Genomic DNA, 55058 nt, shown 5'->3' on the forward strand with positions numbered 1-55058 from the left:
GGCCTTGCGCAGGCCGGTCCCGCCCATCATCGCGATGTACATCCAGCTGATCGGCAGGATGCTGGCACTGCCGTGGGTGGCGGCCGAGACCATGCCGACGCCGCCGTCCTTGCTTTCGGAGTCGGATCCGCCGCGATGGACGCCGGCACCGGGATACCCACGCGGCAGGAACGGCGCCAGGTGCGCCTTCACCGCGCACGGGCCGACGCCGGGGCCTCCGCCGCCGTGCGGGATGCAGAAGGTCTTGTGCAGGTTGAGGTGCGAGACGTCCGAACCCCACTTGCCGGGCCGCGCGAGCCCGACCAGCGCATTGAGGTTGGCGCCGTCGGTGTACACCTGGCCGCCGTGCGCGTGGATGATCTCGCAGATCCCGACCACGTCCTCCTCGAACACGCCGTGGGTGGACGGGTAGGTCATCATGATCGCGGCGAGGTCGGCCGAGTGCTTTTCGGCCTGGGCGCGGATGTCGTCGATGTCGACGTTGCCGCTGGCGTCGCAGCGGGTGACGACCACCTTCATGCCCACCAGCTGCGCCGAGGCGGGATTGGTGCCGTGCGCGGACTCGGGGATCAGGCAGACGTCGCGATGGCCTTCGCCGCGCGAGGCGTGGTACGCGCGGATCGCCAGCAGGCCGGCGTACTCGCCCTGGGCGCCGGAATTGGGCTGGAAGCTGACCGCGTCGTAGCCGGTGATCTCCACCAGCATCGCCTCCAGCGAATCGATCAGCTCCTGGTAGCCGCGGGTCTGCGTGGCCGGCGCCAGCGGATGGATGTCCGCGAACGTGGGCCAGGTCACCGGGATCATCTCGGCGGTGGCGTTGAGCTTCATGGTGCACGAGCCCAGCGGGATCATCGTGCGGTCCATCGCCAGGTCCCTGTCGGCCAGGGCGCGCATGTAGCGCAGCAGTTCGTGCTCGCTGTGGTGGGTGTTGAACACGGGGTGGGTGAGGAAGGCGGATGTGCGCGCCAGGGCGGCGGGAATTTCGTCGCCGCTGGCGGCGTCGAGCGCGGCGATCTCGGCCTGGCCCAGGTCGGCGCCGAAGATCTGCGCGAGCGCCGCGAGGTCGGCGCGGGTCACGGTCTCGTCGAGGCTGATGCCGACGCTGCCCGCGTCGATCTTGCGCAGGTTGATGCGCTGGTGGCTGGCGTAGGTGTGGACGGTCGCGGCATCGACCCCCGTGACGTGCAGGGTGTCGAAGAAGTCGCCGGCCACCGCCACCCCGGCCTGGCGCAGCGCGGCGGCGAGGATCGCGGCGTAGCGGTGCACGCGGCGGGCGATGCGGGCCAGGCCCTCGGGGCCGTGGTAGACCGCGTACATCGAGGCCATCACCGCCAGCAGCACCTGCGCGGTGCAGATGTTGGACGTGGCCTTCTCGCGGCGGATGTGCTGCTCGCGCGTCTGCAGGGTCAGGCGGTAGGCGGGCTTGCCCTCGGCATCCACCGACACGCCGATCAGGCGGCCGGGCATCGAGCGCTTGAACGCGTCGCGGCAGGCCATGAACGCGGCGTGCGGGCCGCCGAAGCCGAACGGCACGCCGAAGCGCTGGGTGTTGCCGACCACGATGTCGGCGCCCCATTCGCCCGGCGACTTTAGCAGGGTGAGGGCGAGCAGGTCGGTGGCCACCGCCACCACCGCGCCGCGCGCGTGCACCGCGTCGGCGACGGCGGCGAGGTCGGCGACGTGGCCGAAGGTGTTCGGATACTGCAGCAGCACGCCGAAGCCCTCGACTTCGCCCGCGTCCGCGGCCGGGCCGACGTGCAGCGCGATGCCGAGGCCGTCGGCGCGGGTGCGCACCACTTCCAGCGTCTGCGGATGCACGTCGTCGGCGACGAAGAACACGTTGGACTTCGACTTCGACGAGCGCCTGGCCAGCGTCATCGCCTCCGCGGCCGCGGTGGCCTCGTCCAGCAGCGAGGCGTTGGCGATGTCCATGCCGGTGAGGTCGGCGCACATCTGCTGGAAGTTGACCAGCGCCTCCATCCGGCCCTGCGAGATCTCCGCCTGGTACGGCGTGTACGCCGTGTACCACGCCGGGTTCTCGAGGATGTTGCGCAGGATGACGTTCGGCGTGTGGGTGCCGTAGTAGCCCTGGCCGATGAAGCTGCGGAACACGTCGTTGCGGTCGGCGATCGCGCGGATCCGCGCCAGCGCTTCGACCTCGGTCAACGAGCCGGGCAGCGCCGGCCCCGCACGCGTACCGGACTCCGGTCCGCCGGTCGGCTTGATGCTCTGCGGGACGATCGCGGCGGTCATCGTCTCGAGCGAGTCGTGGCCGATCACGCCCAGCATGTGCGCGACCTCGTCGTCGTTGGGGCCGATGTGGCGTTCGACGAACGCATCGTGGCGCTCGAGTTCGAACAGGGAAAGGTCGCGCAGGGAGGGCGTGGACATGGCGGGCATCCGGCAGGGGGCGGGCGCCGGGACGGTACGGCCCGCGATCGTCTTCCCGTGCCGGACGACGAAAGGCGTGCACGCCGGTTCCGGCGAAGTGCCCCTCTGTCCTTTTGCCTGAGAGTTTGGAAGCGCGCCGACGAAGGATCGCGCTTCGTGCCCCTTCGGCGCCGGTTCCGGCGATGCCGGTCGGTCTCTCCAGAGTGTTTGCCGCGTCCGGTGGTATCGGGCCTGAGCGATTACGGGCGTTTGCGCCTTCGGCAGCGGGGGCCGGGACCCACGCTTCTCCCACCGGACTGCGGTGCGATTATAGCCCCGGGCGGCGGGAAAACCGCGGCCGTCACGTGCCGCGCGTCGCCGGCGTCGGATGTCTTGCTACCCTGAACGGCAGACGCCACGAGGACCCGCGTGAACACGACACCGCCGCCACCCGCGATGCCCATCCCCCCGGACATGGAGCTGGATGCCGACCGGTCCGTCGTCCGCAGGCTCTGGGATGTGTTCCGGCGCGAGCCGATGCTGCTGGTGACCTGCAGCTACCTGTTCGTCTCGATCGTGGGGCTGTGGGACCTGTACTGGTTCTACCGACGCTTCGACATCCCGATCCTGGAATTCCTGCAGAGCAGCGACTACTTCGTCGCCGGGCTGCGCCGTCCGGCCTACGCCGGACTGCTGGCCTGGACGCTGCTGGTGGCGGCGCTCTCGATCTGGCCGCAACGCTGGCGCATGCGCCATCCCGAGCGCGCCGCGCGCCTGGATCGCCGCTGGTGGTTTCGCGCGTTCTTCCCGAGACGGGGCGACTGGTGGGCGTACTTCGGTCTGCATCCGGAGACGACGGCGACGCTGACCGCGCTGGCGGTCATGGCGATGATGCTCTTCCACCAGAGCGATTCGCGCGCCGATGCGATCCGCGCCGGCGGCGGCAATGCGGTCCAGGTGGTGGACACCCGGGGCACCGTCGGCGGCGACTGGCGCATGCTCGGGACCAGCAGCGCCTACGTCTTCCTGTGGGATGCGGTGGAACAGCGTGCGCTGGTCCTGCCGATCGAATCGATCGCCGGCATCCGGCCGCTCGCCTCCACCGACGCCGCGGCCAAGCCCGAGGCCGCGCAGCCGGCGTCGCCTGCAGGCGACGGAGCACGATGAAGGCTCCCGGCGTTCCGCTGCGTGGACTGGCGCTGCTGCTCGCCGGCCTGGCGATGTTCGGGCCGTTCTCGATCGACACCATCTTCCCGGCGTTCCCGGCGATGGGCGCCGACCTGGGCGCCGACAAGCTGGCGATGCAGCAGACGATCAGCGTGTACCTGGTCGCCTACGCGCTGATGAGCCTGGTGCACGGGCCGCTGTCGGACATCCTCGGCCGCAGGCGGGTGATCCTGGCCGGGCTGGTGGTGTTCACCCTGGCCTCGGTGGGCTGCGCGCTGGCCGACGAGCTCGCGACGCTGCTGGCGTTCCGGGCGCTGCAGGGGCTATCTGCGGGCGTCGGCCTGATCGTGGGCCGCGCGGTGATCCGCGACCTGCTGCACGGCGACGACGCCCAGCGGCTGATGAGCCAGGTGACGATGATCTTCGGCGCGGCGCCGGCGATCGCGCCGATCATCGGCGGCTGGCTGCTCGGCTGGGGCCGCTGGCCGCTGATCTTCTGGTTCCTGGTGGGCTTCTCGGTGCTGCTGCTGCTCGCCACCTGGCGCTGGCTGCCCGAAACCCTGGCGCCGGCGTCGCGCCTGTCGCCGGCCCCGAGGAAGCTGCTGCGCGACTACGCGTACATCGCGCTCAATCCACGCTTCCAGCGGCTCGCCGCCGCGGGCGCGTTCAACTTCGCCGCGCTGTTCCTGTACATCGCCTCGGCGCCGGCGTTCGTGCTCGACCTGCTGAGGCTGGACGAACGCCAGTTCGGCTGGTTCTTCATCCCGATGATCAGCGGGATGATGCTCGGTGCGTTCGTGTCGGGCCGTGCGGCGGGACGGATCAGCGGAACGCGCCTGGTGAACATCGGTTTCGCCTGCAGCGGCGTGGCGATGCTGGCCAACATCGGTTACAGCGCGCTGGTCGATACCCCGACGTTGCCGTGGGCGGTACTGCCGATGACGCTCAACGCCTTCGGCATCGCGCTGGTGTTCCCGATCCTCACCCTCGCCATCCTCGACATGTACCCGCGCCAGCGCGGCTCGGCCTCGTCGCTGCAGGCGTTCACCGGGCTGGTGCTCAATGCGCTGCTGGCAGGCGTGCTGTCGCCGCTGGTCAGCCACGATGCCCTGGCGCTTGCGCTGCTGGCGGCCGCATTCGTGCTGATGGGCTGGGTGTTCTGGCGCTGGGAGACGCGGCGCGGCCGGACGCCACCGGCCTGTCCCCAGGCGCCCTCGGAACTGGAGCCGACCGGGCAGTTGTAGCGGCGATGCCGACGGCCTCGACGTCGTGCCGTTCGAACGCGTCCTGCCATCCTTGCCGCAGCTCCTGCCATCCCTGCGGCAGTTCCTGTCATCCCTGCGGCAGTTCCTGTCATCCCGAGCGCAGCGAGGGATCTACGCTTGCGTGCCATGGCTCGGCCATGCGCGGATCCCCCGCCGCGCCAGGGAAGACATCCGGTTAGAAGCGGCTAGCGTTCTTCCGGTGTTCCCTCGCGCGGATGCAGGCGCAGCAGCGGCGCGAGCTTCGCCCGGGGCATCGGTGGGTTGGTGCGCGGTGCCGGTGGCCCAGGGCGGACGGCGGCATCGGAGGGCGGGGGCGCGTCCACGCCCATCGCGGTGGCCGGTGCCAGCGGCTGCGCGCCATTGCGCCGCCTTGGCGACGGCACATGCGTCTTGCCGAGCTCGCCGACGAAGGCCAGCCCCAGTTTCGCGAAGTGCACGCTCACCGCAGCGCGTTCGCCCATGTAGGCCAGGGTGTCGGTGGTGGTGTGCAGGCGGGTGAAGAAGGTCGGTTCGGCCATCATCGCCGCCGGATAGCCGGCGGCGGTCCACGAGGCATGGTCGGAGCAGGCGTAGCCGCAGGTGTCGAAGCCGCGGGTCAGCCCGAGCGGGGCGAGGTAGCTGTCGAACAGGCGGGTGACGAAATCCTGCAGGGTCGGATTGGAGTTGTCGGTCATCAGACGCATCGCGTACTGGCTGCCGGCGGCGTAGTTGGTCATGTCCAGCTGCAGCACGCCGACCACCTGGACGCCCTGGCTGCGGAACGACTGCGCGATCGCGTTGGAACCGCGCAGCCCCACTTCCTCGGCCGCATAGCCCATGAACTTGAGGGTGCGTTTCGGCCGCCAGCCGTCGGCCAGCGCGATGCGGATGATCTCGGTGATGGTGGCGATGCCGGAGGCGTCGTCGTCGGCGCCCGGCGCGTTCATCGCGTTGCCGCTGCCGCTGTTGGAAATGGAGTCGAGATGCCCGCCGACCACGACCACCTCGTCCGGCAGTTCGCTGCCGCGCACGGTCAGGATCACCGAGGGTTGCCCGCCGCAACTCCCGCAGGCGGTGAACAGTTCGGCGGTGACGTCGCTGCGGCCGTTCGCCAGCGCCAGCCAGGTGTCGCGGATCCACAGCGCAGCGCTATGGCCGTGCGTGCTGGCGTAATAGCGATTCGGCCAGGCCGTCGACAGATGGTGGATGTGGCCGAGGATGTTGGCTTCCTGCACCTGCGGCAGCCACGATGCCACCGTGGCGGCATTGTCGATGGCGTAGTCGGCCAGCGCCTTGGGTTGCAGGGCCCTGGACGACTGTTCGCTGCGGAGGAACGACTCGGCTTCTGCGCGCGTGGCGAACGCGAAATACCCGCCGCAGTGGCGCTCGCGTTCGTGGATGCCGTGGCTGATCTCGGGCAACTGCCAGGCCTGCGCCTCCGCGAGCACCAGCTCGTTGCCGAGGCTGTCGCGCCGCGCCGCGGTCTTGCGCGCGTGGGTGGCGATGCCGCCTTCGAACAACGCGCGCGAGGTGACGAGATAAACCCTTGCGAAGGGATCCTCCTGCGCAGGCGTGGAAGGCGCGGCGGGGGCGGAGGGCGTACGGACGGGCCGAAGCGCCGGCGCGGCGACGCGGAGGGTTTCCGCGACATCGCCGGGCGCGGGAGCGCCCGCGGTCGCAGCGGTGGCGCACAAGGCGCATGCGCCCGCCAGAAGGAGGTTGAAGACCTGCGACATTCCTGCCATGGCGCCTCCGTGCCGCCGGTGCAGGCGCACACCGGCGCATCAGTGTTGATTCGTTGTCAGCGGTTCGCGGCCGGGCCCCACGTCACGGCGGTGCCAAGGGGTGCGAGCCGTTCCTGCGCCGCGGCGTCGTGACTTCCGGCGCGAGGTACTGGCGGATGTTCGGGAAGTCGACGTCGAAGCGCGAATACCAGTCGCGGTTGCCGGTATTGGACAGCGAGCCGCTGTTCGCGCAACTGGCATCGCCGCCATGCAGGCCGCCACGCAGGTAATAGCCGGTCGTATCGGAGGTAAACAGGCCCGATCCGCTGCTGCCGCCTTCGGTGGTGCCCTCCAGCCAACCGGCAGCGTGGCTGCTGGCGTCGCTGTCTGCCGGGATGTGCTGGCCGAGCGACACCTTCTTGAGGTCGCCGGCGGGGTGGTGGATCGCGGTCACCGGGGCCGACGCCGGCAATGCCCCGGCGTCCCAGCCGGCGAACATGGCGTTTGCGGGCGCCGCGTCGCGAAGGCGCAGCAGCGCGCCGTCGGTGGTTCCGCTCGAATACAGGTAGTCGGCGCCACCGCTGAGCAGGGTGTACTCGCCCACGGTACCGGCGCCACAGCCGGTCGACTCGAAGTTCCAGTAGGTATTCAGGGTCGAGGCGACGGCCTGCGTACTGATGCAGTGGTGCGCGGTGTGGAAGTAGGGCGTCTGCGTGGCCGTGTCCGTATCGTTGAGCAGCGTGCCCGTGCACAGGTAACTGCCGCCGTTCTTCACGAATACTATGCGCGCCACCGCAGCCTTGGCGCTGACGAAGCGCTGGCCGAGATCCGCCACCCGGCAAACGGTATCGATGTTGCAACTGCCCGAGTCGCCGATGTCCTTCAGGATCTTGAAGTCATCCAAGGGACCGGCCATGAGGTGGCTCAGCGCTGGCGCCCGCAGGCGGACCCGCCGGGGATCGACGCCGGCAGGCAGCCACAGTTCGACATGCTGCCTTTCGCCGTCGGTCATCGGCGTCCAGAACAGACCCTGCGCATCGATCGACGCGAGCGCGTGCGCCCCGGAAAGCGCAGCCACGATCGCGTCCGGCCTGGTGGAGCCGGCGAAGCGCAGTTCGGCGCGGGGGTCGAGGGTGCCCACGTCCAGGCCAACGCGGATGGCGTAGGCGAGCGGCGAGGTGAACTCAAGGCGGGCGACGGAACTGCCGTCGGAAAGCCGGCCCCATTCCAGCGGGGGCAGGTCGGGCGCGGAGGCCTCGCCGGACGCCTGGCGCGCGATGCCGATCTGGAGCGGTTTGCCGATGCGGCGGGCATTGTCCTCGCGCAGTCTGAGGATCCGTTCCGCGGACATCTCGCCGTAGCCGAGGCGCGCGACCACGAACGTCCGCATATCGGCGGCACGCCAGGTCTCGACGGCTTTCGTGGCCGGCGTGCGGCTCATTTCGCCACGCACGCGCGGCGCGTCGGCGGCTGCGCTCGCGCTCGCGACGGCAAGCAACGCGGCCATGCACGACAGCGTGGTCAAACGGACTGACTGCATCAGGATCCCCCTTCTCATCCGGGCCCATCATAGGCCAGCAGGTGGGACGCAGGTAGGCGTTGGCGGGGCCGGTATGCGGCCCCGCACGTGTGGCCCGGTTGGCTCAGGTGTCGCTGGCGGGCGCGTCGGTATCGGCCGCGGGTGGTGCCGGCGCGGGCGAGGCCGCAGGCGCCTGCCAGCCGCAGGTCTTGCCCTCGTTCTGCGTCTTCAGCCAGTCCTGCAGCGGCGCGAAGTACTCCAGCACCGCCGAGGCGTCCATCTGCTCGCCGCCGGTGAGTTCGGCCATCGTCCGCTGCCACGGCTGGCTGTTGCCCTTGGACAGCATCGCCCAGAACTTCTCGCCGGCCACCTTGTTGCCGGCGAAGCTGCATTGGTACAGCGGCCCCTGGTAGCCGGCGGCGTCGCACAGCGCCTTGTAGAACTGGAACTGCAGTACGTGCGAGAGGAAGTAGCGGGTGTACGGGGTGTTGCCCGGCACGTGGTATTTCGCGCCCGGATCGAAGAACTCCTCGCCGCGCGGCGTGACCGGCGCCACACCCTGGTACTTCGCCTTCAGCTCCCACCATGCCTTGTTGTAGTCGGCCGGGGCGATCGAGCCGTCGAACACGCCCCAGCGCCAGCGGTCGATCATCAGTCCGAACGGCAGGAACGACACCTTGGCCAGCGCCATACGCATCTGCGAGTTGATCAGCGCCTCGTTGCTGCGCTGCTGCTCGCCGACCAGGCCGATCGACTGCAGGTACGCCGGGGTCATCGACAGCACGATGGTGTCGCCGATCGCCTCGTGGAAGCCGTCGTGCGCGCCGCCCTGGAACATCGGCGGCAGCTTGTTGTAGGCGAGGTAGTAGTAGACGTGGCCGAGCTCGTGGTAGATGGTGGTGAAGTCTTCCTCGTTGGGCTTGATGCACATCTTGGTGCGCACGTCGCCATCCATGTCCATGTCCCAGGCGCTGGCGTGGCAGACCACGTCGCGGTCGCGCGGCTTGATGAACTGGGTCTTTTCCCAGTAGCTGTCCGGCAGCTTGGGCATGCCCAGCGAGGTGTAGAACTCCTCCGCCTGTCGCGTCATCCGCTTGGCGTCCTCGAGCTGCGCGGTGCGCGCCACCTCCACCCGGCGATCGGTGTCGATCAGCGCGTTCTCGCGCGCCATGCGCGCGTTGAGGTCGGCCTGGTAGCGGCGCTCGAGCGCGCCCGTCACATCCAGATTGCCCGCCTGGGCTTCGCTGTACGGCGCGAGGATGTCCCACAGGTTGCCCCAGTCCTGCTGCCACATGTTGCCCATCAGGTGCGCAGGCAACAGGCCGTCGACCGAGCCGCGGCCCGGGTACTGCGCCTCCAGCCGGGTGCGCGCATAGCAGTGCAGCTGTTCGTACAGCGGCTTGACCTGGCCCCACAGGCGGTCGGTCTCGGCGGCCAGCTCGACCGGCGACATGTCGTAGCCCGAACGCCACATCTCGCCCGCGTCGGCGTAACCGAGTTCCTTCGCGCCCTCGTTCACCAGCGACACGAAGCGCTGATAGTCCTCGCGCATCGGCTGGGCGATCGTGTGCCAACCCTGCCAGGCATCGAGCTGCGCGTTGTAGTCGCGGTCGTCGCGCAGCACCTCCTCCAGTTCGCCGAGCTGGCGGCAGCTCTTGGCGTCGCCGGCGGTCTTGCAGTAGGCGCCCGAGCCGTACATGCCCTCCATGCGCGTGGCGATGCGGGTCAGTTCGGCAAGCTTGACAGGGTCCTTCGGCGCCGGCATCGCGGTGCCGAGCTTGAGCAGGGTGATCGCGCGCGCGGTCTCGGGCGACATCTGCTGGCCCTCGAACCGCTTGGATTGCTCGATCCAGCCGTTGAGCGAGGTCAGGAACTTCTCGTTGGCCTTGGCGGCCAGCAATTGGCTGTCGGGAATGATGTAGGTGCTCGAGAGCCACTGCGCCGCGGTCAGCTCCGGGTACATCGCCTTCATCTCGGCATTGATCCGGGCGACGAAGGCGTCGGCGGTCTCGTCCTGCGGCGCCACGCCCGCCTGGCCGCCTGCGGGCGCGGCGGCGTCCGGCGCGGGCGAGGGCTCGCGCTGGCAGGCGGACAGGACGAGGCTTGCGCCGATGGCGAGGACGAGCAGGGCGTGGCGACGGATCACGGGCGGTTCCTGACGGTGCGCGTTGTGGTGCGCGCAGGCTAGATCGCGTGCGGGGGCTCCGCAAGTGCGATCCCGCCATCCGGGGCCTGGAGGCGCCGATGCGCGTCGGTGAGGCCGCGGGCGTGCAGCCACGCCCATGCGGCGTCGGCGTCGCGTTCGAAATAGGCGCGGGCGCTGCCGAGGCGGAAGGTATAGCCCCAGGCGTCCATGTCGGCGAGCACGCGATCGCGGCCGACGCCGGGCAGGGCATCGCCCAGCAACGCCTGCAGCAGGCAGACCGCGTCCTCTTCCTCGACCGAATCGGTGGCGTCGGTGTGCACGGCCCGGCGTTGCTCCACCGGCAGAACGATCAAGTGGCAGGCCTCGTGCAGTATCGAGTGCACGGGCGTGTCGCCCCGGGCGTGCACGTCGCAGCCGACGATGCCCGCTTCCGGCTCGCCCCAGTAGCTGCCAGGGATCGGCGCGCCGTCGTCGACGCGCAACAGCCGCAGGCCGTACGCGGCCAGCAGCGCCACGGCATCGCCGAAGGCGATGTCGCGCAGGCGCAGGACGGCCGGGGGCTGCGTGTCTTGCCGAATCATGCCGCAATGATGGGGGAGCGAATCCGATTGCAGGAGCGCCTTCAGGCGCGACCTCGCTGGACAGGACGGTCTTCCAGGGTGCGACCTGGCCGCGCCGACGGGCTGGCCTGCGCTGCCGCATCGGTCGCCCCCCCGGCCCTCCCACGCTTCCGCGGAGAAGGGGGAAGGGCAGGCTCAAGCGGTCGCTGTGCGGCCGTCCGGCAGGGACACCGAGATGTCGAGCACGTCGTGGTCGCCATCCTTGACCAGGTCGACCTTGACCGCATCGACGTCGACGCTGACGTACTTGCGGATCACTTCCAGCAGCTCGCGCTGCAGCAGCGGCAGGTAGTCGGGGGCGCCGCGGCTGGTGCGTTCCTGCGCGACGATGATGCGCAGGCGTTCCTTGGCGATCGAGGCGGTGTTCTTCTTGGCGGTCAGGAAATCGAACAGTCCCATGCCTCAGCTCCCGAAGAGCTTGCTGAAGAAGCCCTTCTTCTCGGCCTGGGTGAAGCGCATCGGCCGCTCCTCGCCGAGCAGGCGGGCGACGGCGTCGTCGTAGGCCTGTCCCGCCAGCGACTCGGCATCGAGGATCACCGGCTCGCCCTTGTTCGACGCGTCGAGCACGTCGTTGGATTCGGGGATCACGCCGAGCGTGCGGATGCCCAGCACCTCCTCGACGTCGCCGATCGACAGCATCTCGCCCTTCTCCACGCGCGCCGGGTTGTAGCGGGTCAGCAGCAGGTGCTCCTGCACGCGTTCGCCGGCCTCGGCCTTGCGCGTCTTGGACGAGAGCAGCCCGAGGATGCGGTCGGAGTCGCGCACCGAGGAGACTTCCGGGTTCACCACCACGACCGCGCGGTCGGCGAAGTACATCGCCAGGAACGCGCCCTTCTCGATGCCCGCGGGGGAATCGCACACGATGTACTCGAAGCCATCGTCGGCCAGGTCCTTGAGCACCTTCTCCACGCCTTCCTTGGTCAGCGCGTCCTTGTCGCGGGTCTGCGAGGCGGCGAGCACGTACAGGCTGTCGAAGCGCTTGTCCTTGATCAGCGCCTGGCGCAGCGAGGCCTCGCCCTGGACGACGTTGACGAAGTCGTAGACCACCCGGCGCTCGCAGCCCATGATCAGGTCGAGGTTGCGCAGGCCGACGTCGAAGTCGATCACGGCGACCTTCTTGCCGCGGCGGGCGAGGCCGTTGGCGAGGCTGGCGCTGCTGGTCGTCTTGCCGACGCCGCCCTTGCCGGAAGTGACTACGATGATTTCTGCCAAAACACGTCTCCTGGGTGCGTCGCCGTCAATCGAGTGCGGCGATCTTGAGTTCTTCGTTGTCGAGCCAGACCTGCACCGGCTTGCCGTGCAGTTCCTTCGGGATATCTTCCAGTACTTTGTAGTGGCCGGCCACGGCGACCAGCTCGGCGTGGAAGGCGCGGCAGAAGATGCGCGCCTTCTCGTTGCCCTGCGCGCCGGCCAGCGCGCGTCCACGCAGCGGACCGTAGATGTGGATCGAGCCGTCGGCGATGACTTCCGACCCGGCGCCCACCTGGGACAGCACGGTCAGGTCGCGGTTCTCGGCGTACACCTGCTGGCCCGACCGCACCGGGGCGGTCTGGATCATGCCGGGGGCGGCGTCGCCCCTGGGGGGCGATGCCTTCGCGGCCGGTACCGGCGCGGGATCCGCGGCACGCGCGACGGGAACGGGTGTCTCGCCCGATCCTGAGACCGGTTCGTACTGGGCCCGGAACTTGGCCAGCAGCGGCAGGCCGAGCTCGATCGCGAGCGCCTCGTTGTCGCTGCTGCCGTAGGCCAGCGCCACCGGCAGTACGCCGGCCTCGCGCAGGCTCTCGACCAGCGCGCGGGCGGTGGCGGGGTCCGGCGTGGCGGCCAGGCCGCCGAAGTCCAGGATCACCGCGGCGCGGGCGAACAGCTTCGGCGCACGCGCGACCCGGTCTCGCATCTCGGCGGCCAGCCGGGCCACGTCGAGCGTGCGCACGCGCAGGTTGGCGATGCCGACCTGGCCGATCTTCAGCTCGCCGGCCTGTTCGAAATCCATCGCGGCGCTCATGCGTCGGCCGGTTCCGTGGCGACGGTGCGCGGGCGTGGCAGCCACGGCTGGTCCGGCAGGGCGGTGCCGTAGGTGTCGCGCACCCACTCGTAGCTGCACATGTCCTTGGCCATCATCGAGGCGCGGATGCCGCTTTCGGGCATGACGTGCTGGCCGATCTCGTGGAAGCCGAAACTGCCGTGGAACAACCGAACCGGGTCCGCGTCGTGCTCGAGGAACACCTCGCACGTCAGTAGCGGATAGCGCAGTTCGGCGTAGCTCTGGGCATCGGCGTAGAAGGCCCGACCCACGCCGCCACCGCGGCGGCGGCTGGCGACGACGATGCGGTCGATGTAGAAGAACCGGTCGCAGTGGGTGCGGAACCAGTGGAAGTTGCTGCTGTCGTGGTCGGCATCGGAGCCGAACCCGACCAGGAAGCCCGCCAGGGTGCCGTCGCGCTCGGCGATGCGGAAGTACTCGGCGGTATCGAAGAACTTGCGGAAGCGGGCGGCGTCCAGCGGCAGGATCGTCGGGCCAGCGGCATTGTTGAGGGCGAGGATGGAATCCAGCTCGTGCTCGCGCACGTCGCGGATGAGGATCGACATTCCTGACTCCAGAGGACTGCGGACGCTACGGCGTGCCGTGCGCCCGGGGGGCATCACGCGCTCTACCGGTACCGCAGCGGCAAACGGCGGAAACGCCGCGCAACGGCCGCTGCGGCGCCGGCGCGGATTATCGCACGGCCGCCGCCGGCGGGCGACCGCGGGATATGGACGCGCGCATGACTTCCGAGGGGCTCGCGACGCCCCCGAAAGCGCCTAACATGGCGCCATGCTGTCGCGCCTCGACCATGCCCGCCTGCTGCGCTACGCCGGCCTGTTCACGTGGGTGGTGATGGTGTTGCCGCTGTGGGTGATCTCCGGGCCGGCGGACGACGGCGACCCGATCTCCAGCGTCGGTGCCGGCTGGCACGCATGGATCGCCTGGGCGATGTTCGGGTTCAGTTTCGCCTGGCTCACCCGGGCGCTGGATGCGCGCCGCGTCAGCCTGCCCGACTACGTGCTGCTGGCGCTGATGATCGGCAGCGCGGTGGCGTTGAGCTACTACAGCAACACGGGCCTGGGCGTGCTGCTGCTCATGGTCGCGGCCTGCGTGCTGCCCTGGCTGCTGCCGCTGCCGGCGAGCATCGCCGCCCTGGTGGTGAGCGTGCTGCTGGTGGTGCCCGTCTACATGCGCGCGATCGGCTTTTCGCTGCTCGAGGCGGTGATGCAGTCGCTGCTGTACGCCGGCTTCAACTGTTTCGTGTTCGCGACCGGCTACGTCGCGCGCCAGCAGGTGCTGGCCCGCGATGAGCAACGGCGGCTGAACGCGGAGCTGCGGGCGACCCGCGCACTCCTGGCCGAGAGCGTCCGGGTCAACGAGCGCACCCGGATCTCGCGCGAGCTGCACGACCTGCTCGGCCACCACCTGACCGCGCTGAGCCTCAACCTCGAGGTCGCCAACCATCTCGTCAGCGGTCAGGCGCAGGAGCACGTGACCCAGGCGCATACCCTGGCCAAGCTGCTGCTCAGCGACGTGCGCGAAGCGGTCAGCCGGCTGCGCGACGACGACGCCATCGACATGCGCGCCACCCTGCTGCCGCTGGCCGACAACGTGCCCGGCCTGCGCATCGACATGGACATGCCGCAGGCGTTCCTGCTCGACGATCCGGAGCGCGCCCACGTCCTGCTGCGCTGCACCCAGGAGATCATCACCAACGCCGTGCGCCACGCCGAGGCCAGCCTGCTGCGACTGCGTTACTGCTACGACGGCGATGCGGTCGTGCTCGAGGCGCGCGACGACGGCCGCGGTGCGGACGGCGCGACCGCCGGCAACGGCCTGCTCGGCATGCGCGAGCGCCTCGCGGCCCACGGCGGCGCGCTGCAGGTCGAGACTTCCCCGGGCAACGGCTTCACCGTCCGCCTGCGCCTGCCGCTCGGCGAAGGCGTGGTGGTGCAGGAGGCCGCACCCGTGGTCGCGTCCCCGGTTTCCCCGCAGGCGGCAGCGGCAGCGGTGTCCGCCGTCGCGCCCCGGCGTCACCCACTGGAGGTTCCATGATCCGTGTCTGCCTGGTCGACGACCAGACCCTGGTAAGGCAGGGCATCCGTTCGCTGCTTGCGCTGGACGGCGGCATCGAGGTGATCGCCGAGGCCGGCGACGGCAAGCAGGCGGTGGAGCTGATCCCGCAGGTGAAGCCCGACGTCGTGCTCATGGACATGCGCATGCCGGCGATGTCGGGGCTGGAGGCCTTGCAGGCCCTGTCGGCCAGCGGCCAACTGCCCCCGACCATCATCCTGACCACCTTCGACGACGACCAGCTGGTGCTGGCCGGGATGAAGGCCGGCGCCAAGGGCTACCTGCTCAAGGACGTGTCGCTGGAACAACTGGTGGGCGCGATCCGCGCGGTGGCCGGCGGCGGCTCCCTGGTGCAGCCGGCGGTGACCCAGCGCCTGCTCTCGGGCCTGGAGCACATGCGCAACGAGTTCGTCAGCCTCGACCGGCCGGACCCGCTGACCGACCGGGAAACCGAGATCCTGCGGCTGATGGCCGGCGGCTTCTCCAACAAGGAGATCGCCAATTCGCTGGGCGTGGCCGAGGGGACGATCAAGAACCATGTGTCGAACATCCTGTCCAAGCTCGGGGTGAGAGATCGCACCCGGGCGGTACTCAAGGCTTTCGAGCTGCAGTTGGTCTGAGCGGGACACGATGGCCTGCCCGCCGCAGCGCGGCGGGCGTTCGCGGGCGACGCGAGGCAGTGCCTCGCAGGCGTCGCCCGCTCACCCTGTCCAAGCTCGGGGTGAGAGATCGCACCCGGGCGGTGCTCAAGGCCTTCGAGTTGCAGCTGGTCTGAGCGACAGGATGGCCGGGCCGGTGCAGCGCACCGGCCGTTCGCGGGCGATGCGAGGCAGTGCCTCGCAGGCGTCGCCCGCTCACCCTGTCCAAGCTCGGGGTGAGAGATCGCACCCGGGCGGTACTCAAGGCTTTCGAGCTGCAGTTGGTCTGAGCGGGACACGATGGCCTGCCCGCCGCAGCGCGGCGGGCGTTCGCGGGCGACGCGAGGCGGCGTCTCGCAGGCGCCGATAGCCGCCCGTGGGTCCTCTCGATGGCAGCGGGCATGACGGATGCCTTGGCCCCTGCGGCCACCAGGACGATCGCGGCACTCGGGCTCGCGCACGCGGCCGCGGCCCGGAGATCGCGCATGACCCCGATCCCCGGGGTCCGGCTGGGGCGGCTCGCCCCGCGCCGGTCAATCTTGCTACGATTGGCCACTTGCGCCTGCGATGGCAGGAATTGGTCCCGGAGAACCCTGAATGACCCGTTTGCTCGAGATCCTGATTTCAATGGCGATCGTCGCCGTGCTGTTCGTGCTCGTCGCTGTGTTCCTGCCGTCGAGCCGCACGATCACCGAACAGATCGAGACCAACCGGCGGCAGGCCATCGTCTTCGACACCCTCAACAGCCTGCGCCGCTTCAAGGACTGGAACGCGCTGCCCATGCGCGATCCAGCGGTGCAACTCAAGCTTTCCGGCCCCGAGGCGGGCGTCGGCGCCCGCCTGGACTACGACTCGGACGAGCGCTCGCTCGGCCAGGGCAGCTGGGAGATCGTCGAGAGCGATCCGGACGACCGCGTGCTCTACAGCCTCGAGAATCCCGATCGCGGCGACAACAAGCGCATGGAATTCACGCTCCGGCCGACCGGCCGTGGCGGGCGCAACATCGAGATCACCCAGAAGTACAGCGTCGAATACGGCTGGAACCTGCTGGGCCGCTATGCCGGCATGTACGTGCGCGGCCATGTCGGCGAGGACATGAAGCTCGGGTTGAACAAGCTGGCCAGCGTGCTGGCCACGGTGCCCAACGTCGACTACCGCGCCGACGGCGTGCGCCTGACCAACCTCGGCGTGGTCGACCGTCCTGCCGAGAACCTGCTGTCGGTGTCGGCCGGCGCGATCGAGCGCAACAACGAGATCATCAAGCAGTCGATGAAGTCCAACAGCGAGTGGATCAAGCGCACGATGGACGCCAACGACCTCGAGCCCGCCGGCCCGCTGCGCATCGTGTCGACCGAGCTCGGGCGCGAGAACTACACCTTCGACGTGGTCCAGCCGGTCCGCAGGAAGAATGCGGGCGCCTCCGCCGGCGAAGCCGCCGCCGAAGAAGCGGGCGACGAGGGCGAAGAGACCGCGACGCCGGTCGTTGCCCAGGCGCCGGCGGTGGACGAGGGCGAGCTGCAGGTCAAGATCCCGGACGGCGCGCCGGTCGAGTACATCCGCGTCGAGGCCGGCAGGGCCGCCCGCGGCGAGTACGTGGGCTACATGGCCGAGCTCGAGAACGTGCGCAATGCCGTGCGCGCCTGGGCGATGACGCATGGCTACGAGGTCACCGACCGCCCGTACGAGTACTACAAGAACGGGATCGACGAGGCGTTCACCGAGAACGGTGAGTTCGAGGTGTTCTGGACGCTCAAGCAGTAACGCCCGCCACACCGATGCCGCTGTTCGCCGCGCGCCGCATCCCCGGGATGCGGCGCGTCGCGTTCGGGGGTCCGGAATCGTGAGCCGGCCCGTCTCCCACCCGTCCGCCGCGAACTGGCTGCGTGCCGCCGGCGCGCTGCTGGCCGCCGCGGCCGTGGCACTGTCCGCCTATGCCGCCCACGGCGCCGAAGACGCGGCGCGCGCGAACCTGCAGCTGGCCGCGCTTTACGCCTTCGGGCATGGCATCGCGCTGGCGGCGCTGGCGCGCGGCGCTCCATCGCGCCTGGCGCTGGCCGCGCTGTCGCTGCTGCTGGCCGGTACGCTGCTGTTCGCCGGGGCGCTGGTGTCGAAAGGACTGTTCGCCGGATCGACCGCCACCGCGCCGTTCGGCGGCGGTCTGCTGGTGCTGGGTTGGCTGCTGCTCGCGGCCCGCGCCTTCAGGGACTGAGCGCATGCCGCGACATGCGCGGGGTTTCGACACGGCGGCCGCATGGGACCACCTGCGGCGCCGCGACCGCAGGCTCGGCGCGTGGATGGAGCGCATCGGCCCGATCGCGCCGGAGCCGCGCTGGCGCAAGCCGTTCGATCCGGTGGACGCGCTGGCGCGCGCGATCGTGTTCCAGCAACTCAGCGGCAAGGCGGCGTCGACCATCGTCGGCCGCGTCGAGGCGGCGATCGACAGCACCCGGCTGCACTTCGACACGCTGGGACGGATCGACGATGCGGCGCTGCGCGCCTGCGGGGTATCGGGCAACAAGACCCTGGCGCTGCGCGACCTGGCGGCGCGCGAGGCGTGCGGCGAGATCCCGACGCTGCGGCAGATGGCGGGCATGCACCACGACGAGATCGTCGCGGCGCTGGTGCCGATCCGCGGCATCGGCCGCTGGACGGTGGAGATGATGCTGATGTTCCGGCTCGGCCGTCCCGACGTGCTGCCGGCCGACGACCTCGGTATCCGCAAGGGTGCGCAACGCGTCGACCGGCGGCCGCAGATGCCCACCCCGAAGGAACTGGCCGTGCGCGGCGAGAAATGGGCTCCGTATCGCACCTACGCCGGCCTCTACCTGTGGCGCATCGCCGATTTCAGCGCTGCGCAGAAGACAGCGACCAACCGATCGCAGGATTAGCCGGACGGTCCTTCCCCGCTTTTCATGCTTCGCCCGGTCCCGCCGGCCGGTAACGCCAGTGCCACGGCTCGTGGACGATGCCGTGCGGATTGCCGCGCGGGTAGCTCATCGCGAAACCGTGCTCGCGGGCGTGTCGCGACAGCCACGCGAACGCGTCCGTGCCCTCGAACGATTCCTCCGCCGGCGGCTCGCCCGGGGTGCCGATGTCGAGCGCCTGCCCGGAGTGGTGCTCGCTGAAGCCGGGCGCGGCGTTGACGGCGAGGATCGCGTCGATCTCCAGCCCGCGCGCGCGCTTGCGCTCGAAGATGCCGAGCTGGTAGTCGTGGCTGCGGTAACCGGAGATCGCGTCGAGCGCGACACCGTCCTGCGCCGCGGACGCATGCATGCGTCGCCACGCGCGCGCGGCATCGGCCAGCAGCCAAAGCGGCCGGCGGTAGCGGTCGAAGCCGGCCAGCGCGAGGACCACGGGCTCGGCCACGAGCGCCAGTCCGGTGCGGCCGGCGTAGGCCGCGGCCTCGATGCCGAGCGCCTCCAGTCGGTGCCCGACGCGATCCGGAGGCAACTGTGCCGCGCCGGCCGCGATGTCGTCGCCCGCGGCCGCGTCGAGAAGATCGAGCGCGTCCTCCACGCCCGGCTCGCGCCGCAAGCGTGGGACCAGCGGCATCAGTCCCTCGTCGAGCACCGCGGCCATGTACCGTCCGTCGCGCTTGCGCCGCAGCACGCGCGTCGCGCGCGACAGGATCCGCGCGTCGGCGTTGCCGTGCGCGCGCAGCAGCCAGGCCGGCCACAGTTCGACGTCCGGCGTGTTGAGCAGGGTGCGGGCGAGGGGACGCATCCGCGCAGCTTATCGGCGTGGCTGCGTCCCGGCCAGTTCGCGCAGGAGCGCGAGCAGGTCGTGCGGCCTGTCCGGGCTGAGCAACAGCAACTTGCCGTCGCGCTGCGGGATCACCAGCACCCGGTCGCGCGCGGTCAGCAGGCAGAAGGCGCGCTGGCGGTTGCGCAGCAGGTAGTGGCCGGCATGGAAGCCGGGGAGGCCAAACCGGTTGAGGCCCAGGACCGGCTTCAGCGCGGTGTGCTCGCCGAGATCGACGATGCGGGCGTGTTCGAGATCGAGCGCCTCGACGCGCACGCGGCGGGTGTAGATCGCGGCCGCCACCACCAGTTCGTCGCCCTCGACCGCGATGCGCCGGCGCCGCAGCGCCAGCAGCGGCGCGACCAGCAGCAGAGCGACCAGGAACGGCGTGAGCAGCCACGCCGGTGCCGGCAGTGATTCGTCGCGCGGGAGCAGCAGCCCGCCGACCAGCGCCAGGGCGGCGATCGCGAACAGGAACAGCCAGACCGATCGCGGCAGCGGGGCAGGGGGGAACTGCCGGGCCGGCGCGTTCACGCGGCGGCCCCGCGCCGCGCCGCGCCGTCGCGTGTGGCAGGTGCGCGGCCGGCCACGATTCCGCGGATCGAGGTCGTCATGACGATGGGCCTGCGGTCACTGCGGCCCGCCCGAGGCGGGCAGGAAGTGCAGGCCGGCGACCTTGCCGTCGCCGTCGATCGCCACCGTGGCTTCGAGCGCGGCGTGCTGACGCTGGATCCGGAACACAAGCACGGTGTAGCCGTCGCGTTGCGACACCCGCGGCGCGTCTCGCGACACCAACGGCCCCGCGGCCTCGATCTGCTGCTGCACGCCTGCGAGCTTGTCGGGACCGAGCGCGGCCTTCATCCGCGCGTCGAACGCCGTCGTCGCGCTCTCGAAGTCGCCGGCCTCCAACTGGTCCAGCATGGCGATGGCGGTGGCGATGGCGGCGTCGTCCTGTTTTGCGAGGGCCGGTGTCGCGCTGGCGAGGGCCAGGCACAGGACGAGCCCGATGCGTTGGAGGTGGCGCATGTCACTGCTCCTTCTTGAGGTAGAGCCACACGGCCAGTCCGTGACTGACCACCGAGACGAGTTCCCAGCCCTGCAGGCCGAGCTGGACGAGTTTCTCTTCGACATGCTGCGGCTTGAGGCTGAGGAACTGTCCCTTGACTTCGATCACCTTGTGCTGCCATCGCCTGCTCATCGCGTGTGCTCCGTGACGTTCGTGGAAGGGGCGCGGGGCCGGTCCGCGCCCTCGAGCGCATCGAGCAGGACGCGGGCGGCGCGCCGGCGCTGCTCCTGCCGCGGCATCGTGGCGAATCGGTCCCCGGGCTGGAACCCGTAATCGCCGAACTGCGAATGGTTGCCGCCCGCGATCACGACCCTGGACGTCGTGGCAGGAAGCTTGTGACGATTGCGATCGGCGCGCGCGAGGCTGGCGATGGGATCGCGGTCGCCCAGCACCTGCAGGACCGGGAAGGGGGCATCGGCCAGGTCCACGTCGCGGGGGTGCGAGGTTCCCAGCAGCACCAGGCCGTCGACCTCGCCCGGATGGGCATGCGCGAACATCGCCGCGACCTTGCCGCCCTTCGAATGCCCCGCCACGATCCAGCGGGTGTCGTGGCCATCGATCAATGCGCGTGCGCTGCGAAGCACCGCCGGATCCTCGGCGCCGCCGAACGCGCCTCGCCGGGGGAGCGGAACGATCAGCGCCCGGTGGCCGTTCTCCGCGACTGTCCGCATCAGTGGGGCGTAGGCGGCGGGATCGACCAGCCCGCCGGGGAAGAACAGCAGCGAAGCCGTGCCTGCCGTCGGATTCGCCGGCTCGAACGTCCACGCTTCGGCGGCGATGTGGACGGAGACTTCGTCGTCGCTGCGGAGGGCCTCGCGTGCCGTGGCATTCGCACGGAAGGCAAGCAACGACCAGCCAACGAAGATCACCAGGGCCGTCGATCCGGCAATGGCCCATGCTTTCCTGATCTTCGCCCAGGACAGGGTCATGGGGCGTCGTCATCCGGCGCCGGCAGCGGCTCGCCTTTCGGCAGCCGGCCCGCCTTGCGCAGCGCATCGCGCAGCACGTATTCGATCTGCGCGTTGAGGCTGCGAAGATCGTCGTCCGCCCACTTCTGCGCCGCCGCCAGCACGTCGGCGCCGATGCGCAGCGGATAGGCCTTCTTCTCCGCCATCAGCGGTCCATCCCCGGCCCTGTGCCGCGGCGTGCGCGGACCACTGCGAGCAGCATCGCCAGCGCGAGCCCGTTGACCACGAGCACCAGCACCACCGCGAGCACGAGGATGCGGCGCTGGTCCATGCCCCACAGCGCCATGCCGCCGGCCATCGCCAGCATCGCCAGGGCGAGCATCCGCATCAGCCTCGACAGGCGGTCGTCGAGTGCGCGGCGGCGGCCCTCGGTCATGCCGCGCGCGCCGCCGGCGACCGGCAGGCGGCCGTCGCGCGGCCAGCCGGCGGCGACGAAGGCCGGGATCGCCATCAGCGCGAACACCAGTGCGGCGAGATGGTGCGGTTGCATGGCCGGCCGCTTCCCGTCAGTACAGCGTGCCGGCGTTGACGATCGGCTGCGTGCTGCGGTCGCCGCACAGCACCACCAGCAGATTGCTGACCATCGCCGCCTTGCGCTCCTCGTCGAGCTTCACCACGCCGTTCTTCTGCAGTTCGGCCAGTGCCATCTCCACCATGCCCACCGCACCGGCGACGATCCGCGTGCGTGCCGCGATCACCGCATTGGCCTGCTGTCGTTGCAGCATGGCGTGGGCGATCTCGGGCGCATAGGCGAGGTGGCTGATGCGGGCATCGACCACGTCGACGCCGGCGGCGGTCAGGCGCTCGTCCAGTTGCTCCTTCAACCGGTCGGAGATCTCCACCGGATGGCTGCGCAGCGAGATTTGGCCATCCTCGTGCTGGTCGTAGGGATAGCTGGTGGCCATCGCCCGCAACGCCGCCTCGGACTGGATGTGCACGAAGCTCTCGTAGTCGTCGACGTTGAACACCGCCTCGGCCGAATCGACCACGCGCCACACGATCACCGATGCGATCTCGATCGGGCTGCCGTCGAGTTCGTTGACCTTGAGCTTGCCGCTCTCGAAGTTGCGCACCCGCAGCGAGACCTTCTTCTTGCTGTAGAAGGGGTTGTTCCAGCGCAGGCCGTTCTCCTTCGCCGTGCCGACGTACTTGCCGAACAGGCTCAGCACCGCGGCCTGGTTGGGTTCGACCATGTACAGGCCGAACAGGCAGAACAGCGCCAGCAGCGCCACCAGCACCGACAGCGCCATCTGTCCCCCCGCCCTGGGTTCGAGCGCCGCGAGGAAGAACCAGCCGGCCGCCAGCATGATCGCCAGCAGGGCCAGCAGCATCGGAATGCCGGGCAGCGAACGGATCGGGTTTTCTTTCATCGCCTGTCTCCTCGTCCCCCATCGGACGAGAGTAAAGATATCAATTTGATATCAAATTGCAAGACCGTTCGTCGCTGTCCCGCCGATAGAATGGGCGCCCCCATCGCCCGGACCCGCCCATGACCACGCTCGGCACCCCCCTGTCCCCCTCGGCCACGCGCGTGCTGCTGCTGGGATCCGGCGAGCTGGGCAAGGAAGTGGCGATCGAGCTGCAGCGGCTGGGGGTCGAGGTGATCGCCGCCGACCGCTACGCCGACGCCCCGGCGATGCAGGTGGCGCACCGCCGCCATGTCTTGGACATGCTCGACCCGGCCGCACTGGGGGCCTTGATCCGGCAGGAACGGCCGCACTTGGTGGTGCCTGAGATCGAGGCCATCCACACCGACACCCTGGTGGCGCTGGAACGCGACCACGGCCAGCGCGTGGTGCCGACTGCGCGAGCGGCACGGCTGACGATGGACCGCGAAGGCATCCGCCGGCTCGCCGCGGAAACGCTCGGCCTGCCGACTTCGCCCTACCGCTTCGTCGAGACCGAGGCCGAATACCGCGACGCCATCGCGGCGGTCGGCCTGCCGTGCGTGGTCAAGCCGGTGATGTCGTCCTCAGGCAAGGGCCAGAGCACCGTGCGCAGCGAAGCCGACGTCGCCCGGGCCTGGGAGTACGCGCAGACCGGTGGGCGCGCCGGGGCGGGGCGCTGCATCGTCGAGGGTTTCGTCGACTTCGACTACGAGATCACCCTGCTCACCGTGCGCCACGCCGGCGGAACCGCGTTCTGCGCACCGATCGGGCACCTGCAGCGCGATGGCGACTATCGCGAGAGCTGGCAGCCGCAGCCGATGTCGCCGCGCGCGCTGGAGCGTTCGAAGCGGATCGCGAAGGCCATCACCGACGACCTCGGCGGCTGGGGGGTGTTCGGCGTCGAACTGTTCGTGAAGGGCGACGAAGTCTGGTTCAGCGAGGTCTCGCCGCGGCCGCACGATACCGGCCTGGTGACCCTGGTGTCGCAGGACCTGAGCGAATTCGCGCTGCATGCGCGCGCCATCCTCGGCCTGCCGGTCGGTGCCGAGGCCGACGGCTGGATCGCGCAGCGCGGCCCGTCGGCCTCCAGCGCGATGCTCGCGCACGGTAGTGGCGTGCCGGTATTCGGTAACCTGGAGGCCGCGCTGCAGGCGCCCGATACCGCGCTGCGCCTGTTCGGCAAGCCGCGGGTCGAGGGCCAGCGCCGCGTCGGCGTGACACTGGCCCGGGCCGACTCGCTCGAAGCCGCGCGCGCCGTCGCGCGCGATGCGACGGCGGCCATTACCATCGAACTGCAATAGCCTTGCGCCCGCCGCCGCACCGCGGCAGGCCACCCGCGCCCCAGCCCGATCCGCAGCGTCGCTCGGAAGCGTGGATGCGCGTACGTCATCGGCAGCCGCTGTGCGGTCGCCGCTAAAACCGGAGAAGTGTATGAAAGGAAGCGGCGGCTACATCGTGTTCTTCTACCCGCAGGCGCTCGAGGTGCTGGGCGACGCCATCAAGCCCTACCTGCAGGACGGGCAGGCCGGACCGCACCTGGCCTGCAGCGAGATCGACACCGCGGGCGGGTTCACCGAGATGACCATGTTCGGGAAGACGTCCGCCGGCCAGGACGTGACCCTCGAACTGATGGTGCCGTCGAGCATGGTGCGGATGATCGTGTCGAGCCAGCAGGACGGCAGCTTCGGTTTCCGGCGGCAGCCGGCGGCCACCCTTGCAGGGACGGTCGCGCCGCCTGCTGCGCCTGCCGAGGAACTGTCCGGGGAGTCGATCGCGGCGCCGCAGGCGCCGTCGCGCGCGGAGTGATGCTCAGCGCGCCAGGTCGATCCACACCAGGTGGTGGTCGCTTGCCGCCGCGAGTTCGGCGGCGGGATCGTCCGGCATCGGCCAGAACACTCCCGAGCCCGCGACGCCGAATCCGACCGAAGGCAGCACGTAGTCCAGCCGCAGGTTGCCCACCTTCGGACCGAACCGGCCGGTGTCGTGCGCGTGCGCGCCACGATGCCCGCCGTTCTCGCCACCATCCGCGGCCGCCGCGAGCACGGCCCCTTCGCTGCGTGGCGTGGCGTGGCGCAGCACGCGCGGGTGTTCGAGCAGTTCGACGATGGCCTGGTGCTCGCCGGCGCCGTCGGTGGGGTCGTTGTTGAGGTCGCCCAGGATCACAAAACGCGCGTCTTCGGCCAGGCCGCCGCAGGTGCCGGCGTCGTCGCACAGCCAGGGCTTCGCACCGGGAGAGATGTATTCGCGCCACAGCCGGATCTCGTCGTGGTTGCGCAGGCCGTTGCGGTTCTCCGGCCCGTCGAAGGTCGGCGGGGTGGGATGCGAGGCCAGCACGTGCAATACCCCCAGCGGCGTGTCGACCGGCACGTCCCAGTGCGACTTCGACGACAGCCGCAGCTGCCGCCAGACCTCGTCGCGATGGAACGGCGCGCCGGTCGCCGGGTCGACCGGACGACGCGCGTCCGGCATCGCGCTCCATTTCAGCAACTGGAACGTGCGCGCGCGCGCCGCATCGATCGGGTATTTCGACAGCAGCAGCATGCCGTACTGGCCCGGATGCAGGCCGTAGCCCCAGGCATCGTTGCCGCGTTCGCGGCCGTTGCCGCCGACGCTGCCGCTGCCGTCGAGGTCCAGCCCGCTGGGCACCCCGGTGTTGACCGGCGCGAGGTAGCGGTAGGGATAGCGCAGCGGTTGGCCGCCGCCGGGCTGCGGCTGTTCGAGGTAACGCTGCTGGAACAGGTCGGCGGCGCGGCCGGCTTCGTCGTGGTCGAACTCGTTGAGCAGCACGATGTCGGGCCGCAGCTTCTGCAGCACCGCGGCGATCCTGCGCGCCTGCGCGTTGCCCAGTTCCAGCCGCCGGATCAGTCCGCCTGCATCCTCGTCGTACAGCGACACGTTGTAGGTGGCGACGCGGAGCGGGGCGGTGTCGGACATCGGTGGCTCGGAAGTTGGCGGGTCGCCGTGGACATGCACACGCACGCATCCGGCCAGGGACAGTGCGAGCACGGCGAGAAGCACGGCGAGCTGCGAGCGGGGGCTCATGCGCCGTCGATCGCGTCGAACGGACGCCAGCGGCGGCCGTCGAAACCTTCCAGCGGGCGGAAGTTGCGCTTGTAGTCCATCTTGTCGTGTCCGCGGATCCAGTAGCCCAGGTAGAGATGGCGGCGGCGTTCGCGCGCGGCCCACTCGAGCTGCTTGAGGATGGCCAGGGTACCGAGTCCGCGTGACACCTCGTCGGGATCGTAGAAGCTGTAGACGGCCGACATCGAGAGCGCGTCGATATCGGTCACCGCGACCGCGAGCAGGCGGCCGGCCTCACGCAGTTCCAAGAACCGGGTGTTCGCCCAGCTGCCGACGAGGAACTGGTCGAACTCATGCGCGCCGTGGGTGTCCATGCCGCCACCGGGATGCCGCGATCCGAGGTAGCGGCGATACAGCGCCAGGCGTTCCTCGTCGCGTCCCGCGGGCAGGACGCGCACCTCGATCGCGGCGTTGCGTGCCAGGCAGCGGCGCTGGCTGCGGTTGGGCACGAACCCGTCCACCGGGATGCGCACCGCGACACAGGCGCGGCAGTGCGGGCAATGCGGGCGGTAGACGATGTCGCCGGAGCGGCGGAAACCCCACTGCAACGCCTGCGGATAGAACGCGGGCAGGCGTGCGTCGTGCGGATCGAACACGAGATCGCGGGCCGTACGCTCGGGCCAGTAGCCGCAGGCGTGCATGCCGGTGTGGAACAGACGCAGGTTGTCGTTCTCGCCCATGCCGCCTCGACGCTCCAGTGGACCCCAGCATACTGCGGTCGGTCGCAGGCGGCGCGATCGGCAGGTGTCCGCGAGCTGAACCCGGCGGGCGCCACGTCAACGCCCGGGCCGGGCGGCGCGTTGACCCAGTCACGGCGGCAATGGAGCCGCATGGCGAGGACCTGCAAATGAAGCACAAGACCCTGTTCACCGCGCTCGCGCTGGCCCTGGCCATGTCCGCGGGCGCCATGGCCGCCGAACCGGCCGCGTCCCCGCAGCGTACGGGCAAACCCGTGCTCGACGCCAATGGCGATGGCGTGATCGATCGCGCCGAGGCAGCGAAGTTCCCGCGCCTGGCGGCGAAGTTCGACACGCTCGACGCGAATGGCGATGGCCGGCTCGATGCCAGCGAGCGTCCCCAGGGCAAGCACCGCGGACGCGACGGCAAGGGCATGCGTGGCCACGGCGGCCACGACCGCGCCGAACGCCTCGACACCGATGGCGACGGACGCCTCAGCCGCGAAGAGGTGGCCGCCGCCAAGGGTGGCCGCGAAGGACGCCGGAATCCGATGGTCGAGCAGTTCGACGCGATCGACGCCAACGGCGACGGCTACATCGTCCGCAGCGAACTGCGCGCCTGGCACGAGACGCAGCGCCCGCTGCGCCAGGCCGAGATGCGCAAGCGCTTCGACGAACGCTTCGCCGCGGCCGACCTCAACGGCGACGGCAAGCTCAGCCGCATCGAGGTCGACGAGAAGATGCCGCGACTGGCCGAGCGCTTCGCCTGGATGGACGAGAACCGCGACGGCTTCCTGAGCCGCCCGGAACTGCAGCCGCCGCAGCGTCGCTGACGGTTTTCGCGGGAACGGGAAAGCGCAGGCCCGCGTCGCAGGACGCGGGCCTTTCTTTGGGGTATCTCGCCTCGGGGAGAAACGCGTTGCGTCCGACCTTTGATCGAGGCGTCGGGTACGGACGCCCTTGGGTACGAATGTCCCCCGGCAACGGGCTGCGCCCGTCGCCTCCTCCTTGATTTCGTACCCAAGGGCATCCGCATCCGACGTGGGGGGATGCTTGCCGCGTTACGGACAGCGACCTGCGACCTTGCGGCCGACACCCGGCCCGCAAGCCGAGCCCAGCCCTGGCCGGCAGGCCTCTGCGGCGAAATCAAGGAGGAGCCATCCGCCGGCAGGTGGATGGCGGGGGACGTTCGCTGCGAAGGCCTGCCGGCCAGGACTGGGACCTTCGGGTCACGGCGACATGAGGCGATCACTCCACGATCGTCGCTTCGAGCTCGCCGCGCGCATCCTCACTCACCCGGGAAGAACCGTTCCTGGTCTTGCCGCTCCCGCCTGGCACGCGGGACGCGTCGCGCTGGCGGGCCCGGAGCGCGCGTCCGTCTCCGGCTTCTTCGTCCTGCGCGTCAGCCGCCGAAATGGAAGTGGGCGACGATCAGCGAACCGATGACGATCACGTTGCTGATCATCACCCCGCCGCGGCCCCAGGTCAGCCGATAGGCCAGCAGCCGCTGCCTCGCCCCCACCGGATCGCGCCGCGCGTCGCGCGCGAGCAGGGGATTCATCCGCCGCGGCAGCATCACCAGCAACTGCCAGTTCATCGCCAGCAGTGCGATGGCGATGGCGACGAAGGTGTGGCGCTCGTCGCCGAACGCGAGATGGGTGCCGATGATCGCCGCGATCATCGCCAGCGACAGCACGATGTAGCGCCGCGAGAAGCGCAGCAGCATGTCGCGCTCGGCGGCGGTGTCGGCGTAGTCGAGGATGACCCCGCGCGCGAACCAGGCCGCGACCAGGCCGCCGAGCAGTCCGCCGGACGCCGCGCCGGCGAAGCCCAGGGCGAAGCGGGCGAACAGGCCGCCGGCGATCGACTTGGTGGCGATGCCCAGTCCGGCCGCCGCGGCCGGCTTGCTGAAGCCCAATGCCGCGGTGACGCCCACGGCGAACGCCGCGGATGGCGCGCTGCTGCGGGCGAAGTCGCTGAAGCGCGTCAGCAGGTCCTCGCGCACGCTCTGGCGCGCGCGCGACAGGCGCTTGCGCACCGCAGCGTCCGACAGGCCCAGCAGCATCGCCACCTGCTTCGAACTCTGGCCCTCGCGGTAGTACAGCAACAGGGCTTCGCGACTGTCCTCGGGCAGTTCGGAGATCAGGTCGGCGGCGACCGCGTCGCGCTCGGCGTCGAGCGCTTGCTGCATCGGACAACCGTCGGGGTCGGCGGCGTGCTGGATGGCCAGCTCCGCGACCTCGCCGTCGAGCATGCGGTTGCGCCGGCCGCGCAGGTGGTCGTGGGCCAGGTTGCGGGTGATCTGGCGCAGCCACGGCAGGAAACTCGAGGGGTTCTTCAGCCGCGGCAGGTGGTGCCAGGCGGACAGGAAGGCCTCCTGGGCGATGTCCTCGCTGGTGGGCACGTCGCGCGTAATGGCCAGCGCCACGGCGGTCACCACGTTCTGGCTGGCCACCACGATGCGGCCGTAGGCGTCGCGGTCGCCGCGCACGGCGGCAGGGAGTTCGCGCTTGATCAGCAGGTCGATCGCGTCGTTGGACATGGGTGCCGGACGAAGGGGCTTCGGAACGGGACCGGCGTGGCGGGCCGGATGTGACCGCTCAGAGTGTACGCAGGATGCGCCACTGGTCCTCGGCGCGCTCGACCTCGACCCGCCGGATGGCCGGACTGGCGTCGCCGCGGGCCACGGCGGCCTCGACCGTGCCCGATCCCGAGCCGTCGGTCAGGTAGTCCGAAATCGAGACACGCAGCGAGTCGTCTCCATCCGGGCAGGCCGATGCCGGCCGCGGATCGAGACCGGCCGCACGCGCGGCGGCCAGCGCGGTTTCGCCGGCGTCCTCGCCGTCGACGGACAGGCACAGGGTGGCGGCCGGCGCCTGCGCCTGCTCCAGCGCGGCCAGGGTGGCGGCCAGCGCGGGCGGGGTCGGGATGCGGTAGGTGGCGTCGGCGCTGGTGGCGATCGGTTGCAACGACGGATCGAGGGAAGGGGCCGCGGGGGCGGCCGCGCGTGCCGGTTCCGGCAGGTCCCAGCCCGGGTCGCGGAACTGGTTGAGCCACAGCGCCAGCGCCACCGCCGCCACGATCAGCAGGCCGAACCGGTACCGTGCGCGCTTCTTGGGCGAGGCCGCGTCCAGGCGTGCGGCATGGCCGATCGCGGGCAGGAAGTTGCCCGGATTGGCGGTGGTGGCCTCCAGCAGCCCGGCCTCGCGCAACAGCTGGCGTGCGCGCGGCTGGTCGTCGGAGCGGATCACCCATACCGCGGCGCGCGGCGCGGCCTGGTCCTGCTCGCGATAGCTGAAGTTGCCGCGGATCGAGCTGCGCAGGGTGCGGCCGTTCTCGACGCGCACCTCGATGCCCTGGTCGGCCAGCAGCCGGGCGACGGCTTCCGCGTTCTCGATCCGCGCGCTGCTGAAGACCTGGCGCATGCTCAGTCCTTCGCCGGCACCCGGCCGGCCGCGCGCGCCTCGTCGACCACCCGGATCATGCCCTCCTGCGCGGTGCTGGCCACCAGCCGGCCGTCGCGGCTGAAGATCTGGCCGCGCGCGAGTCCGCGCGCGCCCTGCGCGCTGGGACTGTCGATCGCGTACAGCAGCCACTCGTCGGCCCGGAACGGGCGGTGGAACCACAGCGCGTGGTCGAGCGAGGCCATCTGCACGTCCGGCTGATGGTAGCTGATGCCGTGCGGGAAGGTGGTGGTGCCGAGCAGGTGGAAATCGGAGGCGTAGGCGAGCAGTGCGCGATGCAGCTCCGGCCCGTCGCCGACCCGTTCGCCGAGTCGGAACCAGACGTGGTTGAACGGCGGCTGCTTGGCCGGCTTGAGGTCGTTGCGCGGATGCACGTGGCGGAACTCGAACGGGCCGCCGCGGGCGAGCCAGCGCTGCACCTTGGCGGGCAGCGTGGCCAGCACGTCGGGCGCGATCGGTTCGGCCGGCGCGATGTCGTCCGGATCGGGCACCTGCGGCATCGGCGGCTGGTGCTCGACGCCACGCTCGGCTTCCTGGAAGGAGGCGGCGCAGAAGAAGATCACCTTGCCGTGCTGGATCGCGGTCACCCGGCGCACCGAGAAGCTGCCGCCGTCGCGGGTGCGGTCGACGTGGTAGACGATCGGATGCTCGATGTCGCCGGCGCGCAGGAAGTAGGCGTGCAGCGAATGCGCCGCGCGCGGTTCGGGCATCGTCGCCTGCGCCGCGGACAGCGCCTGGCCCAGCACCTGTCCGCCGAACACGTAGCGGGTGCCGATGTCGCGGCTCTGGCCACGGAACAGGTCCTGCTCCAGCCGTTCCAGCGACAGCAGTTCGATCAGTTCGGAAACGGGCGAGGTCATGGGCGGGCGCGGTGGGGCATGCGGCGATTATACGGGCCCGCCATGCGACGCCGCCGGCGAATCCCGCACATCGCCCACCGCATACGGATCACGTAGGAGCGCCTTCAGGCGCGATGCTCTTCGTTTCCGGCGCAGGAAGTTGTCAAAGAAGGGATCGCGCCTGAAGGCGTTCCTACGGCAGGCGGCGCAGGCCGCACGCGACGAGTACCCGCGGCCAGGGAAACAGCGGGCCTGGATCGCGCTTGCGTGGCACGCGCACGGCCGGATCGTCGCTGGCCGGCACGCGGTCGGTGTCGAGATCCTCGTGGCCGGCGATGAAGCGCAGCGCCGGCAGCGTCGCGCGCAACCGCGCGAGCAGCGCCAGCAGGGACTCGACCTGCGCGTCGGGGTAGGGCTCGTCCATCGCCTGGTGGCGCGTGTCGAGCCAGTGCGGATAGCGGCCGGTGTTCACCAGCTCGACGCCGACCGAGCGCGCATTGCAACCGCGGACATGGTGGGCGATGCGGTCCGCGGGGACGTACTCGACGATGCTGGCGTCGCGATCGACGTACCAGTGGCCGCTGTTGCCGGTGGCGCTGCCCGGGTGCAGGATGCGTTCGCCGTAGCGGCGCGCGGTGGCCAGATCGGGCAGTTCGGTGCAGTGGATCACCACCAGGTCGATCGCGTCGACCGCGCGCGATTCCAGTCGCTCGACATACGGCAGATGGTCGACGCGGATCGCGGCGTGCTCGGGCGGCGGCATGGCGCGATGCTAGCATTGCGCGATGGAACTGCCGCCGCCCGGGACCGACCTGCATCGCCTCATGACCCGGTTCCCGCGTGCGGGCAGGGTGCAGTGGATCGGCCTGCGACCGGCTCGGGATGTCCCGATGCGCGAGGTCGATTCGGCTAAGGCCGCTACCGGTGGCGGACTCGCCGGCGATCGCTACAACGGCGGCAGCGGCAAGCGCGGCGTCACCCTGATCCAGGCCGAGCACCTGCCGGCGATCGCCGCGTTCGCCGGGCATGCCGACGTCGCGCCCGCGACCCTGCGCCGCAACCTCGTCGTGTCCGGGATTCCGCTGGTCGCCCTGAAGGGCAACCGGTTCCGGATCGGCGACGTACTGCTGGAAGGCACGGTCGCGTGCGATCCGTGCTCGCGGATGGAAGCGGCGCTCGGCGCCGGCGGCTACAACGCCCTGCGCGGCATGGGGGGGCTGTGCGCGCGGGTGCTGGAAGGCGGCGAATTGCGCGTAGGCGATGCGGTGGAGTGGGTGGGCGCGTGAGCGCACGGGGACACTGCATCCTCTCGCACGGCTTCGAGAGCGGGCCGGATGCGATCAAGGTGACGGCGCTGGCAGAGGTCGCCGAACGCCTGGGCTGGACCCATGAGCGGCCCGATTACACCGACCTGGATGCGAAGCAGGGCGTGAGCGAACTCGGCGACGTCTACGCGCGCGTCGAGCGCCTTTTCGCATGCGCGGTCGGAGCCGTCCAGCGCGGCCCGCTGGTGCTGGCCGGGTCCAGCCTCGGTGCATGGATCTCGGGCCAGGTCTCGCTGCGCGTGCCGGTCGAGGCCCTGTTCCTGTTGGCGCCACCGACCCGGATGGGTTCGGCGCCGCCGCTGCAGGCGGCGAACGTTCCGGTGTCGATCGTGCATGGCTGGCATGACGAGCTGATTCCCGCTCCTGCCGTGGTCGACTGGGCGCAGGCGCGCAGCGCCACCCTGCTGCTGGTGGACGATGAGCATCGCCTGGCCAACCACGTCGAAGCCTCGGCGCAGGCCTTTGCGCGGCTGCTCGAGAGCCTGCGCGCATGAAGTTCTTCGCCAGCTGCGCCAAGGGCCTGGAGTACCTGCTGGTCGATGAACTCGTTGCGCTCGGCTGCACGCGCGCGACCGCGGCGATCGCCGGCGCCCACGCCGAAGGCACCCTGCTCGACGCGCAACGCGCGGTGCTGTGGTCGCGCCTGGCCAGCCGCGTGCTGTGGCCGCTGGCGGACTACGCCTGCGCGGACGAACATGCGCTGTACGCCGGTGCGCGCGAGCTGCCCTGGCACGAGCACCTCGATGCCACGATGACGCTGGCCGTGGACGCCCACGTCTCCGGGAGCGAGGTCACCCATGCACGCTACGCGGCGCAGCGGGTCAAGGACGCGGTGGTGGATTGCCTGCGCGACAGCTCCGGCGCGCGCCCCGACGTCGATCTCGAAGCGCCGGACCTGCGCCTGAACCTGGTGGTGCGCAAGGGCCGCGCGATCGTGTCGGTCGATCTCGGCGGCGGGCCGTTGCACCGCCGCGGCTGGCGACGCGCCCAGGGCGAAGCGCCGCTGAAGGAGAACCTCGCCGCGGCGGTGCTGCTGCGCGGCGGCTGGCCGGCGCTGTACGCCGATGGTGGCGCGTTGCTGGATCCGATGTGCGGCAGCGGGACGTTGCTGATCGAGGGCGCGCTGATGGCGGCCGACGTCGCGCCGGGGTTGCTGCGCCACGGCGGGCGCGCGCCGAGCCGCTGGCGTGGTTTCGACGTCGCGGCATGGGAAACGCTGGTCGAGGATGGGCTGGCGCGCGAGCGCGTCGGCCGGGCTGCGCTGCGCCCGGTCTTCGATGGCAGCGACATCGACCCGGAGGCGATCCGCGCCGCGCGCGAGAACGCCACGGCCGCGGGCCTTCGCGATGCGGTGCGCTGGCACCTGCGTTCCATCGCGCAGCTGGACGCGGCAAGCCGGGGCGCGCACTCCGGCGCGGATGCGGGCGACCCGGCGTCGGGTCCGGTCGCGGACGCGTCGCCGGGCGCGGCCGCGTCAGGAGAATCCATCCCGCCGACGCCTGGGCTCGTCGTCTGCAATCCCCCCTACGACGCGCGACTGGCCGCCGACCCCGCGCTGTACCGTGCGCTCGGCGACGCGCTCAGGCGCGCGGCGCCGCAATGGTGCGCGAGCCTGCTGTGCGGCGACCGCGAGCTTGCCTTCGCCACCGGCCTGCGCGCGAAGAAGACCTACCAGGTGTTCAACGGCGCGCTGGAGTGCATGTTGGTGGTCTGCGACCCGATCCTTCCGGCGGCGCGGGCGGACGCCGCGCCGCGGGTGCTGTCGGAAGGCGCCGGCATGGTCGCCAACCGCCTGCGCAAGACACTGAAGGCCTCGCGTGCGTGGCGCGAGCGCGAGGGCGTCGACTGCTTCCGCGCCTACGATGCCGACATCCCCGAATACTCCGCCGCGATCGACGTCTATGCCGACGTCGTCTCGGGCCAGCGCTGGCTGCACGTGCAGGAATACGCCGCGCCTGCCGACATCCCGGAGGCGGTCGCGCGCAAGCGCTTCGGCGAGCTGCTCGCGGGCGCCTCGGAGGCGCTCGAGGTCCCGCGCGAGCGCATCGCGGTGAAGACCCGTGCCAAGGGCAGGGGCGGCAGCAAGTACGGCCACTTCGCCCATCGCGGCGAGTTCATGACCGTGCGCGAGGGCGCGGCCAGGCTGCGGGTGAACCTGTTCGACTACCTGGACACCGGCCTGTTCCTCGACCATCGCCCGCTGCGCCTGCGCATCGCGCAGCAGGCGCGCGAGCGGCGTTTCCTCAACCTGTTCTGCTACACCGGCGCGGCGACGGTACAGGCGGCCGTCGGCGGCGCGGCGCAGACCACCAGCGTCGACCTGTCGGCGACCTACCTCGAATGGCTGGCCGACAACCTGCGTGAGAACGCGATCGGCGGCACCCGGCACCGCATCGCCCAGGCCGACGCGATGGCCTGGCTGCGCGCCGATCGTGGCGAGTACGACCTGGTGTTCTGCGATCCGCCGACGTTCTCCAACTCCGCGCGCGCCGACGACTTCGACGTGCAGCGTTCGCACGTGGAGCTGCTGCAGCTGGCGGTCTCGCGCCTGGCGCCGGATGGCGTGCTCTATTTCTCGAACAATTTCCGCCGCTTCCGGCTCGATGTGGACGCGCTGGCCGCCTTCGCCCGGGTCGAGGACATCAGCGCCGCGACCATCCCGCCCGATTTCGCCCGCAACCCGCGCATCCACCGCACCTGGGAACTTCGGCGCAGGCTCGGCTGAGGCGCGGACCGCGCAAATCTGGCAAGTACCGTTGCGTCGATGGCGGTTATCGTGCCGGAAACCGGGCGCATATTGCCGGGCAGTCCAGTGGAGGCAAGCCCCATGAGCGCGATCGATCCCATCCGTTACGCACGCGTCGCCCGCAAGGTGCGCGGCACGCCCGCGTCCGACGGCGCCGGCGTGCGCCTGACCCGCGTCATCGGCGGCGGCGAACTGCCCGATCTCGATCCGTTCCTGCTGCTCGACGAGTTCGGCACCGACCGGCCCGAGGACTATCTCGCCGGCTTCCCCAGCCATCCGCACCGCGGCTTCGAGACCGTCACCTACATGCTCGACGGCCGCATGCGCCACAAGGACAACCACGGCAACGAGGGCCTGCTGGTGCCCGGCAGCGTGCAGTGGATGACCGCCGGCCGCGGCCTGGTGCACTCGGAGATGCCCGAGCAGGAACACGGCCGCATGCGCGGCTTCCAGCTGTGGGTGAACCTGCCGGCGAAGGACAAGATGACCGCGCCGCGCTACCAGGAATTCCCGCCTGCGCAGTTGCCGGCGGTGACGCCGGCCGAGGGCGTGCGGGTGAAGCTCATCGCCGGCGCGGTGCAGGACGCCGATGGCGAGCCCGTGCGTGGCCCCATTTCGCAGCCGGCGACCGATCCGGTGTATCTCGACGTCGAACTCGCGCCGGGCGTCGAATGGGTGTACACGCTGCCGCCGGGCCACAACGCGTTCGCGTATGCGTTCGAGGGCGAAGCCTCGCTCGGCGACGGCGACGATGCGCGCGCGCTCGCGGCGCAGGAGATGGCGGTGCTCGGCGGCGGCGACGCGCTCAAGCTGCGCGGCGGCGAGGCCGGAGCGCGGTTGATCGTGGTTGCCGGTCGCCCGCTGCGCGAGCCTGTCGCGCGCCACGGACCGTTCGTGATGAACACCCGCCAGGAGCTGATGCAGGCGTTCGTCGATTTCCAGGAAGGACGGTTCTGAGCGAACTACCGCGCAGTTGCGCGAGGACGGCCGGGTGCTGCCCGGCCGTCGCGCTCGTGGCCGCGGGACGCGCTCAGCCGTTGCCGACGATGTCCGGGCGGTCGTGGCCCAGCCACTTGTAGAAGGTGCCGCCGAGCAGGCCACCGAGGATAGGCGCCAGCCAGAACAGCCACAGTTGCGAAACCTGCGCGCCGCCTACCAGTAGCGCGACCCCGGTGGAACGCGCCGGATTCACCGAGGTGTTGGTGACCGGGATGCTGATCAGGTGGATCAGGGTCAGGGCCAGGCCGATCGCGATCGGCGCGAACCCCACCGGCGCACGCGCGTGGGTGGCGCCCATGATCACGACCAGGAAGAACGCGGTCAGCACCACTTCGCACAGGAACGCCGCCGCCATCGAGTAGCCGCCGGGCGACAGTTCGCCATAGCCGTTGGTCGCGAACGCGCCGGCGCTGCCGCCGTCGATCGCGAACCCCGGCGCGCCGCTGGCGATCTGGAACAGGATGAAGGCCGCCGCCACCGCGCCCAGCGTCTGCGCCGCGATGTAGGGAAGCAGGTCTCGCACCGGGAAGCGGCCACCGGCCCATAGCCCGAAGCTGACCGCGGGATTGAAATGACCGCCGGAAATGTGGCCGAGCGCGTAGGCGCCGGTCAGCACGGTGAGGCCGAACGCCAGCGACACGCCGAGCAAGCCGATCCCCAGCGGATTGCCGTCGCCGCCGAAACTGGCCGCGAGCACGGCGCTGCCGCAGCCTCCCAGGACCAGCCAGAACGTGCCGACGAATTCTGCGGAGAGCTTCCTGATCATGATGTGGGTTCCCGTTGGTGGAGTGGTCCTGCCTCGACACAAGGCCAGAGCATCGACCGCTGGCGCGCGTCGAGACAGGGGGCGGGACAATGTGGCACATCGCGATACGCGCGTTCCATGCGGCGATGCAGCAGAAGCGATGCGTTGGACATTCGCGTCGATTCGGTATAGTGCCCACGAAACGGAATTCATCCCCCCTTGCAGGACGATGAATTACCCACGGAGTTGTTGCGGTGCAGCACTTCCCCCATGCAGGACTGTGACCTCGTGGTCCCTTCGCTACATGGAGCGACTTCAGATGAAACCGATGATCCTGTTGCTGGCCGGCCTGCTCTGGTCCGGCCACGCGCTCGCGCAATCCGCCACCGAAAACTGTCCCGAACTGCCGCCCGGCACCGATCTCGGGTGGGACGTGGTCAACGGGCCCGACTTCGTGTTCTGCAAGGCCATCCGCGCGTCGGACGGCAGCCAGGCGTTCGCGGTGATGCTCGGCGGCCAGTCGGCGTTCCGGCCCACACGCGAGCTGCGCGAGGAGAGCGCCGAGATCGACGGCCACGACGTACGCTGGTACCGCGGTGAGGTGGCGACCCGGCAGAACGTCCTCGTGCGCGAGACGCGCGTCGAGCTGGGCCGCAGGAACACCGCGCACATCGTCGTGCGCGCGGACTCCGAAGACCTGCTCGCGCAGAACCGGCGCCTCGCCGAGGGCCTGCGTTTCCGGGCGATCGCCGTCGGCGGCGATTGAGTTCCGCCGGCCGGCGGGCCGCGCCCGCTGCAACGCTTGCGGCCGGCGAGCCGGGACGATGGCCGGGGAGAGGACCGGGTGGCGCGACCACCCCGCCTGGCGCGGGCGGCTAGTTGCTGCCGATCCGGCTGTCGTGGAACCGCAGCCCCTCGGCCAGCTTCAGGCTCTCGGCCAGCTGCTGCTCGGTCTCCACCCGGAGCATGATGTGCGCGGTCAGGTCGTCGTCGAGCTCGATCAGCGTTTCGCGCACGATCGCATCCTGCAGCGCGAGCACGCCGCGATACCAGCGCACGTCGTGGCCATCGATCGTGCCCTTTTCCTCGCGCAGCGAGAAACGTTCGCGGAAGGGGGACTCGGCCCGCAGCATGACCGAGAACACCTGGGTCCCGTCTTCGCGCACGGCCTTGCAGAAGAGGAAGTCGTCGCCCTGGGTGGCCTCCCAGCCCAGGCCACCGGCCGCCGGCAGTTCGGGACAGTTGCCGACGGACTGGGCCAGGGCAGGCAGCGGCAACAGCAGGGCCGCGATGGCAAGCCGGTGCTTCGTGTTCATCGGGGATCCCGGCGGGAAGGTCTTCCCGACATTGCCACGTCACGGCTCATGATGCAACGCACAAAAATTTGATCCCCGTCATCTTTCGGGCAGCGGGATGGATTCGGTTTCGTCCGCGATCCCGCCGAATCGGCCGTCCTGCCAGTCGCGTTTGGCCTGCTCGATGCGTTCCTTCGACGAGGACACGAAGTTCCACCACAGGTGCCGTGGCGCATCCAGGGGCTCGCCACCGAACAACAGCGCCTTGAGCGGGGTCTTGGCCCGCAGCACCGCCGGGGAGCCGGGATCGGGCAGCACCAGATGGCGCGCGGGGATGTCGCTGCCGTCCAGTTGCGCGTCGCCCTCGAGCACGTAGACCGCGCGCTCGGCGTGGCTGGCGTCGATCTTCGTTTCCTCGTCCGCGGCGAGGTCGATCGCCACGTTGAGGGTGTCGCTGAAGACGCCCACCGGCGACTCCTCGCCATAGGCGCGGCCGGCGATGACGCGCAGGGTCGCGCCCCGATGCTCGATCCGCGGCAGGGTCGCGGCGGCGTGGTGGTGGAATGCGGGTGCGGTCTCCTCGTGCGGCTTCGGCAGCGCGACCCAGGTCTGCATGCCGTGCAGTGCCTGTCCGCCCCCGCGCAGTTCCTCCGGGGAACGCTCGGAGTGGGCGATGCCGCGACCGGCGGTCATCCAGTTCACGTCGCCGGGACTGATGTCCTGGCGCGATCCGAGCGTGTCGCGATGCCGGATCGTGCCCGCCCAGAGGAAGGTCACGGTGGCCAGGCCGATATGCGGATGCGGGCGGACGTCGATGCCGACGCCGGGTTCGAACAGGGCCGGTCCCATGTGGTCGACGAACACGAACGGGCCGACGCTGCGCGCCTGGATCGTCGGCACGGCCCGGCGCACCATCATGTTGCCGATGTCGTGTTCGCGCGGGGCGATGATCGTGGTCATGCAGGCTCTTCCAGCGGACGTGCAGGCAGGATCGCACGCCCTGCCGGTGACGCGCGGAACGTTCCGGGAAACGGATCGTTCCGCGAACCGGCTGCCTCAATCGCCGCCGCCGGGCAGCGTGCCGCCGGCGGTACCCACCGCGCCGCGGCGCGAGGCCAGGCGATCGGCGAGCCGGGTGGGTTCGGGCAGGCGGTAGCGGGTGGCGTAGCGCATCACCAGCCCAGGCGCGCCCGCCATCGACACGCGGTGCCCGGGCGAAACCACCAGCGGGTTGCAGCGCACCTTGCTGCGCAGCAACCAGCCGATCTGTTCGCCGCCATGGCGCAATGGCGTGAAGGCGCCGCGCATGTCGTGCAGCGTGGTGCTCGAGGTGCCGACCAGGATCTTCTTCGCCACGCCGATGCTGGGCAGGCCGGTGGCCACGCCGAAATGCGCGGCGATCCCGAGCCTGCGCGGATGGGCGATGCCATGGCCATCGACGAAGGCGAGGTCGGGCCGCCGCGGCAGTCGCGCCAGCGCCTGCAGCAGCGCCGGCAGCTCGCGGAAGCTGAGCAGGCCGGGCACGTAGGGCATGCTCGTCGGCACGCGCACGACCTCGCACGCGACCGGCTGCAGGTCGCGCGCATCCAGCAGCACCGCGGCGGCGCGGGTGAGCGTGCCGCCTTCCTCGAAGCCGACGTCGAATCCGCCGATCCATCGCGGCGGGTCCGGGAAGTCGTCGCGCAGGACGACCTGGCGAGCCAGCGCCTCCTGGACGCGTCGCGCGTCGGCGATGCTGCCGTCCCAGTCGCCGAAAGCGGCGCTCATGGCGCGTGCGCCGGCGAACCGTAACGCGTCACGTGGAGCGCAGGGCGGCCGTCGTCGGCGATGCGGATGGTGCTGATCCGGTCGTACTCGGATTCGGGCATCGGTTCGGCAGCGCAGGCGCAGAGCGCGGCGACGATGTCCGGCGTCGTGTTGCTGTGGCCGGCGACGAGCACCGTGCCCCACGGATGCGTGGCGCGCAGCTGCGCGGCGAACGCGTCCGCCGACATGTCCGCCGCATAGAGCTTCGGCGCGAGGCCGAAAGCGGCGGCGCTCGGCGCGACGGTCTGCTGCGTGCGCCGGTAGCCGGTGGCGTAGACCGCGACGAGCGGTTCGCGCGCGAGCCGACGCGCGAGCTCGCTGGCGCGCGCCAGACCGGCCGGATTCAGCTCCGGATCGCGATCGGCACCGGCGGCCTTCTCGGCGTGGCGGACGACGACGAAGGTGACGCCGTCCACGGCGGCGCGCGGCGCCGTTCCGGCGCAGGCTCCCAGCAGGCAGGCGAACGTCAGCAGCGGTAGGAGGCGTCTGGTCATCGCGCGATTATGCCGCGAAGCCATCGCGGTCGAATGCGATCGCACCCGTGGCTTGGCTGGTGCGGTGAGCATCCTGTCGATCGGTCCGACGCTGCCCGGACGTTGGCGCCTGCGCCGTCCACCGGGTCGCACATGCCGGCGACATGCGGTCCGCGCGCAGCGCCGGCGCTTGGCCGGTCGCTCCCGGCACCCGCGCCGGGCGAGGCGCTACTTCTTCGCGTGCCATTTGCCGTCGTCGCCCTTGTCGTACTTTTCCTTCACCGCGGCCCAGGCCACGCGGTGCGCGGTCTCCTCGCGGCTGGCGTCGCCGCGGCGGTCGTCCGGATCCCTGTACTGGTCCCAGGCGCTGTTGAAGGCTTCCTTGTAGATCTCCTGCGCGTGCTTCGGCACGTTGTCGCGGACCGTATCGGGCAGGTCGTCGATGCGCTCGTAGGGCATGGGCGTGGCTCCGTGCGGGCCTTCGACCCTAGCGCCGCGCGGGTGACCGCGCGGTGAGTCGGACGTGAGCGTCGCGTGCCGGCGGCGCTACGCGTTCCCGGCCTGCGGCGCGAGCGCGATCAGCAGCCCGCGGGCGGCCTTCAGCCGGGTGTCGGCATCGGCCAGGTCCAGGGCGATGCGCAGCTTGTCCGGGCCGTCCATGCGGTAGTGCTTCGGCTGCCCCTGGATCAGCCGGATCACCGCCATCGGATCGACCGCCGGCTTGTCGAGGAACTGCAGGCGCCCGCCGCCGGGGCCGAGGTCGAGCTTGCGGATGCCGAGCGCGGTCGCCTGCAGCCGCAGTTCGGCGATCGCGAACAGGTGCTTCGCAGCATCCGGCAGCAGGCCGAAGCGGTCGATCATCTCGACCTGCAGTTCGCGCAGCTCAGCGCCGTCGCGCGCTGAACTGATGCGCTTGTACAGCGTCAGGCGCGTGTGCACGTCGGGCAGGTAGTCGTCCGGGATCAGCGACGGCAGGTGCAGTTCCACATCGGCGCCGCGATGCAGCGGCTCGTCCATGTCGGGCAGCTTGCCCTGGCGGATCGAGCGCACCGCGCGCTCGAGCAGTTCGGTGTAGAGGCTGAAGCCGACCTCGGCCATCTGTCCGCTCTGGTCCTCGCCGAGCAGTTCGCCGGCACCGCGGATCTCCAGGTCGTGGGTGGCCAGGGTGAAGCCGGCGCCCAGCTCGTCCATCGAGGCGATCGCGTCCAGCCGCTTCTGCGCATCGGAGGTGATCGAACGCCGGTCGGGCACCACCAGGTAGGCATAGGCGCGGTGGTGCGAGCGGCCGACGCGCCCGCGCAACTGGTGCAGCTGCGCCAGGCCGAATTTGTCGGCGCGGTTGATGATGATGGTGTTGGCGTTGGGGATGTCGATGCCCGATTCGATGATCGTCGAGCACAGCAGCACGTTGAAGCGCTGCTTGTGGAAATCGAGCATCACCTTCTCCAGCTCGCGTTCGGGCATCTGGCCATGGGCGATGCCGATGCGCGCGTCGGGCACCAGTTCCGAGAGCTGGCGCTGCATGCGACCGATGCTCTCGACGTCGTTGTGCAGGAAATACACCTGGCCGCCGCGCGCGAGTTCGCGCTGGAACGCTTCGCGCAGCATCGCGTCGTCCCAGGCGTGGACGAAGGTCTGTACCGCCAGCCGGTGCGCGGGCGGGGTGGCGATGATCGACAGGTCACGCAGCCCGGCCATGGCCATGTTGAGCGTGCGCGGGATCGGGGTGGCGGTGAGCGTGAGCAGGTGCACGTTCGCGCGCAGCGCCTTGAGCGCTTCCTTCTGGCGCACGCCGAAGCGCTGCTCCTCGTCGACGATGACCAGGCCGAGGTCCTTGAACTTCACGTCCTTCTGCAGCAGCCGGTGGGTGCCGACGATGACGTCGAGCGTGCCGTCGGCGATCTTGCCGATCTCGGCCTTGATCTCCTTCGTGCTCTTGAAGCGCGACAGTACCTCGACGCGCAACGGCCAGTCGGCGAAGCGGTCGCGGAAGTTGCGGTAGTGCTGCTCGGCCAGCAGGGTGGTGGGCACCAGCACGGCCACCTGCCGGCCCGCGGCCGCGGCCACGAATGCCGCGCGCACGGCGACCTCGGTCTTGCCGAAGCCGACGTCGCCGCAGACCACGCGGTCCATCGGCTGGCTGGAGCCGAGGTCGCGGATCACCGCCTCGATCGCGGCGTGCTGGTCGGGCGTCTCCTCGAACGGGAACGCCGCGGCGAAGGGTTCGTACATCGCGCGGTCGATCGGCAGCGCAAGGCCGGCGCGCGCCATGCGCCGGGCCTGGATCTCCAGCAGCTCGGCGGCCACGTCGCGGACCTTCTCCTGCGCCTTGCGCTTGGCCTTGGCCCATTGCTCGCCGCCGAGCGAATGCAGCGGTGCGGTCTCCGCCGACGCGCCGGAGTAGCGGCTGACCAGGTGCAGCTGCGCCACCGGCACGTACAGGCGGTCGCCCTTGGCGTATTCGATGTCGAGGTACTCGCCGGCCTGGCCGCCGGCCTCGAGCGTGACCAGGCCGCGATAGCGGCCCACGCCGTGATCCTCGTGCACGATCGGCGCGCCTTCGCTGAGCTCGCCCAGGTCGCGGATGATCGCCTCGGGCTCGCGGCCCGCGCGCCTGCGCCGGCGTGGCTGCGCGGCGCGCTCGGGGAACAGCTGGCGTTCGGTGAGGATCGCGACCGGCCCGTGGCCGGAGGCGTCGTGGTCGAGGGCGAAACCATCGTCGAGTGGCGCGACCGCGATCGCGAAGCGGGCGTCGCCCCCGCCTACACGGGATTGGCCGTGGTCGCGGAGGAACGCCGCGAAATCGGGCAGCACCGCAGGCTCGAGTCCCGCCGCATCCAGCAGCTCCAGCAGCGCCTCGCGGCGACCGGCCGAATCCGCGGCGATCAGCGTCCGCCCGCCGTAGCTGGACAGGAACGAACCGAGCGCGGCCCCCGGCTCGCTGTCGCGCGCGGACAGCGGCAGCACCGGCGCGGGCTGGTCGCCGAGCGTGCTGGCCTGCGCGTGGCGCGGGTGCGCGGCGTTGCACAGCTCGATGCGCTCGCCGGCGTTGAGTCGCTCGCGCAGGGCGTCGGGCGTCAGCCACAGCTCGTCCGGCGGCAGGATCGGGCGTTCGATGTCGTGGCGCAGCTGCTCGTAGCGGTCCGCGGCCTGTTTGCAGAAATGCTCGGCCGCTTCCAGCGCGCCTTCATCGACCATCGGCAGCGCATCGGGGGCGAGGTAGTCGAACAGGGTCGCGGTCGTGGCGAAGAACAGCGGCAGGTAGTACTCGATCCCGGCCGGCACGATCCCGGCCTTGAGGTCCTGCACCAGGCCGCTGCGGCGGGTGTCGATGTCGAAGCGCGCGCGCAGAGCGTCGAGCGCAGCGGATAGGGCGTCGTCGTCGGTCGGGATCTCGCGGCCGGGCAGCATGCGCACGGCCTCGACCCGGTCGAGCGAACGCTGGGTTTCCGGATCGAAGGCGCGGATCGATTCGATGCTGTCGTCGAACAGCTCGACGCGATAGGGCTGGTCGGCGCCCATCGGGTAGACGTCCAGCAGGCCGCCGCGCACCGCGAAGTCGCCTGGGTCGAACACCTGCGGCACGTTGCGGTAGCCCGCGCCCTCGAGCCGGCGCTTCTCCGCGTCGAGGTCAAGCTTCTGCCCGACGCGCACGTCGAACGCGCTGCCGACCACGTGCCGCAACGGCGGTAGCCGCTGCAGCAGGGTTTGCACCGGGACGATCACGATCGCCGGCTGCTTCAGCGACGGCAGTCGCAGCAACGTGGCCAGGCGCTGGGAGACGATGTCCGGGTGCGGGCTGAAACGGTCCCAGGGCAGCGTTTCCCAGTCGGGGAATACCACCACGGGCAGGCCGTCGTCGCCGCCGACCAGGGTGCGCAGGTCGGTTTCCAGCTGGTGGGCGGCGTGGTTGTCGCGTGCGATCAGCAGCAGCGGTGCGGTGCGCGCCCGCGCCGCGCGCGCGGCATGCCAGGCCAGCGCGCTGCGGCTGGCGGGCATGCGCCACCAGGCGCGCGGCTGGCCGGGCCGCGGCAGCGGCGGAGCGGTGGGACGTTCTGGGGGCATCGATCGGCAATCCGGAAAAGCGCGACGGCGCCGGCAACAGGAATTGCCAGCGTGCGAATCCCGTCATTTTAGCGTGGCGCGCCCGCCATCGCCCCCGCGACGCGGCATGACTCCGTCGGCGGGTGGCTTCAGCCGTCCGCCTGCCGCAACCACTGCAGGCGGTGCGAGCCGCCGGCGGGCGCGAGCGCGCGGGACAGTGCCGGCAACAGCGTGGCCAGGGTGTCCTCGAACCGCCAGGGCGGATTGCACAGCAGCAGGCCGCTGCCGTTCATGCGCAGCGCCGATTCCTCGGGCCGCACCATCAGCTCCACGCACAGCACCGATTTCGCCGGCAGGTGCGCGGCACGGCGCAGGAACGGCTGCACGGTCGCGCGCTGCTTGACCGGATACCACAGCGCGAACATGCCCTGCGGCCAGCGCAGCAGGCCGGCGCGCAGGGCGGCGAGCACCGGGTCGAACTCCGCGCGCTGCGCCTCGTAGGGGGGATCGATCAGCACCAGGCCGCGGCCAATGCGCGTATCGGCCGCCTTCGGCGGCAGCAGGGCGGCCATCGCGGCATAGCCGTCGCGCTGGTGCACGCCGATGCGTGGATCGCCGGCGAACTGGCGCTTGAGCGCGGCGGCTTCCTCGGGCTGCAGTTCGCAACAGGCGATGCGGTCGTGTTCGCGCAGCGCGTGGGCGAGCAGCCAGGGCGAGCCGGGATAGGCGGTGTCCCCGTGGCGGGCGCGGCAGGCGAGGATGGCGCCGCGATAGCGCGACAGCGGCTCGGTCTCGCGACGCCGCAGCAGCGCCTCGACGCCGTCGCCGGCCTCGCCGGTGCGCCTGGCCTCGACGCTGTCGAGCAGGTACAGGCCGCGGCCGGCATGGGTATCGAGCGCGAAGCACGCCGAGGGCTTTGCCACCAGCGCGTCGCACAGCGCGAGCAGCACGGCGTGCTTGAACACGTCGGCGTGATTGCCTGCGTGGAAGGCGTGGCGGTAGTTCATTGGGTGGGGAATGGGTAATCGGGAAGGGGGAATCGGGATCCGGGAATAGGGATCCGGGATGGGGAATCGGAGAAGGCTGGCGGAACAGCCTGCGGCTGCGTACCGGGCGACGAGCATGGCGCCTGGGGGCCCGGTTGTCATCCCGAGCGCAGCGAGTGATCTGGCGGCTGCTGCCGTCGCGTCGCCACGCAGATCCCTCGCTGCGCTCGGGATGACAAACCTTTACGCTTTCGCGGACGCGGCGCACCGCGGCGTGTCCGGTCCCTTCCGCGGCTCGATCCCGCGTCCGGTCCCCAACCTTCCGACTCCCAATCCCCATTCCCCATTCCCCATTCCCGGCTCCACCCCATGCCCCACATCCTCCTCGTCGAAGACGAAACCGCGATCGCCGCGACCGTGCTCTACGCGCTGCGCGAGGACGGCCACGAGGCGACGCACTGCCTGACCGCCGGCGACGCGCTGCGGGCGGCGGCTGCGACATACTTCGATCTGGCGATCCTCGACGTCGGGCTGCCGGACCTGGGCGGGTTCGCGCTGTGCCGCAGGCTGCGCGAGGCGCGGGACCTGCCCGTGATCTTCCTGACCGCGCGCCAGGACGAGGCCGACCGTGTGCTCGGGTTCGAACTCGGGGCCGACGACTACGTGCCCAAGCCGTTCTCGCCGCGCGAGCTGGTGGCGCGCGTGCGCGCGGTGCTGCGGCGCGGCCGGGCCGCCGGCGAGGAAGCCCCTCGCGCGCTGGCCGCCGGGTTCGAGCACGACAGCGAAGGCCTGCGCATCCGCTACCGCGGCCAGTTGCTGACGCTGACCCGCTACGAGTACGGCCTGCTGGCCGCGCTGCTGGCGCGCCCGGGCGCGGTGCTGAGCCGGGCCCAGCTGATGGACCGCGTCTGGGGCGAGGCGCTCGACACCGGCGACCGCACCATCGACACCCACGTCAAGACCTTGCGCGCGAAGCTGCATGCGATCGCGCCCGACGCCGATCCGATCCGCACCCATCGCGGGCTCGGCTACTCGCTCGAGGCCGGTTGAACCGCCATGAAGATCGGCCTGCGCATCCTGCTCGGCTACTTCGTGATCGTCGCGCTCGCCGGGATCCTGCTGATGCGCGTGTTCGTGCAGGAAGTGAAGCCAGGCGTTCGCCAGGCGATGGAGGACACCCTGGCCGACACCGCCAACGTCCTGGCGGAACTGGCGAGCGACGACATGCTGGCCGGGCGCATCGCCGACGGCGCGTTCGCGGCGCGCATCGCGAACCTGGAGCACCGCGACATCGGCGCCCGGATCTGGGACTTCGAGAAGCAGGGCGTGAGCTATCGCATCACGGTCACCGATGCCCGCGGCATCGTCGTGTACGACTCCGCCGGGCTCGACCTGGGTCGCGACAACTCGCGCTGGAACGATGTCCACCGGACCCTGCGCGGCCGGTACGGCGCGCGTTCGACCCGAAGCGACCCCGACGACGATTCCTCGTCGGTGATGTACGTGGCCGCGCCGATCCGCGACGGCGTCGGTGCCGATGGCGGCGAGATCATCGGCGTGCTCACCGTGTCCAAGCCGAACCGCACGATCGAACCCTTCATCCAGCGCAGCGAACGCATCGTCCGGCGCTGGGGGCTGGTGCTGCTGGGCGCGGCGCTGGCGATCGGCCTTGCCGCGGCCTGGTGGCTCTCGCGCCAGCTCGGCGGCCTGCAGCGCTACGCGCGCGCGGTCACCGAGGGCGAGCGCGCCACGCCGCCACGCTCGGCGGGCGAATTCCGCGACCTCGGCCTGGCGCTCGAGACGATGCGCGACCGCCTCGAGGGCAAGCAGTACGTTGAGAACTACGTCCACGGCCTCACCCACGAACTCAAGTCGCCGCTGACCGCGATCCGCGGCGCGGCGGAACTGCTCGAGCAGCCGCTGCCGGAAGCCGACCACATCCGCTTCGCCGGCACCATCCGCGAGCAGGGCGAGCGGCTGACCCGCACCATCGACGCCCTGCTGGCACTCGCGGCGGTGGAACACCGCCAGCGGATCGAACAGCCGGAAACGATCGAACTGTCTGCACTGCTGGCCGACGCGGTCGCGGATGCAGGCATGCGCGCCTCCGAGGCCGGAGTGCGCATCGACATGCGCGCGGACGCCGCGCTGCCGGCGTTGCGCGGCGACCGCTTCCTGCTGCGGCAGATGCTCGGCAACCTGCTCGACAACGCGATCGACTTCTCGCCCGAAGGCGCCGCCGTCGTGCTCTCGGCCACCGCGGACGGTGGCGGCGTGCGCCTGGAAGTCGCCGATGCCGGCCCGGGCGTGCCCGACTACGCGCTCGAGCGCGTGTTCGAACGCTTCTACTCGCTGCCGCGCCCGCGCACCCGGGCCCGCAGCAGCGGCCTGGGCCTGAGTTTCGTGCGCGAGGTCGCGGCGCTGCACGGTGGCGAGGCTGACCTGGGCAACCTTCCAGAAGGCGGCGCGGTGGCGACCGTGCGCCTGCCGGCGGCCTGAGCGCGTCACGCGCCGTCCAGCAGCGTCCCGGGCCAGGCACCCCGCTTTCCCCGATGCCGGTGCCGGTACCGAGTCCCGATTCCCGATCCCGCGCCTTCGCTGTCATCCCGACCGCAGGGAGGGATCTGCTCCAGCCGGACACCCGCCGCTGCGCGCCAGCGGTCCATTCGCCCGCACGCGCCCGCGCGCGCACGCCGTGCACCACCCTCGCGCCGCTTCACCCCCACTTCACCCTTCACCCATCGTCTCCCCGCATGCATCGCGCAACCTGCCGTCCACCGACCCGAACCCGGAGTGCGTGCGATGCGGCTGTGGCTGAAGATACTGATGGTGCTGGGCATGACCCTGGCGATCCTTGTCCCGCTGATGCTGATCCGAGGCGTGATCCACGACCGCCAGGCCCACCGGCAGGAGGCGGTGCGCAGCATCGCCCGCAGCGAGGCCGCGGCGCAGGGCATCGCCGGCCCGGTGCTGGTGGTGCCCTGGACCGAAACCATCGAGGTCGAGGAGAAGAACGCCAATGGCGAGGTGGTGCGCACGGTGCGGCGCGACGGCGAGAGCGGCGAGTGGCTGTTCTTCCCCGAATCGCTGGAACTCGACGGTACGCTGGCGCCGTACACGCGGCGGCTGGGCCTGCACGAGGTGCGGATGTACACGCTGGCCGGGCAGTTGTCGGCGTCGTTCGACATCCGCATCCCGCGCGACCTCGACCCCGCGCTGCCGCGCAGGATCGGACAGCCGCGACTGGGCTACGGCATCGCCGACGTCCGCGGCCTGCGTGGCGCCGCCCGGCTGCAGCTCGACGGCATTGACACGCCGCTGCTGCAGGGCCAGGGCCACCGCGACCAGCCGGGCGTGCACGTGCAACTGCCCGTGCCGGTCGCGGGCACGCGGCTCGCGCTGGCGACGCGGCTGGAGTTCGAACTGGCGGGGGCGGAGGCGCTCGCCGTCGCGCCGTTGGCCGAGCGCAACCGGGTCGCGCTGTCGTCGGCCTGGCCGCATCCGCTGTTCAACGGCGCGTTCCTGCCGGTCGGGCGCAGCATCGGCGCGGACGGGTTCAAGGCGGCGTGGGAAGTCTCGTCGCTGGCCACCAATGCCCAGGCGCAGTATCGCGGCGGCGCGCGGCTCGCGCCCGCGGCGCTCGGCGAGCAGGGCGTCGGCGACGGCCTCGACGCGATCGGGCTGTCTCTGGTGGAACCGGTCGACGGCTACGCCCAGGCCGACCGCGCCAGCAAGTACGGCATCCTGTTCGTGCTGCTGACCTTCGTCGGCTTCTTCATGTTCGAGCTGATCAAGCAGCTGCGTATCCACCCGATCCAGTACGGTCTGGCCGGGCTGGCGCTGGCGATCTTCTTCCTGCTGCTGGTGAGCCTGTCCGAGCACGTCGCGTTCGGCTGGGCCTACCTGGTCGCGAGCGTGGCCTGCATCGGCCTGCTCGGCTTCTACCTCTCGCACGTGCTGCGCAGCCGCGCGCGCGGTGCCGGCTTCGCGATGACCCTGGCGACGCTGTACGCCGCGCTCTACGGCCTGCTGGTGTCGGAGGACAACGCGCTGGTGCTCGGCGCCGGGCTGCTGTTCCTGATCCTGGCCGCGATCATGATGGTGACGCGCAAGGTCGACTGGTACCAGCTTTCGCCCGGCGGGACGCCGCGGGCGCCCTGACCGCGCCGCGCCCGGCGCCGCGCCGACGCCGGGCGCTTGGCGCATGGTGTTTCGCGATCGGGTGCCCACGCGTGCATCATGTCCACGCTGCCACGCGGCAGCCTTCCGGCGAGGCGCGAGGTGCGCCCGCCGATGGACCGCAGTTCCGTGGGGCTCTGGCATGCAGGACACGAGGATCGAGATCGCGGGCGGCGCCGATGCGATGCGGCATCTCGAGGATGTCGCCGCGCTGCGCATGACCGTGTTCCGCGACTGGCCGTATCTCTACGATGGCGATCCGGACTACGAACGCGACTACCTCGCGGCCTACGCCGCCTCGCCGCGCAGCGTGTTCGTGCTGGCCTTCGACGGCGCCCGCGTGGTCGGCGCCGCCACCGGCATCCCGCTGGCCGACGACGCGCCGGCGTTCCACGCGTCGTTCATCGCCCAGGGTCGGGAGATCGGCGACGTGTTCTATTTCGGCGAGTCGGTGCTGCTGCCGGCGTATCGCGGTCGGGGTATCGGCCACGCCTTCTTCGATGGTCGCGAGGCGCATGCGCGCGCCCTGGGCGGCTTCGCCTGGACCGCGTTCGCGGCGGTGGACCGCGATCCCGGCGATCCGCGGCGGCCGAAGGGCCACCGCGGCAACGCGTCGTTCTGGGCCGGGCGCGGCTACGTGCGCCAACCCGGCCTGACGATGCGTATGGCATGGCGCGAGCTCGGCAACGGCGAGTGCGACCACGCACTGACGTTCTGGATGCGTCCGCTGGAGGCGGCGTGAAGCTCGCGGCGGCGCGCTACGCGATCGGCCGGCCCTCGGGCTTTGCCGCCTTCGCGGAGCGGCAGCGGCGCCTGCTCGGCGCTGTCGCGGAGCACGGTGTGCGCATCGCGCTGCTGCCCGAGTACCTGTCGCTGGAACTGGCGGCGACCTTCGACGACGCGGTGTCCTCCGACCTGCATGCATCGCTGGCGGCGATCCAGCGCCATCGCCAGGACTGGATCGAACTGTATTCCGCGATCGCGCGCGAGACCGGCCTGCTGGTCGTGGCCGGCACCTTTCTGCTCGACACCGGCGGTGGCCGCTACCGCAACCGCTGCGACCTGTTCCTGCCGAACGGCGGGCACGCCTGGCAGGACAAGCTGCAGCTGACCGGCTTCGAGAAGCGCGCCGGCGTCATCGACGGCGGCGACGCGCTCAAGGTGTTCGAGTTCGAGGGCCTGCGCCTGGGCGTGGCGGTCTGCTACGACGCCGAGTTCCCGCTGCCGGTGCGCGCGCAATGCGAGGCCGGCGCGCGCCTGCTGCTGGTGCCCAGTTGCACCGATACCGACGCCGGCGCCACCCGCGTGCGCGTGGGTTGCCTGGCGCGCGCGCTGGAGAACCGCTGCTTCGTGGCGCAGTCGGTGACCGCCGGCGAGGCGCCGTGGAGCCCGGCGCTGGACGTCAACACGGGGGAGGCGGCGGTGTTCGCGCCGATGGACGCGGGCTTCCCCGCCGATGGCGTGCTTGCGGACACGCGCGGTACGGGGGAGTGGGCGATCGCCGAGATCGATATCGCGGCGCTGAACGCCTCGCGCGCCTCGGCGCAGGTGGCGAACGATCGCGACTGGCCGGGACAGTCGCTGCCCGGGCTGGTGAACGCGCGGGTGGAGCGCCTGGGCTGACGATCGACCGGGGCAGCCCGGGCGCCTGCGCAGGCGGCGGCGAACGGGCTCGGCGCTAGGGCGCCAGCAGCGGCATCCCCAGCCACAGCGACAGCCCCGCCAGGGCGCCGCCGATCGCTGTCGCGGCCAGCACGTCGCTCGGGTAATGCAGGCCGAGCACCACGCGCGAGACCGCCACGCTGGCGGTGAACGGCAGCAGCAGCCACGCCAGCAGGGGGTAGTGCGCCAACGCCACCACGGTGAACGCCACCGCGTGCAGGGTGTGCCCCGAGGGGAAGCTGAATTCGTCCAGCGGCGCCACCCAGGCGCGGATGCGCACGTCGGCGGCGAACGGGCGCGGGCGACGGGTCCAGCGCTTGAGCCGCTTGTAGAGCAGCAGCGCGACCGCGCCGGTGATCGCAAGGTGCGCGCTGGCGCCCAGACCGCGCCAGCCGTCGAAGGCGACCAGCGCCCCCATCAGCAGATACCAGAACACGCCGTCGCCGAGCCGGCTGACGGCGGCGAAGTAGCCGCGGATGCCGCGCGACGATCCGGCGCGGTTGGCGCGCAGGCACCAGCCCGAGTCGCTCTGCGCCCAGCGGCTAGGCGGCGGCGCGGCCGACATGCGTCTGTTCCTCGTGGCGCAGGCCGGACAGCAGCGCGTCGAAATCCTGCGCCACGCGCTGCGGGGACAATCCCAGTACCGATTCGCGCGCGGCCGCGCCCATCGCGCGCATCCGTGGCATCGCGTCGTCGCCGCTGGCGATCCGCTCCACCGCGGACAGGAAGGCCGCTTCATCGTCGGGTGCGATCGCCGCGCCGTGCTCGCCGCCGCGCAGGTGCTCGCGCGCGGCGCCGTAGTCCCAGGCGATGGTGGCGATGCCGCTGGCCATCGCTTCGAGGGTGACGTTGCCGAAGGTCTCCGAGCGGCTCGGGAACACGAACAGGTCGGCGCTGGCGAACAGTCGCGCCAGCGCCTCGCCGCGGACGATGCCGGTGAAGACGAAGTCGGGGTTGTCGCGTTGCAACGCCTCGCGCATCGGGCCGTCGCCCACCCAGACGTAGCGGGCGTCCGGACGCCGCGCCTGCAGGCGGCGGAACCCGCGCACGGCGAGCCCGAGGTTCTTTTCCGCGGCGATCCGGCCGACGTGGATCAGCAGCGGCGCGTCAGGGCCCACGCCCAGTTCCGCGCGCAGCGCATCGTCGCGCCGCGCAGGGTCGAACAACTGCGTGTCGACCGCGCGCGGCAACAGGCGCACGCGCTCGAATCCGGCCTCTTCCAGGAACGCCTTCAGCTCCCGGGTCGGAACCAGGGTGGCGTCGGCGCGGTTGTGGAAGTGCCGCATCCAACGCAGCGCCACCGGTTCCAGCCAGGGCACCGCGTAATCGCGCATGTATTCGTCGAAGCGGGTGTGGAAGCCGGTGGCGACCGGGATCCGGAGCCGCCGCGCCGCGCGCAGCGCCGACCAGCCCAGCGGGCCCTCGGTGGCGACATACACCGCGTCCGGGCGCGAGTCGCTCCAGGCGCGTGCCAGGGTGCCGGTGGCGGGCAGGCCCGCGCGCAGGCCGGGATAGCGGGGCAGGGCGACACCGCGCACCAGGGTTTCGCCGGGAGCGGGCTCGATCGATGCGTCCTGCCGCGGCCGCACCAGCGACACCTGGTGCCCGCGTGCGCGCAGGCCGCCTTCCAGCGACTGCACCGTCAGCGCCACGCCATTGACCTCGGGCGGGTAGGTTTCGGTGACGATGGCGTAGTGCATGGGACCTCCGCGTTCGCCACATGCTGCGCGGTGGGCATGAAGTGCGGATGGCAGGGGCGTGACCGCGCGATGACGGCGCGCCGCGGCATGCGCTTGCGCAATGCGACCGCATTGCAGCCGGGATGCCCACGGTCGCCACCACGCGCCAGCCGTGCAGGACCGCGATCGCGCGTTGCGGGCGGGCGCCCTAGTCGACGCTGATCGCGAGCTGCACGCCCAGCGGCGCGATGTCGGACGGCTCGCCCTCCAGATCCGCGCGCAGCAGCGGCCGGTTCTCGAGCCAACGGCGCGCCAGGCGCAGGGTCATCCGGTTGTCCTGCACGTCGAGGTCGAGCCGCGGGATCTCCTCGCTGTCCCGGGCGCGGTGCAGCAGCGCCGAGATCCGCAGCAACGCCGCGGTCCTGCGTGCGGCGCCGAGCAGGCGGTCGGGCAGGGCCTCGAACGCCGACTTCGGGATCTTGCGCCGATGGGTGCGCACCAGCGCCGCGAGGAACTGCTGTTCCTGGCGGGAGAAGCCGGCGATGTCGGAATGCTCGATCACGTAGGCGCCATGCACCTGGTACTGGCTGTGCGCGATCGCCAGCCCCAGTTCGTGCAGGCGCGCGCCCCAGGCCAGCATCAGCAGGTCGTCGGGATCGAGCTTCCACGCCGGCGCGGCCTGTTCGAACAGGCGGATCGCGGTGGCCTCCACGCGCGCCGCCTGGGCCTCGTCGATGCCGTAGCGCTGGGTCAGCGCGAGGATCGAGGCTTCGCGCGGGTCGTGCTCGCTGCCGCGGCCGAGCATGTCGTACAGCACGCCCTCGCGCATGGCCGCCTTGCTCACGGCCATGCGCGCCAGCCCCAGCGCGTCGAACGCGGCTTCCAGCACCAGGATGCCGCCGGTGATGATCGGGCGGCGATCCTCGGACAGGCCCGGCAGGTCGATCGCGCCGATGCTGCCTGCCTGCAGCAGGCGGTCGCGGACCTGCGGCAGCGCCTCGGCGGTCACCGCGCCCTTGGTGAGCTTCATCGCCGCGCAGATCTCGCCGATCGCCTTGCAGGTGCCGGACGCGCCGATCGCCTCGTTCCAGCCCAGTGCGCGATAGGCGTTGGCGAACTGCTGGAACTCGGCGCCGACCTCGATCACCGCCTCGCGCCACTTCCTGCGCGACAGCTTGCCGTTGCCGAAGAAGCGGCGGGTGGTGGCGATGCAGCCGACCTGCAGGCTCTCGCGCTCGATCGCCTGGAAGCCGCGGCCGATGATGCACTCGGTGGAACCGCCGCCGATGTCGACCACCAGCCGCAGGCAGCCGGGCTTCGGCGGCTGAGCGTGGGCGACGCCGAGGTAGATCAGGCGCGCTTCCTCGCGGCCTGAGATCACCTCGATGCCATGCCCGAGCGCGGTTTCGGCCGGTACCAGGAACGCCTGCGGCGCCGACAGCAGGCGCACGGTGTTGGTGGCGAGCGCGCGTACCCGCTGCGGCGGGATGTCGCGGATGCGCTGTCCGAACCGCGCCAGGCAGGCCAGCGCGCGCTGGCGCACATCCAGCGACAGGCCGCCCTTCTCGTCCAGGCCTTCGGCCATCCGCACCGTTTCGCGCAGCCGGTCGACGATGCGCAACTGCCCCAGCGTGTAGCTGGCCACGACCATGTGGAAGCTGTTGGACCCCAGGTCGATCGCGGCCAGCATGTCGCCATCGCGCAGGGGCGAGGTCAGCGAACCGGCACGGGCGAGCGCATCGATCATCCGCAGAGCTTGGCCAGCAGGAAGGCTTGCGCCGAATGCGGCATCGTATCGCCTTCCGGGACGAGCTTGCGGTACACCCCGTCCTCGTGCAGTTCCCATGCGTTGAGGTTGTCGGCCAGGTAGTTGTCGAGCGCTTCTTCCTTGACCCGCGCGGCGAGCTCCGGATCGAGCACCGGGAAACAGGTTTCCACGCGCCGCAGCAGATTGCGTTCGAGCCAGTCTGCGCTGGAGCAGAACAGTTCGGGCGCGCCGCCGTTGCCGAACCAGTACACGCGATGGTGCTCGAGGAAGCGGCCGATGATCGAGCGCACGCGGATGTTCTCCGAGACCCCGGGCACGCCCGGGCGCAGCGAGCAGGCGCCGCGCACGATCAGGTCGATCGACACGCCGGCGCGCGAGGCCGCGTACAGCGCGCGCATCACCTGCGGTTCGTTGAGTGCGTTCATCTTGGCGATGATCCGCGCCGGCTGGCCATCGAGCGCAAGACGGGTTTCGCGCTCGATCCGCTCGAGGATCCCCGCGTGCAGCGTGAACGGCGATTGCAGCAGGCGCGAGAGCGAGATCGCCGGCGCCAGTCCCGACAATTGCTGGAAGATCAGGTGGACGTCGGTGCCGATCGCC

53 protein-coding genes, 4 pseudogenes and 1 riboswitch (2 of these 58 cut by a window edge) are annotated in these 55058 nt (G+C 70.8%); of the genes and pseudogenes, 22 read left to right on the top strand and 35 right to left on the bottom strand.

Features of this window, described 5'->3' with window-relative positions; all coding sequences use genetic code 11:
• Nucleotides 1-2400 carry the 5' portion of an aminomethyl-transferring glycine dehydrogenase gene (gene gcvP, locus JMO03_RS20255; RefSeq protein ID WP_425491873.1) on the bottom strand. Its footprint begins 555 nt before the window's first position, so the window shows 2400 of its 2955 coding nt (coding positions 1-2400); the start codon lies at nt 2398-2400; the stop codon falls past the left edge of the window.
• Between the two features lie 86 nt (nt 2401-2486).
• A riboswitch (glycine riboswitch) is annotated at nt 2487-2603 on the bottom strand.
• Nucleotides 2604-2826: 223 nt separating this feature from the next.
• On the opposite strand from gcvP, the gene JMO03_RS20260 reads away from it, so the two are divergent.
• Nucleotides 2827-3537 (top strand): hypothetical protein, encoded by a 711-nt coding sequence (locus tag JMO03_RS20260; RefSeq protein WP_202845580.1) that lies wholly within the window; start codon nt 2827-2829, stop codon nt 3535-3537.
• A complete protein-coding gene (locus JMO03_RS20265; protein ID WP_202845581.1) occupies nt 3534-4781 on the top strand; it encodes a multidrug effflux MFS transporter in 1248 nt (415 codons plus the stop codon). Before JMO03_RS20260 ends, JMO03_RS20265 begins: the two co-directional genes overlap by 4 nt.
• A gap of 206 nt (nt 4782-4987) precedes the next feature.
• Here the strand turns inward: JMO03_RS20265 and JMO03_RS20270 are convergent, their stop codons facing one another.
• The 8 genes and pseudogenes from JMO03_RS20270 to JMO03_RS20305 form a co-directional block, all read right to left on the bottom strand.
• Complete coding sequence (locus JMO03_RS20270; RefSeq protein WP_202845582.1) at nt 4988-6526, bottom strand: M20/M25/M40 family metallo-hydrolase; 1539 nt, start codon at nt 6524-6526, stop codon at nt 4988-4990.
• An 82-nt stretch (nt 6527-6608) separates the two neighbouring features.
• Entirely contained in the window at nt 6609-8045 is a 1437-nt protein-coding gene (locus JMO03_RS20275) for a trypsin-like serine peptidase (RefSeq protein WP_202845583.1), read from the bottom strand.
• Between the two features lie 103 nt (nt 8046-8148).
• Entirely contained in the window at nt 8149-10170 is a 2022-nt protein-coding gene (locus JMO03_RS20280) for a M2 family metallopeptidase (RefSeq protein ID WP_337926458.1), read from the bottom strand.
• A 101-nt stretch (nt 10171-10271) separates the two neighbouring features.
• A pseudogene (locus tag JMO03_RS20285) lies at nt 10272-10751 on the bottom strand (hypothetical protein); the annotation flags it as partial.
• A gap of 174 nt (nt 10752-10925) precedes the next feature.
• Entirely contained in the window at nt 10926-11189 is a 264-nt protein-coding gene (gene minE / locus JMO03_RS20290) for a cell division topological specificity factor MinE (protein WP_202845585.1), read from the bottom strand.
• A gap of 3 nt (nt 11190-11192) precedes the next feature.
• Nucleotides 11193-12002, bottom strand: a complete 810-nt coding sequence (gene minD / locus JMO03_RS20295) for a septum site-determining protein MinD (RefSeq protein WP_149102035.1) — start codon at nt 12000-12002, stop codon at nt 11193-11195.
• 25 nt (nt 12003-12027) lie between these two features.
• Nucleotides 12028-12795 (bottom strand): septum site-determining protein MinC, encoded by a 768-nt coding sequence (minC, locus tag JMO03_RS20300; RefSeq protein WP_202845586.1) that lies wholly within the window; start codon nt 12793-12795, stop codon nt 12028-12030.
• Nucleotides 12792-13379: a GNAT family N-acetyltransferase gene (locus JMO03_RS20305; RefSeq protein ID WP_202845587.1), complete on the bottom strand. Its 588-nt coding sequence runs from the start codon at nt 13377-13379 to the stop codon at nt 12792-12794. The genes minC and JMO03_RS20305 overlap by 4 nt, the downstream gene beginning before the upstream one ends.
• 226 nt (nt 13380-13605) lie before the next feature.
• On the opposite strand from JMO03_RS20305, the pseudogene JMO03_RS20310 reads away from it, so the two are divergent.
• From JMO03_RS20310 to JMO03_RS20335, 7 genes and pseudogenes are all read left to right on the top strand, one after another.
• A pseudogene (locus tag JMO03_RS20310) lies at nt 13606-14748 on the top strand (sensor histidine kinase); the annotation flags it as partial.
• 119 nt (nt 14749-14867) lie between these two features.
• Nucleotides 14868-15509 carry a response regulator gene (locus tag JMO03_RS20315; RefSeq protein ID WP_202845589.1) on the top strand — a complete coding sequence of 214 codons (642 nt, stop codon included), beginning with the start codon at nt 14868-14870 and terminating at the stop codon, nt 15507-15509.
• Between the two features lie 86 nt (nt 15510-15595).
• A pseudogene (locus JMO03_RS21295) lies at nt 15596-15664 on the top strand (DNA-binding response regulator); the annotation flags it as partial.
• An 84-nt stretch (nt 15665-15748) separates the two neighbouring features.
• Nucleotides 15749-15817, top strand: a pseudogene (locus JMO03_RS21300) (DNA-binding response regulator); the annotation flags it as partial.
• A gap of 307 nt (nt 15818-16124) precedes the next feature.
• Entirely contained in the window at nt 16125-17288 is a 1164-nt protein-coding gene (locus tag JMO03_RS20325; RefSeq protein ID WP_202845590.1) for a polyketide cyclase, read from the top strand.
• 79 nt (nt 17289-17367) lie between these two features.
• Nucleotides 17368-17736, top strand: a complete 369-nt coding sequence (locus tag JMO03_RS21305; protein WP_337926459.1) for a DUF423 domain-containing protein — start codon at nt 17368-17370, stop codon at nt 17734-17736.
• A 4-nt stretch (nt 17737-17740) separates the two neighbouring features.
• Nucleotides 17741-18415, top strand: coding sequence for a DNA-3-methyladenine glycosylase family protein (locus tag JMO03_RS20335; RefSeq protein ID WP_202845592.1), 675 nt, complete (start codon nt 17741-17743; stop codon nt 18413-18415).
• Between the two features lie 22 nt (nt 18416-18437).
• Here the strand turns inward: JMO03_RS20335 and JMO03_RS20340 are convergent, their stop codons facing one another.
• The 8 genes from JMO03_RS20340 to JMO03_RS20375 form a co-directional block, all read right to left on the bottom strand.
• Entirely contained in the window at nt 18438-19250 is an 813-nt protein-coding gene (locus JMO03_RS20340) for a M15 family metallopeptidase (RefSeq protein WP_202845593.1), read from the bottom strand.
• Nucleotides 19251-19259: 9 nt separating this feature from the next.
• Nucleotides 19260-19802, bottom strand: a complete 543-nt coding sequence (locus JMO03_RS20345) for a hypothetical protein (RefSeq protein ID WP_202845594.1) — start codon at nt 19800-19802, stop codon at nt 19260-19262.
• A 96-nt stretch (nt 19803-19898) separates the two neighbouring features.
• Entirely contained in the window at nt 19899-20294 is a 396-nt protein-coding gene (locus tag JMO03_RS20350; RefSeq protein ID WP_202845595.1) for a DUF3887 domain-containing protein, read from the bottom strand.
• Nucleotide 20295: 1 nt separating this feature from the next.
• A complete protein-coding gene (locus JMO03_RS20355) occupies nt 20296-20466 on the bottom strand; it encodes a DUF4177 domain-containing protein (protein WP_202845596.1) in 171 nt (56 codons plus the stop codon).
• Complete coding sequence (locus JMO03_RS20360; RefSeq protein WP_202845597.1) at nt 20463-21263, bottom strand: alpha/beta family hydrolase; 801 nt, start codon at nt 21261-21263, stop codon at nt 20463-20465. Before JMO03_RS20360 ends, JMO03_RS20355 begins: the two co-directional genes overlap by 4 nt.
• Entirely contained in the window at nt 21260-21448 is a 189-nt protein-coding gene (locus JMO03_RS20365; RefSeq protein ID WP_202845598.1) for a type II toxin-antitoxin system antitoxin, read from the bottom strand. The genes JMO03_RS20360 and JMO03_RS20365 overlap by 4 nt, the downstream gene beginning before the upstream one ends.
• Complete coding sequence (locus JMO03_RS20370; protein ID WP_202845599.1) at nt 21448-21792, bottom strand: hypothetical protein; 345 nt, start codon at nt 21790-21792, stop codon at nt 21448-21450. Before JMO03_RS20370 ends, JMO03_RS20365 begins: the two co-directional genes overlap by 1 nt.
• A gap of 16 nt (nt 21793-21808) precedes the next feature.
• Entirely contained in the window at nt 21809-22609 is an 801-nt protein-coding gene (locus tag JMO03_RS20375; protein WP_425491875.1) for an SPFH domain-containing protein, read from the bottom strand.
• 182 nt (nt 22610-22791) lie between these two features.
• Here JMO03_RS20375 and purT point away from each other — a divergent pair, with 182 nt between their 5' ends.
• The gene (purT, locus tag JMO03_RS20380; protein WP_202845601.1) at nt 22792-23991 is read left to right on the top strand and encodes a formate-dependent phosphoribosylglycinamide formyltransferase; all 1200 of its coding nucleotides are present in this window, start codon (nt 22792-22794) and stop codon (nt 23989-23991) included.
• 130 nt (nt 23992-24121) lie between these two features.
• Nucleotides 24122-24496: a hypothetical protein gene (locus JMO03_RS20385; RefSeq protein ID WP_202845602.1), complete on the top strand. Its 375-nt coding sequence runs from the start codon at nt 24122-24124 to the stop codon at nt 24494-24496.
• A 3-nt stretch (nt 24497-24499) separates the two neighbouring features.
• On the opposite strand, the gene JMO03_RS20390 is transcribed toward JMO03_RS20385, so the two are convergent.
• Together JMO03_RS20390 and JMO03_RS20395 are read right to left on the bottom strand one after the other, a co-directional pair.
• Nucleotides 24500-25732, bottom strand: coding sequence for an endonuclease/exonuclease/phosphatase family protein (locus JMO03_RS20390; RefSeq protein ID WP_202845603.1), 1233 nt, complete (start codon nt 25730-25732; stop codon nt 24500-24502).
• Complete coding sequence (locus JMO03_RS20395; protein ID WP_202845604.1) at nt 25729-26451, bottom strand: arginyltransferase; 723 nt, start codon at nt 26449-26451, stop codon at nt 25729-25731. Before JMO03_RS20395 ends, JMO03_RS20390 begins: the two co-directional genes overlap by 4 nt.
• A 167-nt stretch (nt 26452-26618) precedes the next feature.
• On the opposite strand from JMO03_RS20395, the gene JMO03_RS20400 reads away from it, so the two are divergent.
• Nucleotides 26619-27281: an EF-hand domain-containing protein gene (locus JMO03_RS20400; protein ID WP_202845605.1), complete on the top strand. Its 663-nt coding sequence runs from the start codon at nt 26619-26621 to the stop codon at nt 27279-27281.
• A gap of 569 nt (nt 27282-27850) precedes the next feature.
• Here JMO03_RS20400 and JMO03_RS20405 read toward each other — a convergent pair.
• The 4 genes from JMO03_RS20405 to JMO03_RS20420 form a co-directional block, all read right to left on the bottom strand.
• Nucleotides 27851-28990 carry an RNA polymerase sigma factor gene (locus JMO03_RS20405; protein WP_202845606.1) on the bottom strand — a complete coding sequence of 380 codons (1140 nt, stop codon included), beginning with the start codon at nt 28988-28990 and terminating at the stop codon, nt 27851-27853.
• Between the two features lie 58 nt (nt 28991-29048).
• Entirely contained in the window at nt 29049-29873 is an 825-nt protein-coding gene (locus tag JMO03_RS20410) for a DUF2007 domain-containing protein (protein ID WP_202845607.1), read from the bottom strand.
• Between the two features lie 2 nt (nt 29874-29875).
• The gene (tesB, locus tag JMO03_RS20415; RefSeq protein ID WP_202845608.1) at nt 29876-30772 is read right to left on the bottom strand and encodes an acyl-CoA thioesterase II; all 897 of its coding nucleotides are present in this window, start codon (nt 30770-30772) and stop codon (nt 29876-29878) included.
• 172 nt (nt 30773-30944) lie between these two features.
• Nucleotides 30945-31514: an N-acetylmuramoyl-L-alanine amidase gene (locus JMO03_RS20420; protein WP_202845609.1), complete on the bottom strand. Its 570-nt coding sequence runs from the start codon at nt 31512-31514 to the stop codon at nt 30945-30947.
• A gap of 61 nt (nt 31515-31575) precedes the next feature.
• On the opposite strand from JMO03_RS20420, the gene JMO03_RS20425 reads away from it, so the two are divergent.
• From JMO03_RS20425 to JMO03_RS20440, 4 genes are all read left to right on the top strand, one after another.
• Nucleotides 31576-32037, top strand: coding sequence for an MOSC domain-containing protein (locus tag JMO03_RS20425; protein WP_425491876.1), 462 nt, complete (start codon nt 31576-31578; stop codon nt 32035-32037).
• The gene (locus JMO03_RS20430) at nt 32034-32570 is read left to right on the top strand and encodes an alpha/beta hydrolase (RefSeq protein WP_202845611.1); all 537 of its coding nucleotides are present in this window, start codon (nt 32034-32036) and stop codon (nt 32568-32570) included. Before JMO03_RS20425 ends, JMO03_RS20430 begins: the two co-directional genes overlap by 4 nt.
• Complete coding sequence (gene rlmKL / locus JMO03_RS20435; RefSeq protein ID WP_202845612.1) at nt 32567-34801, top strand: bifunctional 23S rRNA (guanine(2069)-N(7))-methyltransferase RlmK/23S rRNA (guanine(2445)-N(2))-methyltransferase RlmL; 2235 nt, start codon at nt 32567-32569, stop codon at nt 34799-34801. Before JMO03_RS20430 ends, rlmKL begins: the two co-directional genes overlap by 4 nt.
• A gap of 102 nt (nt 34802-34903) precedes the next feature.
• Nucleotides 34904-35779: a pirin family protein gene (locus JMO03_RS20440; RefSeq protein WP_202845613.1), complete on the top strand. Its 876-nt coding sequence runs from the start codon at nt 34904-34906 to the stop codon at nt 35777-35779.
• Nucleotides 35780-35852: 73 nt separating this feature from the next.
• Here JMO03_RS20440 and aqpZ read toward each other — a convergent pair whose 3' ends face one another.
• Nucleotides 35853-36587, bottom strand: a complete 735-nt coding sequence (gene aqpZ, locus JMO03_RS20445) for an aquaporin Z (protein WP_202845614.1) — start codon at nt 36585-36587, stop codon at nt 35853-35855.
• A 298-nt stretch (nt 36588-36885) separates the two neighbouring features.
• Between aqpZ and JMO03_RS20450 the strand changes: the two genes are divergently transcribed.
• Nucleotides 36886-37332, top strand: coding sequence for a hypothetical protein (locus JMO03_RS20450; RefSeq protein ID WP_202845615.1), 447 nt, complete (start codon nt 36886-36888; stop codon nt 37330-37332).
• A 109-nt stretch (nt 37333-37441) separates the two neighbouring features.
• On the opposite strand, the gene JMO03_RS20455 is transcribed toward JMO03_RS20450, so the two are convergent.
• The 7 genes from JMO03_RS20455 to JMO03_RS20485 form a co-directional block, all read right to left on the bottom strand.
• Entirely contained in the window at nt 37442-37882 is a 441-nt protein-coding gene (locus JMO03_RS20455; protein WP_202845616.1) for a hypothetical protein, read from the bottom strand.
• Nucleotides 37883-37960: 78 nt separating this feature from the next.
• Nucleotides 37961-38821, bottom strand: coding sequence for a pirin family protein (locus JMO03_RS20460; RefSeq protein ID WP_202845617.1), 861 nt, complete (start codon nt 38819-38821; stop codon nt 37961-37963).
• Nucleotides 38822-38917: 96 nt separating this feature from the next.
• Nucleotides 38918-39628, bottom strand: coding sequence for a deoxyribonuclease V (gene nfi / locus JMO03_RS20465; RefSeq protein WP_202845618.1), 711 nt, complete (start codon nt 39626-39628; stop codon nt 38918-38920).
• The gene (locus JMO03_RS20470; RefSeq protein ID WP_202845619.1) at nt 39625-40233 is read right to left on the bottom strand and encodes a SixA phosphatase family protein; all 609 of its coding nucleotides are present in this window, start codon (nt 40231-40233) and stop codon (nt 39625-39627) included. The genes nfi and JMO03_RS20470 overlap by 4 nt, the downstream gene beginning before the upstream one ends.
• A gap of 135 nt (nt 40234-40368) precedes the next feature.
• A complete protein-coding gene (chaB, locus tag JMO03_RS20475) occupies nt 40369-40599 on the bottom strand; it encodes a putative cation transport regulator ChaB (RefSeq protein WP_202845620.1) in 231 nt (76 codons plus the stop codon).
• Nucleotides 40600-40686: 87 nt separating this feature from the next.
• Nucleotides 40687-44205 carry a transcription-repair coupling factor gene (gene mfd, locus JMO03_RS20480; protein ID WP_202845621.1) on the bottom strand — a complete coding sequence of 1173 codons (3519 nt, stop codon included), beginning with the start codon at nt 44203-44205 and terminating at the stop codon, nt 40687-40689.
• A gap of 128 nt (nt 44206-44333) precedes the next feature.
• Nucleotides 44334-45191 (bottom strand): 23S rRNA (adenine(2030)-N(6))-methyltransferase RlmJ, encoded by an 858-nt coding sequence (locus JMO03_RS20485; RefSeq protein ID WP_202845622.1) that lies wholly within the window; start codon nt 45189-45191, stop codon nt 44334-44336.
• Nucleotides 45192-45539: 348 nt separating this feature from the next.
• On the opposite strand from JMO03_RS20485, the gene creB reads away from it, so the two are divergent.
• From creB to JMO03_RS20510, 5 genes are all read left to right on the top strand, one after another.
• A complete protein-coding gene (gene creB, locus JMO03_RS20490) occupies nt 45540-46220 on the top strand; it encodes a two-component system response regulator CreB (protein WP_202845623.1) in 681 nt (226 codons plus the stop codon).
• A 6-nt stretch (nt 46221-46226) separates the two neighbouring features.
• Nucleotides 46227-47669: a two-component system sensor histidine kinase CreC gene (gene creC, locus JMO03_RS20495; protein WP_202845624.1), complete on the top strand. Its 1443-nt coding sequence runs from the start codon at nt 46227-46229 to the stop codon at nt 47667-47669.
• A 294-nt stretch (nt 47670-47963) separates the two neighbouring features.
• Entirely contained in the window at nt 47964-49331 is a 1368-nt protein-coding gene (gene creD / locus JMO03_RS20500; RefSeq protein WP_202845625.1) for a cell envelope integrity protein CreD, read from the top strand.
• Nucleotides 49332-49491: 160 nt separating this feature from the next.
• On the top strand, nt 49492-50091 hold the full coding sequence (locus JMO03_RS20505; RefSeq protein WP_202845626.1) for a GNAT family N-acetyltransferase: 600 nt from the start codon (nt 49492-49494) through the stop codon (nt 50089-50091).
• A complete protein-coding gene (locus JMO03_RS20510) occupies nt 50088-50972 on the top strand; it encodes a nitrilase-related carbon-nitrogen hydrolase (RefSeq protein ID WP_202845627.1) in 885 nt (294 codons plus the stop codon). Before JMO03_RS20505 ends, JMO03_RS20510 begins: the two co-directional genes overlap by 4 nt.
• A gap of 55 nt (nt 50973-51027) precedes the next feature.
• Here JMO03_RS20510 and JMO03_RS20515 read toward each other — a convergent pair whose 3' ends face one another.
• From JMO03_RS20515 to ppk1, 4 genes are all read right to left on the bottom strand, one after another.
• Nucleotides 51028-51576 (bottom strand): phosphatase PAP2 family protein, encoded by a 549-nt coding sequence (locus tag JMO03_RS20515; RefSeq protein WP_202845628.1) that lies wholly within the window; start codon nt 51574-51576, stop codon nt 51028-51030.
• Complete coding sequence (locus JMO03_RS20520) at nt 51554-52711, bottom strand: glycosyltransferase family 4 protein (RefSeq protein WP_202845629.1); 1158 nt, start codon at nt 52709-52711, stop codon at nt 51554-51556. Before JMO03_RS20520 ends, JMO03_RS20515 begins: the two co-directional genes overlap by 23 nt.
• A gap of 187 nt (nt 52712-52898) precedes the next feature.
• On the bottom strand, nt 52899-54437 hold the full coding sequence (gene ppx / locus JMO03_RS20525; protein WP_202845630.1) for an exopolyphosphatase: 1539 nt from the start codon (nt 54435-54437) through the stop codon (nt 52899-52901).
• A protein-coding gene (gene ppk1 / locus JMO03_RS20530) for a polyphosphate kinase 1 (protein ID WP_202845697.1) crosses the window boundary here: on the bottom strand, nt 54434-55058 show its end. It continues 1424 nt past the right edge of the window; 625 of the gene's 2049 nt are visible here — the last part of the coding sequence; the start codon falls outside the window, past its right edge; its stop codon occupies nt 54434-54436. The genes ppx and ppk1 overlap by 4 nt, the downstream gene beginning before the upstream one ends.

The organism is Luteimonas saliphila, assembly GCF_016774335.1.
Lineage (GTDB): Bacteria > Pseudomonadota > Gammaproteobacteria > Xanthomonadales > Xanthomonadaceae > Luteimonas > Luteimonas saliphila.

Coding starts and splice junctions, on each gene's coding strand:
- JMO03_RS20385 (WP_202845602.1), top strand. CDS start 24,122: ATGAAAGGAAGCGGCGGCTACATCGTGTTCTTCTACCCGCAGGCGCTC.
- minE (WP_202845585.1), bottom strand. CDS start 11,189: ATGGGACTGTTCGATTTCCTGACCGCCAAGAAGAACACCGCCTCGATC.
- creB (WP_202845623.1), top strand. CDS start 45,540: ATGCCCCACATCCTCCTCGTCGAAGACGAAACCGCGATCGCCGCGACC.
- JMO03_RS20460 (WP_202845617.1), bottom strand. CDS start 38,821: ATGACCACGATCATCGCCCCGCGCGAACACGACATCGGCAACATGATG.
- JMO03_RS20350 (WP_202845595.1), bottom strand. CDS start 20,294: ATGCGCCACCTCCAACGCATCGGGCTCGTCCTGTGCCTGGCCCTCGCC.
- JMO03_RS20275 (WP_202845583.1), bottom strand. CDS start 8,045: ATGCAGTCAGTCCGTTTGACCACGCTGTCGTGCATGGCCGCGTTGCTT.
- JMO03_RS20450 (WP_202845615.1), top strand. CDS start 36,886: ATGAAACCGATGATCCTGTTGCTGGCCGGCCTGCTCTGGTCCGGCCAC.
- JMO03_RS20505 (WP_202845626.1), top strand. CDS start 49,492: ATGCAGGACACGAGGATCGAGATCGCGGGCGGCGCCGATGCGATGCGG.
- JMO03_RS20390 (WP_202845603.1), bottom strand. CDS start 25,732: ATGAGCCCCCGCTCGCAGCTCGCCGTGCTTCTCGCCGTGCTCGCACTG.
- JMO03_RS20270 (WP_202845582.1), bottom strand. CDS start 6,526: ATGGCAGGAATGTCGCAGGTCTTCAACCTCCTTCTGGCGGGCGCATGC.
- tesB (WP_202845608.1), bottom strand. CDS start 30,772: ATGACCTCGCCCGTTTCCGAACTGATCGAACTGCTGTCGCTGGAACGG.
- JMO03_RS20515 (WP_202845628.1), bottom strand. CDS start 51,576: ATGTCGGCCGCGCCGCCGCCTAGCCGCTGGGCGCAGAGCGACTCGGGC.
- JMO03_RS20370 (WP_202845599.1), bottom strand. CDS start 21,792: ATGCAACCGCACCATCTCGCCGCACTGGTGTTCGCGCTGATGGCGATC.
- chaB (WP_202845620.1), bottom strand. CDS start 40,599: ATGCCCTACGAGCGCATCGACGACCTGCCCGATACGGTCCGCGACAAC.
- JMO03_RS20405 (WP_202845606.1), bottom strand. CDS start 28,990: ATGTCCAACGACGCGATCGACCTGCTGATCAAGCGCGAACTCCCTGCC.
- JMO03_RS20305 (WP_202845587.1), bottom strand. CDS start 13,379: ATGTCGATCCTCATCCGCGACGTGCGCGAGCACGAGCTGGATTCCATC.
- JMO03_RS20325 (WP_202845590.1), top strand. CDS start 16,125: ATGACCCGTTTGCTCGAGATCCTGATTTCAATGGCGATCGTCGCCGTG.
- JMO03_RS20410 (WP_202845607.1), bottom strand. CDS start 29,873: ATGCGCCAGGTCTTCAGCAGCGCGCGGATCGAGAACGCGGAAGCCGTC.
- purT (WP_202845601.1), top strand. CDS start 22,792: ATGACCACGCTCGGCACCCCCCTGTCCCCCTCGGCCACGCGCGTGCTG.
- JMO03_RS20425 (WP_425491876.1), top strand. CDS start 31,576: ATGACCCGGTTCCCGCGTGCGGGCAGGGTGCAGTGGATCGGCCTGCGA.
- JMO03_RS20360 (WP_202845597.1), bottom strand. CDS start 21,263: ATGACCCTGTCCTGGGCGAAGATCAGGAAAGCATGGGCCATTGCCGGA.
- JMO03_RS20260 (WP_202845580.1), top strand. CDS start 2,827: ATGCCCATCCCCCCGGACATGGAGCTGGATGCCGACCGGTCCGTCGTC.
- JMO03_RS20400 (WP_202845605.1), top strand. CDS start 26,619: ATGAAGCACAAGACCCTGTTCACCGCGCTCGCGCTGGCCCTGGCCATG.
- aqpZ (WP_202845614.1), bottom strand. CDS start 36,587: ATGATCAGGAAGCTCTCCGCAGAATTCGTCGGCACGTTCTGGCTGGTC.
- creC (WP_202845624.1), top strand. CDS start 46,227: ATGAAGATCGGCCTGCGCATCCTGCTCGGCTACTTCGTGATCGTCGCG.
- JMO03_RS20485 (WP_202845622.1), bottom strand. CDS start 45,191: ATGAACTACCGCCACGCCTTCCACGCAGGCAATCACGCCGACGTGTTC.
- JMO03_RS20375 (WP_425491875.1), bottom strand. CDS start 22,609: ATGCTGGCGGCCGGCTGGTTCTTCCTCGCGGCGCTCGAACCCAGGGCG.
- JMO03_RS20470 (WP_202845619.1), bottom strand. CDS start 40,233: ATGCTCACCGCACCAGCCAAGCCACGGGTGCGATCGCATTCGACCGCG.
- rlmKL (WP_202845612.1), top strand. CDS start 32,567: ATGAAGTTCTTCGCCAGCTGCGCCAAGGGCCTGGAGTACCTGCTGGTC.
- nfi (WP_202845618.1), bottom strand. CDS start 39,628: ATGAGCGCCGCTTTCGGCGACTGGGACGGCAGCATCGCCGACGCGCGA.
- JMO03_RS20315 (WP_202845589.1), top strand. CDS start 14,868: ATGATCCGTGTCTGCCTGGTCGACGACCAGACCCTGGTAAGGCAGGGC.
- JMO03_RS20265 (WP_202845581.1), top strand. CDS start 3,534: ATGAAGGCTCCCGGCGTTCCGCTGCGTGGACTGGCGCTGCTGCTCGCC.
- JMO03_RS20355 (WP_202845596.1), bottom strand. CDS start 20,466: ATGAGCAGGCGATGGCAGCACAAGGTGATCGAAGTCAAGGGACAGTTC.
- JMO03_RS20395 (WP_202845604.1), bottom strand. CDS start 26,451: ATGGGCGAGAACGACAACCTGCGTCTGTTCCACACCGGCATGCACGCC.
- ppx (WP_202845630.1), bottom strand. CDS start 54,437: ATGATCGATGCGCTCGCCCGTGCCGGTTCGCTGACCTCGCCCCTGCGC.
- JMO03_RS20440 (WP_202845613.1), top strand. CDS start 34,904: ATGAGCGCGATCGATCCCATCCGTTACGCACGCGTCGCCCGCAAGGTG.
- minC (WP_202845586.1), bottom strand. CDS start 12,795: ATGAGCGCCGCGATGGATTTCGAACAGGCCGGCGAGCTGAAGATCGGC.
- JMO03_RS20335 (WP_202845592.1), top strand. CDS start 17,741: ATGCCGCGACATGCGCGGGGTTTCGACACGGCGGCCGCATGGGACCAC.
- mfd (WP_202845621.1), bottom strand. CDS start 44,205: ATGCCCCCAGAACGTCCCACCGCTCCGCCGCTGCCGCGGCCCGGCCAG.
- JMO03_RS20420 (WP_202845609.1), bottom strand. CDS start 31,514: ATGCCGCCGCCCGAGCACGCCGCGATCCGCGTCGACCATCTGCCGTAT.
- JMO03_RS20520 (WP_202845629.1), bottom strand. CDS start 52,711: ATGCACTACGCCATCGTCACCGAAACCTACCCGCCCGAGGTCAATGGC.
- JMO03_RS20365 (WP_202845598.1), bottom strand. CDS start 21,448: ATGGCGGAGAAGAAGGCCTATCCGCTGCGCATCGGCGCCGACGTGCTG.
- JMO03_RS20455 (WP_202845616.1), bottom strand. CDS start 37,882: ATGAACACGAAGCACCGGCTTGCCATCGCGGCCCTGCTGTTGCCGCTG.
- JMO03_RS20340 (WP_202845593.1), bottom strand. CDS start 19,250: ATGCGTCCCCTCGCCCGCACCCTGCTCAACACGCCGGACGTCGAACTG.